Origin of the sequence: Pseudomonas sp. FSL R10-1350, assembly GCF_009600525.1 — a bacterium.
Taxonomy (GTDB): domain Bacteria; phylum Pseudomonadota; class Gammaproteobacteria; order Pseudomonadales; family Pseudomonadaceae; genus Aquipseudomonas; species Aquipseudomonas helleri.
Window position 1 is genome coordinate 1 of sequence record NZ_WIVR01000004.1, and the last position, 57,671, is coordinate 57,671.

Genomic DNA, 57,671 nt, shown 5'->3' on the forward strand with positions numbered 1-57,671 from the left:
CTGCGCAAAACCTGCGTTCGGCCAGCGTGGTTTAATGGGGCCTTTTAGATCAAGATCAAAAGCAAGATCTAGATCAACAGCTCGCGAGCAAGCTCGCTCCTACAAATCCTTTAAAATCAATCACTTATTTTATGTTTGATAAGAGCGAGCTTGCCTCGCGATCTTTTGATCTTAAAAGATCGCGAGACAAGCTCGCTCCTACAGAGTTTTAACGTCGCTACAGGACGGCTTACATCTCGACCTGGGTTCCCAGTTCGATCACCCGGTTTACCGGCAGGTTAAAGAAGCGCAAGTTGCTGTTGGCGTTCTTCAACATGAAGGCGAACAACCCTTCCCGCCAACGCGCCATCCCCACCAGCTTGGAAGCAATGACCGTCTCGCGACTGAGGAAGTAGGTCGTGCGCATCGGGCTGAAGTCCAGCTCGTCGAGATGGCACAGTTTGAGCGCCTCGGGCACGTCCGTTTCATCCATAAAGCCAAAGTGCAAGATGACCCGGAAGAACCCCTCACCGTAAGCATCCACTTCAAACCGCCGCTGCGCAGGCACGCGTGGCGTGTCTTCGTTGACCACGGTGAGCAAGACCACTTGCTCATGCAGCACCTGGTTGTGCAGCAGGTTATGCAACAGCGCGTGCGGCACTGCGTCTGGCCGGGCGGTCAGGAACACCGCGGTGCCTTGCACCCGATGCGGCGGCTGAACACGGATGCTGCTGATAAACAGCGGTAGCGGCAACGCGCTTTCATCCAGACGATCAACCAGCAATTGTTTGCCGCGCCGCCAGGTGGTCATCAGGATAAACAGCACGATCCCCGCCAATACCGGGAAGGCACCGCCCTGGACGATTTTCGGTACGTTGGCGGCGAAGAACAGGCCGTCAACCAGCAGAAAGCCGACCAACACCGGCACCGCCAACACAGGTGGCCACTTCCACAGCATGAGCATGACCGCCGACACCAGAATACTGGTGATCAACATGGTCCCGGTCACGGCCACACCGTAGGCCGACGCCAGGGCGCCCGACGACTCAAAGCCCAACACCAGCAAAATAACCCCGACCATCAACGACCAGTTCACCGCGCCGATATAGATCTGCCCCTGCTCGGCACTGGACGTGTGCTGAATGTGCATGCGCGGGATGTAGCCCAGTTGAATGGCCTGGCGGGTCAACGAGAAGGCCCCGGAAATCACTGCCTGAGAGGCAATAACGGTGGCCAGCGTGGCCAGCCCCACCAGAGGGATCAACGCCCAGCTTGGTGCCAGCAGGTAGAACGGGTTACGCGCCGCTTCCGGGTTTTCCAGAAGCAAAGCCCCTTGGCCGAAGTAATTGAGCACCAGCGCAGGCAGCACCAGAATGAACCAGGCGCGGGCAATCGGCTTGCGCCCAAAGTGGCCCATGTCGGCGTACAGCGCTTCAGCACCGGTCAACGCCAGCACCACCGCGCCCAGAATCGCCACCCCCATGCCCGGGTGCGAGACAAAGAAACGCACGCCCCACACCGGGTTCAGCGCGTTAAGCACCTCCGGGTGCTGAGCGATGCCATGAATCCCCAGGCCACCGAGCACCACAAACCACAGCACCATGATCGGCCCGAACAGCTTGCCGAGTGTGGCCGTGCCGCGACGCTGAATCAAAAACAGCGCGATCAACACAATCAGCGCCAGCGGCACGACCCAGCGATCCAGCCCGGCAAACGCCAGCTCCAGACCTTCAACCGCCGACAACACGGAAATGGCCGGGGTAATCATGCTGTCGCCATAGAACAGCGAAGCGCCGATCAACCCCAGAATTACCAGCACCGTGCGCAACTTGGGATAAGGCGAGGCCGCGCGGCGCGCCAGCGCAGTAAGGGCCATGATCCCGCCCTCGCCTTCGTTGTCGGCGCGCAGGATAAACAGCACGTACTTGATCGAGACCACCCAGATCAGCGACCACAGGATCAACGCCAAAATGCCGAAGACACCATCGTGGTTAACCTGTACGCCATACCCGCCTGTAAACACCTCTTTAAGGGTGTACAGCGGGCTGGTACCGATATCGCCATATACCACGCCAACCGCGGCAACCAGCATTCCGATAGGTTTTGCCTTTGAGTGACCGTCTTCTGTTGCCGGACTACTGACATGCCCCATTAACCACTCCTACGACTTTGGACCGTGTTTCTTCATGGCGAGCGCCGCATTTGGTGTGCAGCATGCTCTGATTTTCTGACTGTTAGCCACGACTTTTACCAACGAAATCAGCTTCGTTAAAAAGCGGGTTTCGCAACGGCGCGCAGCATAGCGCAGCACTCGTCGTAAATCCCCGTATAACGCTGGTCAAGTGCGTTCACCATAGCTAAAATTGCGCACTTTTTTTGATCAGAGGCGCGCAAACTCCAAGCGCCCGTTCGTCGTGCAGCCTTTACGGGCATGTAACGTCACTACATACCGAGGTTCGCCATGTCCACCGTTACCACGCCAGCCAACCCTAAGGTTGGCTTTGTTTCCTTGGGTTGCCCGAAAGCGCTGGTCGACTCCGAGCGCATCCTTACGCAACTGCGCATGGAAGGCTACGACGTTGTTTCCACCTACCAGGACGCCGACGTCGTGGTGGTCAACACCTGCGGCTTTATCGACAGCGCCAAGGCTGAATCGCTGGAAGTCATCGGCGAAGCCATCAAGGAAAACGGCAAGGTCATCGTGACCGGCTGCATGGGCGTCGAAGAAGGCAACATCCGCGACGTGCACCCGAGCGTGCTCGCCGTGACCGGCCCTCAGCAGTACGAGCAAGTGGTCAACGCGGTTCACGAAGTGGTGCCGCCCCGTCAGGACCACAACCCGCTGATCGACCTGGTGCCGCCACAAGGCATCAAGCTGACGCCGCGCCATTACGCGTACCTGAAGATTTCTGAAGGCTGTAACCATAGCTGCAGCTTCTGCATCATTCCTTCGATGCGCGGCAAATTGGTCAGCCGCCCGGTGGGCGATGTGCTGGACGAAGCTCAGCGCCTGGTTAAAGCCGGGGTTAAAGAGCTGCTGGTGATCTCCCAGGACACCAGCGCCTACGGCGTCGACGTCAAATACCGCACCGGTTTCTGGAACGGCGCGCCGGTCAAGACCCGCATGACCGAGCTGTGCGAAGCCTTGAGCACACTGGGTGTCTGGGTTCGCCTGCATTACGTGTACCCGTACCCGCACGTTGACGAGTTGATCCCGTTGATGGCGGCCGGCAAGATCCTGCCGTACCTGGACATCCCGTTCCAGCACGCCAGCCCTAAAGTACTCAAGGCCATGAAACGTCCCGCCTTTGAAGACAAGACTCTGGCCCGCATCAAAAACTGGCGCGAGATCTGCCCGGAACTGATCATCCGTTCGACCTTTATCGTCGGCTTCCCGGGTGAAACAGAAGAAGACTTCCAGTACCTGCTGGACTGGCTGACAGAAGCGCAACTGGACCGCGTAGGTTGCTTCCAGTACTCGCCCGTTGAAGGCGCCCCGGCCAACCTGCTGGACGCTGCCATCGTACCGGACGACGTCAAACAGGACCGTTGGGAGCGCTTTATGGCGCACCAGCAAGCTATCAGTGCGGCACGCCTGCAACTGAAGATCGGCAAGGAAATTGAAGTCCTGATCGACGAAGTTGACGAGCAAGGCGCTGTTGGCCGCTGCTTCTTCGACGCCCCGGAAATCGACGGCAACGTGTTTATCGCCACCGAGAAAGACATCAAGCCGGGCGACAAGATCATGTGCCGCGTGACCGACGCCGACGAGTACGACTTGTGGGCTGAAGCGTTGTAAGCCACACGCTGCGCTTAAAAAAAGCCCTGCCGCCAATGCGTCAGGGCTTTTTTTACGGCTATTGTTAGGAGGCTCCTCAATCATCAGTGTCGGAGACACGCACGATGAAACAACAATGGGCTATCCAAACGCCACGTCTCAGAGATTTCGAAGCATTAACCGAGGTGTGGGAAGCGTCCGTTCGAGCCACCCATGATTTTTTACCCGACAGTTACATTGTCTTGCTGCGCCAACTGGTCATCAGCCAGTACCTGGACGCGGTGATGCTGATTTGCTGCAAAGACCCTTCCAGCAAGCGCATTGCAGGTTTCGCCGGGGTTGCCGCCGGCAAAGTTGAAATGCTCTTCATCCACCCTGACTACCGCGGCCAAGGCGTTGGCAAGTGCCTGCTCCTGTTCGCCATCAACGAGCTGAATGCCGAGAGGCTGGACGTCAACGAGCAAAACCCGCAAGCCATCGGCTTTTACTTCAAACAAGGCTTTGAGGTGATCGGGCGCTGCGAAAACGACGGCCTGGGCCAGCCTTATCCGTTGCTGCACCTGCGCTACAAACGCCAAAAGCCGCTGGCGCGCAGTTAAGGCAAATGTTGCCGGGCTTAACCGGCGCCAGGCGGGTACAATAGCCGCCCAATTCCATTACGGCCCCTGTCATGTCTGAACCGATACGTCTCTCCAAACGCCTCATCGAACTCGTCGGTTGCTCGCGCCGTGAGGCCGAACTGTTCATTGAAGGTGGCTGGGTCACGGTAGATGGCGAAGTCATCGACGAACCGCAATTCAAGGTCGACCAGCAAAAGGTCGAACTTGATCCTCACGCCAAGGCCACGGCGCCAGAGCCTGTAACCCTGCTGCTCAACGCACCGGCGGGCCTGGACACTGACAGCGCCATGCAACTGCTCAACCCTCAAACCCTGAGCGAAGAACACCGCTTCGGCAAGCGCCCGCTTAAAGGGCACTTTCTGCGTTTGAGCGTGGGCAACGAGCTGCAAGCCAACGCCAGCGGTTTGCTGGTGTTTACCCAGGACTGGAAAATCGTCCGCAAGCTGACCGCCGATGCCAGCAAGATCGAGCAGGAGTACGTGGTCGAAGTGTCGGGCGAGATGGCTCCCCATGGCCTTAACCGGCTCAACCACGGCCTGACCTACAAAGGTCGCGAGCTGCCTGCGGTCAAAGCCAGCTGGCAGAGTGAAAACCGCCTACGCTTTGCCATGAAGAACCCGCAACCGGGCGTGATTGCATTGTTCTGCCAGGCCGTAGGCCTCACCGTTATTTCGATTCGCCGGATTCGTATTGGCGGCGTCTCGATGGGCAAGCTGCCCGTTGGCCAATGGCGCTACATGACGGCCAAAGAAAAGTTCTAAACACGGCCGCGCCCACCTATTTCGACACCGCAGCCTTGCCTGCGGTGCTCACTGCTGATTATCAGGATTACCCACATGATTCATAACGACGTACTGCGCAGCGTGCGCTACATGCTAGACATCAGCGACAACAAAGTTGTCGAGATCATCAAACTGGGCGGTTTGGACGTCACCAAAGCTGACATCGAAACCTACCTCAAAAAAGACGAAGAAGAAGGCTTTGTTCGCTGCCCGGACGACGTCATGGCGCACTTTCTTGATGGCCTGGTGATCTTCAAGCGCGGCAAAGACGACAGCCGTCCAGCACAGCCGGTTGAACTGCCTGTGACCAACAACATCATCCTGAAAAAACTGCGCGTGGCGTTCGAACTGAAAGAGGACGACATGCACGCGATCCTCAAGTCGGTTGATTTCCCGGTATCCAAACCAGAACTGAGCGCCCTGTTCCGCAAATTCGGCCACAACAACTACCGCACCTGTGGCGACCAACTGCTGCGCAACTTCCTGAAGGGGCTAACCCTGCGGGTTCGTGGCTGATACGGCGACAAACACATGACTTACACCGTCTCGCCTGTCGGCTTTGTGCGCTCCTGTTTCAAGGAGAAGTTTGCCATCCCGCGACAACCCCAACTGGCACCCGCTGCCAGGGGTGTTCTGGAGCTGGTTGCGCCCTTTGACCAAGGCGATGCCGTGCAAGGCCTTGAGCAGGCCAGTCATGTGTGGCTGTTGTTTGTGTTTCACCAGGCACTGGAAGACAAGCCCCGGCTTAAGGTGCGCCCGCCACGCCTGGGCGGCAATAAGTCCATGGGGGTGTTTGCCACCCGCGCGACTCACCGGCCCAATGGAATCGGCCAGTCGGTGGTCAAACTGGATAAGGTCGAAGCCGGTCGCTTGCACATTTCGGGCATTGACCTGCTCGACGGGACGCCGATTCTCGATATCAAGCCGTATGTGCCCTACGCCGACATTATCAGCAGTGCGAGCAACAGCATGGCCAGCGCGGCGCCGGTGCTGATCCCCGTGCAGTGGGCTGACTCGGCGCTGCACGAAGCGCACGCCCATGGGTTGCGTTTGCAGGAACCGTTGGTGGCGCTGATTGAGCAATGCCTGGCGCAAGACCCACGCCCGGCTTACCAAACGCCGACTGCAGAGCGTGAATACGGTGCGCAGTTCTGGGATCTGGATGTGCGCTGGCATTATCCGGAGCCGGGGGTGATTCGTGTGCTTGAGGTTGTTTTAGCCAGCCAGGGTTAAGCACCAGGATCAAGGGATCGCGAGGCGAGCTGCTACAGGTCCTGTCGTCGCCAACAATAAAAAGCCCGCGCTACCTTGAGGTACGCGGGCTTTTTTGTGCAGCGACGCTTACTTCTCGACGAAGGCGCGCTCGATCAGGTAATCACCCGGCTCACGCATACGTGGCGAAACGGTCAGGCCGAAGCTGTTCAGCACTTCGCTGGTTTCGTCGAGCATGCTTGGGCTGCCGCACAGCATGGCACGGTCGTCCTGCGGGTTGATCGGCGGCAGGCCGATGTCGCTGAACAGTTTGCCGCTGCGCATCAGGTCAGTCAGACGGCCCTGGTTTTCAAACGGCTCGCGGGTCACGGTTGGGTAGTAGATCAGCTTGTCACGCAGCGCTTCACCGAAGAATTCGTTCTGCGGCAGGTGCTCGGTGATGAACTCGCGGTACGCAACTTCGTTGACGTAACGCACGCCATGGCACAGGATCACTTTTTCGAAACGCTCGTAGGTTTCCGGGTCCTGAATCACGCTCATGAAAGGAGCCAGGCCAGTGCCCGTGCTCAGCAGGTACAGATGCTTGCCAGGCTTCAAGTCGTCCAGCACCAGCGTACCCGTAGGCTTCTTGCTGATGATGATCTCGTCGCCTTCTTTCAAATGCTGCAACTGGGAGGTCAACGGACCATCCGGCACCTTGATGCTGAAGAACTCCAGATGCTCTTCCCAGTTCGGGCTGGCAATGGAGTAGGCGCGCATAAGCGGACGGCCATTGGGCTGTTGCAGGCCGATCATCACGAACTGACCGTTCTCAAAGCGCAGGCCCGGATCACGGGTGCACTTGAAACTGAAAAGGGTGTCGTTCCAGTGGTGAACACTGAGGACACGTTCGTGGTTCATGTTGCTCATGTACGGGGCTCCTAAATTCGCCAGCGCTGACTATGAGCGCAATTGCACAGCATTCTAATGGCGACGACAATATCTGTTAACTGAATTATTAAGATAAGGGTTATCGGTTATATCGATATGCGATTTACTCTCAGACAACTCCAGGTGTTCGTTACCGTCGCCCAACAAGAGAGCGTGTCCCGTGCGGCAGGCTTGTTGGCCCTTTCACAATCGGCAGCCAGTACCTCAATCACCGAACTGGAGCGACAGACCAGTTGCCAACTGTTCGACCGCGCGGGCAAGCGCTTAAGCCTCAACGCCCTGGGTCGGCAGTTATTGCCACAGGCCGTCGCCTTGCTGGACCAGGCCAAGGAAATCGAAGACTTGCTTAACGGCAAGTCCGGCTTTGGCTCACTGACCGTCGGCGCGACCCTGACGATTGGCAATTACCTGGCAACCTTGCTGATTGGCAGCTTCATGCAGGCTCACCCGGAAAGCCAGGTCAAACTGATTGTCCAAAACACCGCTCATATCGTGCAACAAGTTGCTCACTATGAAATTGATCTGGGTCTGATCGAAGGCGACTGCAGCCACCCGGACATCGACGTTCAGAGCTGGGTTGAAGACGAGCTGGTAGTCTTTTGCGCCCCTCAACACCCACTGGCCGCCCGTGGGCATGCCACCCTCGAAGAACTGACCCGCGAAGCCTGGATTTTACGTGAACAAGGTTCGGGCACGCGCCTCACGTTCGATCAAGCCATGCGCCATCATCAAAGCGCGCTTAACATCCGCCTTGAGCTGGAACACACCGAAGCGATCAAGCGGGCCGTTGAGTCCGGCTTGGGCATCGGTTGTATCTCGCGCCTGGCACTGCGTGACGCTTTCCGTCGCGGCAGCCTGGTAGCGGTCGAAACCCCTGACCTGGATCTGGCGCGGCAGTTTTTCTTTATCTGGCACAAGAAGAAGTATCAAACCTCCGCCATGCGCGAATTTCTGGAGCTGTGCCGCGCCTTTACCGCCGGGGTTCAGCGCAGCGACGAAATTGTTCTGCCTGCGATCGCTTAAAGCAGAATCACCGCCCACACCACGGCAATCAGGGTCAGCACGACAAACTGTGCGGCGCTGCCCATGTCCTTGGCGTTCTTTGACAGCGGGTGCAAGTCGAGGGAAATTCGATCGATCGCCGCTTCAATGGCTGAGTTAAGCAGCTCGACAATCAACGCCAACAGGCATACCGCTATCAGCAGTGCTCGCTCGACCCGGCTGACATCCAGGAGGAACGTCAGCGGGATCAGCACCACATTGAGCAGCACCAATTGGCGAAATGCCGCCTCACCGGTAAACGCTGCACGCAAACCGTCCAGCGAGTAACCGCCAGCATTCAAAATCCGTTTAAATCCGGTTTTACCCTTGAAAGGTGACATAGATAGGCAACTGCGTAAAAAATGAGTGGAAAAAGCTAAATCAGGCCGCGTCAAAAATGCGTGAAGTTTGACAGTTTAATGGCTCGATATAGATTCGAGTTGTTGCAGCAGCAGCGCGGCCTGAGTGCGGGTACGCACCCCCAACTTGCGGAAAATCGCTGTCACATGCGCTTTGATCGTCGCTTCCGAAACGCTCAACTCGTAGGCGATCTGCTTGTTCAGCAACCCCTCGCAAACCATGGTCAAAACCCGGAACTGTTGAGGTGTCAGGCTGGCCAAGCCTTCGCTGGCCGCTTTGGCTTCTGCCGAAACCGGCACTTCTTCAAAGGCTTGGGGCGGCCAGGAAACATCGCCATCCAGTACCGTGCGCACAGCGTTTTGAATGGCTTCCATTGAACTGGATTTAGGAATAAAGCCACTGGCGCCAAACTCTCGCGAGCGCACCATGACCGAGGCCTCTTCTTGAGCAGACACCATCACCACCGGGATTTGCGGGTACTGACCGCGCAACAACACCAACCCGGAGAAACCGTAAGCACCTGGCATGTTCAAGTCGAGCAGCACCAGATCCCAATCGGCCTTTATCGCCAGCTGTTTTTCCAGCTCGGCAATACTGGCGACCTCGACCAAGCGAACATCAGAGCCCAAACCCAGGGCAACGGCCTGGTGCAAGGCACTGCGAAACAACGGATGGTCATCAGCAATCAGGATTTCGTATGTGGCCATTGTTTAAATGATCCTGTTTTTCAGGCGGGCCAAGTTTAAAACCAGAACCCGCTAAGGCAACTCGAGCAACAGTTTGAAAACTGTGCATCAAAGGGCAAGATTTACGCTAGAAGTTAGAACTTATAAGCGTTTGAGCAGCATCTGCCGCCGAATCGGCGCCAAGCATGCCCAGCCAAAACTGTAGGGTCAAGCGTAAAACCTGACACCAAGGTCCAGTAACAGCCATTACTGCGCCAGCATTCAAATGGAATGGGGCCAGCCGCTTATTTCGCTTCGAAAATTGTAGCGCTACTTCTTTAGTCTATTGAGCCCGGATCTGAGAAAGGTCTTTTACAAAAAAGCCCAGTTCTTGATGCGCTGTACTCGACTCATTCACCGGCAACTGGTTTTTGGCATCCAGGTAATGCTGGCTGAACACATCAAAGTACGCATCCAGGGCAGCCGATGCTTGCGTATCGCCAGCCAGATCAAGGCACAAACTGGCCACTTCGGCGGTACACAAATGCTCACTGCGCGTTGAACGACGCAACCGGTAGCGTGAGAGCTTTTCAGGCAAAAGGCTCAGGATCGGCAAACCATCCAGATACGGGCTTTTGCGAAAGATCTTGCGCGCTTCAGTCCAGGTCGCATCCAGCAGAATAAACAGCGGCCGCTTGCTGCTGTCGACTTCGACGGTGTGGGTGACTCGCTCAGCTGCTACATACTCGCCGGGAAACACCAGATAAGGCTGCCACTGCGGATCAGCCAACAACGCCAGCAGGTCTTTATCGGTTTCAGTACGCGACCAGATAAAGGCGAAGTTGTCGCTGACCACGTCCGCGATTAACCAGCCGGTATTACTCGGCTTGAACACTTCCTTTTTAGTCATGAGCAAGCAAACGCCCGCGCGCGTGTTGACCTTTGGCCGCCACCGGCACAGGCAATGGCTTTCAATCACACGGCAGGTATGGCAACGCGGTGCACGAGAGCCACGCGCCAAATAAGGTTTAGTGCTTTCCTCTTCGCGCTCGTCTCGCAAACGGGCTACAGCGTTAGGGGAAAAGGTCATCAAGGTCATGGGTTTTTACTTACGCCAGCAACCGCTGATTCGCCACGGTTTGGCGCAGAAGCGGATTCAATAGAGGAAGGCGCGCAGTCTACCAGAGGCCGCACGCCTGCATGCCAAACCATGACCACGGGCATTTCCTGACACACAATGCTGACCTATACTCCTGCGCCACTGAACGCACAGATCGATGGTGGGTCAAAGCCTGCGTCACGTACAACAGGAGAGTTTCATGTTGCGCACTATTATTCCAACCGTAGCCTTAATGCTGGCACTGCCTTTGGGCGCGCAAGCGGCCTCTCTTGCAGAATTCAATCTGAACAAGTCCCTGCAAGCGACCGCAGAAGCCAGCAACGTTGGGAAACCACGGGCTATCAGCCCCGATTTGCTGGATAAAGGCTTCACGGTTGATGGCACCGTACTGATCAACAGCCTGGAAGCCAGCCCGAACATGGCCGCCAAAATGCGCTCTGCTCCCGAGTTGGCCGTCCCGCAGCTAGGCCGTAGCGTTTGCAGCGACCCCAATTTCCGCAAACTGTTGGCCCGTGGTGCCACCATGCGCTTCGACATCCGGGAATACGGCAATAACAAATCGGTACTGACCCAAGACATCCGCGCCGATAACTGCAAGCGCAAAGGCTGATTCCGCGTCTGTTGCACGCCGTTGATAACAATGGCGTGCACCCTCCTCCTCTCCAATTCTTCATTTACATCAGCCAATTAGCGGTTGCCAGCGCCAACAACTCAGGACCATTATCAAGGCATGATGGTGACACGCTGTGTCTTGGGGGGCAGCCCCACGTGCGGCGTTTTAAAGGATGTTGTGTTGAAGGAGTAATGCATGCCCGATCAATCCAGTGATTCCCTGCCCCTGTATTTCGAGGGCCAGGGCCTCGACCTCGCTCAACACGTGGACGCGCAGTTGCAGCTTGTCGCACCCGACAGCCCCAACCGGCCGCTGTATCGCGAAATGTTGTTCACTGTTTTGCGCATGGCCCACGATGATCTTGATCGCTGGAACGCCAAGATCATGTTGCAAGCTGTTCGCGAGCTGGAAAAAACCTTCCGTGTACTGCAAACCTTCAAAGGCCGCCGCAAAGTCACGGTCTTCGGATCGGCACGCACCCCGGTAGAACACCCGCTGTATGCACTGGCCCGTGAAGTGGGTGCGACACTGGCACGCGCCGACATGATGGTCATTACCGGAGGCGGTGCTGGCATCATGGGCGCCGCCCACGAAGGCGCGGGGCTTGAACACAGCCTGGGGTTCAATATCACCCTGCCTTTTGAGCAGCGCGCCAACCCGACGATCAATGGCTCTGCCAACCTGCTGGCCTTCCACTTCTTCTTCACCCGCAAGCTGTTTTTCATCAAGGAGGCAGACGCTCTGGTCATGTGCCCTGGTGGCTTTGGCACGCTGGATGAAGCCTTGGAAGTCTTGACGCTGATTCAAACCGGCAAGTCTCCTTTGGTGCCCATCGTGTTGCTGGACATGCCGGGCGGCACCTATTGGAAAAGTGCGCTGGAGTTCGTCCACAACGAGCTGGAAGCCAATCAGTACATTCTGCCTAACGATCTGAAACTGATGCGCTTTACCTACAGTGCCGAAGAGGCATTGGCTGAGATCAATCAGTTTTATAACAACTTCCATTCAACCCGCTGGCTGAATAAAACGTTCGTTGTGCGCATGAAGTACCCGCTCAATGTGCACGCGCTGGCGCATATCCAAAAAGCATTCGCCGATATCTGCTTGAGTAATGGGTTTTGTCAGTCGTCGGATGACGGCATAGATCATGACGCGTCACTCAACTTATACCGTTTGAGCTTTGCATTCAGCGGGCGTAATCAGGGACGTTTGCGGGAGTTGGTCGACTTTATCAATCTGCCGCAACACTGGGAAATGACCGACATGGCAGCCACGTCGGCAGAGTGTGAATCGCTGGCGGAATAAGGCTGACGTCAGAGTTGGGTGTCTGGATTAGAAACAGGGCCGCTGCGCGACCCATCGCATCCTTCGGCAGCGACTACGGGGTAGTCGCTAGTCGTCGAATTCTCGGCCGCTTAATACGCGACCAATCATGTCCATCGTATAACCGCGATAACTCAAGAAGCGGCCTTGGCGGGCACGCTCTTTTGCATCTTCGGGCAACTTGCCTGCGAACTTGCGACGCCAGGTGTCTTCAAGCTGTTCTTGCCAGTTAAAGCCACTCTCGCGCAACGCCTCTTCAATATCGCCACGCGACAAACCGCGTTGCCCAAGCTCTTCGCGAATACGCAAAGGGCCATAGCCAGAGCCTGCACGGTAATTGATATAGCTTTCGAGGTAACGCGACTCCGACAACAGCCCTTCTTCCGTTAAACGGTCGAGGGCGATGTCGATCATGTCGGGGCAAGCTCCGCGCTGACGCAACTTACGTATCAGCTCGACTCGACCATGCTCGCGTCGCGCGAGCAGGTCCATTGCAGCTCGTCGCACCGCGACGAGGTTATCCAAAACGACAGTCATGAGTTGTATCAGTTATCGTTTTCTGCAGAGTTTTCGAACTCGATTTCTGCCGCTTCTGCTTCTTCAGCAGCCGCTTTGGCAGCCTTGCTCATTTTCGGCATAACTTTCAGCTCGGCCAGCTCGCTGTCAGTTTTTGGGCCCAACAGCTTGGCGCGCAGTTGTTTCTCGAGGGCGTCCTTGATGTCCGGGTTATCGTCCAGGAACTTGGCGGAGTTCGCCTTGCCCTGACCAATTTTGTTGCCGTTGTAGCTGTACCAGGCACCCGCTTTTTCAACGAAGCCGTGCAATACGCCCAGGTCGATCATCTCACCGTTGAGGTAGATGCCCTTGCCGTAAAGAATCTGGAACTCGGCCTGACGGAATGGCGGTGCCACTTTGTTCTTGACCACTTTGACGCGGGTTTCGCTACCCACCACCACGTCGCCTTCTTTCACGGCACCCGTACGACGGATGTCCAGACGAACAGACGAGTAGAACTTCAGGGCGTTACCACCGGTAGTGGTTTCCGGGCTACCGAACATTACGCCGATCTTCATACGGATCTGGTTGATGAAGATCACCAGGCAGTTGGCGTTTTTGATGTTACCGGTGATTTTACGCAGTGCTTGCGACATCAAACGGGCTTGCAAGCCCACGTGTGCGTCGCCCATATCGCCTTCAATTTCAGCTTTAGGGGTCAGCGCGGCCACGGAGTCGATGATGATCACGTCAACGGCGTTGGAACGCACCAGCATGTCGGTAATTTCCAGCGCCTGCTCGCCCGTATCGGGCTGGGAAACCAGCAGGTCATCGACGTTCACACCCAGCTTGCCCGCATATTCAGGGTCAAGCGCGTGCTCGGCGTCAACGAAGGCACAGGTTGCACCCGCTTTTTGCGCTTGTGCAATCACAGACAACGTCAGGGTGGTTTTACCCGAGGACTCTGGACCGTAGATTTCAACAATACGGCCTTTTGGCAGACCGCCAATGCCCAGCGCGATGTCCAGACCCAGCGAACCTGTAGAGATAGCAGGGATTGGCTGGCGATCTTGATCGCCCATCAACATGACGGCGCCTTTGCCGAATTGACGTTCGATCTGACCCAGGGCCGCAGCCAAGGCTTTCTTCTTGTTGTCGTCCATTAAAGTCCTCTCAAAATCAATAAGGCCATGACGGCCGATAACTGTATAAGTAGCCAGTATTATTCCACAGGGTTAAACGATCGCCTACCCCTGATTTTCTATTTCTCGTACCGTTCGGCGTATTAGGCCTTCCAGCGCCGCAATAACGGTTTGTCGACGGACCTCATCGCGATCACCCGGGAAGTGCCTGCACTCGGCCGTCACCTCGTCACCAACGCCCCACGCCAGCCAGACCGTGCCCACCGGTTTCTCTGGCGAACCGCCGCCCGGGCCGGCGACGCCACTGACGGCGACAGCAAAGCGTGCATCACTGTGCGCCTGCGCGCCGCGGACCATCGCCTCGACCACTTCACGGCTCACGGCTCCAACCTGAGTAAACAGCGCCTGCGGCACATCAAGCTGCCGGGTCTTTTGCTGATTGGAATAGGTCACAAACCCCGCCTCGAACCAGGCAGAACTGCCGGCGATACGGGTGATGGCTTCTGCAATACCCCCGCCCGTGCACGACTCGGCGGTTGTCACGTGAGCGTTAAGAGTCTGTAGATGGCGCCCAAGTTCAGCCGCCAGTTGAGAGAGTGGGTCCATGAGGTTCTCCTGTGGGTACGCCCAAGCGCCATAACCTACACGAGCCGGTGAGCGTTGCAAGGCGATGCCGCCCAAGCCTAGCGTTCGCTACGCGAGTCCGGCGCTGCGCTGTCGACCCCCAGGCGCTTGGCTGCCCAGCGTTGATACACGCTAATTGCAGCATCGGCCCCCGCCAGCGCGGTCAAGCAACCAAAGGCGCCAGCCGCCAGAATCGACATCCCGGCGGCGTACAACAACATAAAGGTGGAAACACCACACACCATGCAGGCACCGGAACGTAACGCCAGCCGCCGGACCAGCAGCCAGCCGCTGGCACCTTCTTTATCAGCGCGCCACATCTCGCCAAAGACGCCGCCCACCAAAGCGAGAAGGATGACCAGCAGCAGCGGCATATCCTGCAATATTTGCGGCTCATTCATCGTGCCATCACTCCTGAATCCTTACTGATAAAAGCCAGTCTCTGGCCTGAGCTGAACAGCGGGCGCGCTGCCCGCCGCGTTGCATCCCTGCGCGAGTCAGATCGGGGAACCGCGATGAGACAAAGACTATGCATGTATGGATATACAGTCAATGCACCAATGCATATATTTGTTTTGAACGCTGCTATCAGCCAGAAAAGGCAACGTGAGCAGTGCGATCAGTCTTTCAATAAGCACGAAAAAGCCCACTTAGACGTGTAATGCTGTTCACTTATGAGATGCGTACGAGTAACTGTAGGAGCGAGCTTGTCTCGCGAGCTTTTAAAAGGTCAAAAGATCGCGAGACAAGCTCGCTCCTACAGGGTTCGCTTTCGCTTATGTGAACAGCATTGCACTTAGACGTGGGCTCATTCTTAAAACTGCAGGCTAGCGAGCGTACATGCCCCACCAGAAGACGTGGCCCAAAATTACCAGTTGCTCATCCTCCAGATCACAGTAGTCATAGTCCTCATCGGGGTATTCATCGCGATTAAAACTACGCAAACGAATGCCACAGGCCAGACGATACAACTGTTTCACGCGCAACTGGCCGTTGTGATTGAGCGCATACAGGTCACCGTCGATGACCTCCTCAAGTGAGCGCTTGCCGACATTGACGCCCACCGTGGCGCCGTCACGCAGCACCGGAAGCATGCTTTCACCGCGTACCGTCACACACTTTGCCTGGTCAAACTCCACGCCGTTGTGGCGCAGGCTGCGCTTGCCGAACCGTAACTTGGCCCGCTCGCTCTCTTCAATGGCAAAACGCCCCGAACCCGCGGCCAATTCGACCTGGCGCAAGAACGCAATGGACACTTCGTCATCGGCCACGGGGGTGTCGTCATCCCACAACGAGATATCACGCAACTCAGCATGCCTGGGTGGATTGTCAGAAAAGCCTGAGCCGGCGCGATCATCCCGTCCCCTCAGACGATCAGTGCTGATGTGGAAGTACTCGGCAATTTTGGAGATATGTCTGTCGGAAGGATCGACAATTTTCCCGCTCAAAATTCGCGAGAGTGTGGACTGCGGGACTCCCGTGCTCCGATGCAGCGTCATCGCGCTGATCTGGTGCCGGGCAAGCAGTTCTTTCAAGACCGTTGAAACATTTCGTTTGGACATGCCGAGAATAGTGCTGGCCGTGTTTATAGATGGCAAATGCTATTTCTTCTATTTATAGCAACGCGTCAGCACGCCTGGCACGCACCTGTAGATGCGGGGGGCTGACATGTTAACCTTGCGCCCATTGCGAAACAGCCGCGCCTGACGCCCGCTTTTCACCCACCTTTTAATCGAATCCGCCTAAGCCTTCTCATGAGTAAGAATACTTCCGACCTGTCCTCCCACACGCCGATGATGCAGCAGTACTGGCGCCTCAAAAACCAGCACCCCGATCAGTTGATGTTCTATCGCATGGGCGACTTCTACGAGATCTTCTATGAAGACGCGAAGAAGGCGGCCAAGTTGCTGGACATCACTCTGACGGCTCGCGGGCAGTCGGCCGGGCAAGCGATTCCGATGTGCGGTATTCCTTATCACGCTGCCGAAGGCTACTTGGCCAAGCTGGTCAAGCTAGGCGAGTCGGTAGTGATTTGCGAGCAGATCGGCGACCCGGCAACCAGCAAGGGCCCGGTCGAGCGTCAAGTGGTGCGTATCATCACGCCGGGCACCGTCAGCGATGAAGCGCTTCTGGATGAACGCCGTGACAACCTGATTGCCGCCGTACTGGGCGATGAGCGTCTGTTTGGCCTGGCGGTGATGGACATCACCAGCGGCAATTTCTCGGTGCTGGAGATTAAAGGCTGGGAAAACCTGTTGGCCGAACTGGAACGCATCAACCCGGTGGAGCTGATGATTCCGGACGACTGGCCGCAAGGCCTGCCTGCCGAAAAACGCCGTGGCGTTCGTCGCCGCGCGCCGTGGGACTTTGAACGTGATTCGGCATTTAAAAGCCTGTGCCAGCAGTTTTCGACCCAAGACCTAAAAGGCTTTGGTTGCGAAAACCTGACCCTGGCAATTGGCGCTGCCGGTTGCTTGCTCAGCTACGCCAAAGAAACCCAGCGCACCGCCCTGCCGCATTTGCGTAGCCTGCGCCATGAGCGTCTGGATGACACCGTGGTGCTGGATGGCGCCAGCCGTCGCAACCTGGAGCTGGACACCAACCTGGCCGGTGGTCGCGACAACACCTTGCAATCGGTGGTCGACCGTTGCCAGACCTCGATGGGCAGCCGCCTGCTGACCCGCTGGCTGAACCGCCCGCTGCGTGACTTGAGCGTGCTGTTGGCCCGTCAGTCGTCGATTACCTGCCTGCTCGATGGCTATCGCTTTGAGAAACTGCAACCGCAGCTTAAAGAGATCGGCGATCTGGAGCGGATTCTGGCGCGTATCGGCCTGCGCAATGCTCGCCCGCGAGATCTGGCACGCTTGCGTGATGCCCTGGGCGCTTTGCCTGAGCTGCAAGATGCGATGATCGGCCTCGAAGCCCCACACCTGCAACATCTGGCCACCATCACCAGCACCTACCCGGAACTGGCGGCGTTGCTGGATAAAGCCATCAATGACAACCCGCCCGCGGTGATCCGTGATGGCGGCGTACTGAAAACCGGTTATGACGCCGAGCTGGATGAACTGCAATCGCTGAGCGAGAACGCCGGGCAGTTCCTGATTGATCTTGAAGCGCGTGAAAAAGCCCGAACCGGCCTGAGCCACCTCAAGGTGGGTTATAACCGCGTGCACGGCTACTTTATCGAGCTGCCGAGCAAACAGGCCGAACAAGCACCTGCTGACTACATTCGCCGGCAAACCCTCAAAGGCGCTGAGCGCTTTATCACGCCAGAGCTAAAAGCCTTCGAAGATAAAGCCCTGTCGGCCAAAAGCCGCGCGCTGGCCCGTGAAAAGATGCTCTACGAAGCGCTGCTGGAAACTCTGATCGGGGAATTGCCGCCCTTGCAGGACACTGCCGCCGCGCTGGCCGAGCTCGATGTGCTGAGCAACCTGGCCGAACGTGCGCTGAACCTGGACTTGAACTGCCCGCGCTTTGTCGACGAGCCGTGCATGCGTATCGAGCAGGGCCGTCACCCGGTGGTCGAGCAAGTACTGACAACACCGTTTGTGGCCAACGATCTGGCGCTGGATGACAAAACCCGCATGCTGGTGATCACCGGTCCTAACATGGGCGGTAAATCGACCTACATGCGCCAGACCGCATTGATCGTCTTGCTGGCCCATATCGGCAGCTTTGTACCGGCTGCCAGCTGCGAACTGTCACTGGTCGACCGGATCTTCACCCGGATCGGCTCCAGCGATGACCTGGCAGGCGGTCGCTCTACCTTTATGGTGGAGATGAGCGAAACAGCCAATATTCTGCACAACGCGACCGATCGCAGCTTGGTGCTGATGGATGAAGTAGGCCGCGGCACCAGTACATTCGATGGTTTGTCTCTGGCGTGGGCCGCCGCCGAGCGCCTCGCCCACTTGCGCGCTTACACCCTGTTTGCCACGCACTACTTTGAGCTGACCGTTCTGCCCGAGAACGAACCGCTGGTCGCCAACGTGCATTTGAGCGCAACCGAACACAATGAACGCATCGTGTTTTTGCACCATGTCTTGCCAGGCCCGGCCAGTCAAAGCTATGGTTTGGCCGTTGCACAATTGGCCGGGGTTCCAGCCAATGTCATCACCCGGGCACGTGAACATTTGAGCCGACTCGAAACGACCAGCCTGCCTCATGAAGTACCGCGACCAGTACCTGGCAAAAAAGCAGTACCGCAGCAAAGCGATCTGTTTGCCAGCCTGCCGCACCCCGTACTGGATGACCTGTCAAAGCTCGATCTGGACAACATGACGCCGCGTAAAGCACTTGATTTGCTCTACACATTAAAGACACGCCTTTAAAAGCTGCTAGAATCGCGCGCGGTTCGGGATGCTACTGGCCTTTTAGCCTGGTCAGTAGATATCACTCCCGAGCCCTGCGAACCCGAACTGTAAGGGCTTCGCTGCCGCCGCCTGAGGAGAAAATTAGAAATGACCTTCGTCGTCACCGACAACTGCATCAAGTGCAAGTACACCGACTGCGTAGAAGTCTGTCCGGTGGACTGCTTCTACGAAGGCCCGAACTTCCTGGTAATTCACCCGGATGAGTGCATTGACTGCGCGCTTTGTGAGCCTGAATGCCCTGCACAAGCCATCTTCTCTGAAGATGAAGTGCCTGCCGGCATGGAACAATTTATTCAGTTGAATGTTGAGCTGGCTGAAATCTGGCCAAACATCACTGAAAAGAAAGACGCTCTTCCGGACGCGGAAGAGTGGGATGGCGTGCCAGGCAAGATCAAAGATCTCGAACGCTGATTCACGCTGCACCAAAAAGCCCCGGTCTCTTGCGAGCCGGGGCTTTTTGCGTTCAAGGACGATGAGGACAACAGGCCGGTAACAATTACAGTACAAAATACTTAGCTGACTAACTTTAAACCCGCAGCGTAGACATATATAAAGGCCATCTGGTATCAATTCACGCGACGGGTAAAAACTTCACTAGCCTTATGCCTTCAGGCAACTAGACTCAAGCTCTATTGAGCTCCGGGCTGCGCAGAGTAGGACTGAGCCGCAGCATGTCAATGCAGGTGTCGACCCAGATTTCAGCTTGTTTATAGAGCTCAAAACAGTCGGGAACCAGCAGCCATTGCCCAAGAATACCGTCTATATAGGCGTGCAAAGCGATTGCCGCACGGCGGGCATCCAGGTTCGAAGGGAGTTGTTCGCGATGGATTGCATTACTCAGCGTGAGCTCGATCCGGCTGTTACAGTCGACACTTGCCATTTGGCGTTGACGGCGCAAATCGCACATTTCGTCAGTGAATTCGCACTTATGAAACAAAATCTCATTGATACGCCGAGTTTTCGGATCAGTCGCCACCTGACGAAACAAATGGACCAACAAACTGCGCAAGCAACCCAGCGGATCAAGCTCCTCTTGGCTCTCGCTGGCTTTGGCCAGTTCTTCCAAAGGTTCGCGCAGGCTGTCCAGCATGGCCTGAACCAGGTCAGCCTTGTTGCTGAAATGCCAGTAAATGGCACCCCGGGTGACACCCGCCAACGCAGCGATATCAGCCAGCGTAGTGCGGGCAACCCCTCTTTCATAAAAGGCCTGCTCGGCTGCTTCGAGGATTTTGCTCCGGGTTTCCTGAGCTTCTTCTTTGGTACGACGCACCATAACAATCACAACCTCAATCAGGAGGGTCTGGACAATTTCAGTTCGGTATCCAAACCGGCATCGGGTGGCGTTTGTTCTGCCTTATCCCGGTCTACTACGGACTCAAAAATGGACTCTGGAACGCGGCTTGCGACAGGTTCCCACTGTTTACAAACAGACATGAATGTAAGTATATTCCTTAGCAAGCTCATTATCCACCCGGAACAGCTTTCTATACCCTTCCACTATTCTTGTGCGCTTTCGCGTGCCTGACCCGAGGATCTTCATGCAATTTAAGCCAGCTGTTACCGCTCTGGTTGCTGCCATCACCCTAGCTTCGCTGCTCAGCGGATGTAAGAAGGAAGAGGCAGCACCTGCCCCACAAACCCCTCAGGTCGGCGTCGTGACGCTGAAAACCCAGCCATTTACCTTGACTACCGATCTTCCTGGTCGAACGACTTCATACCGTTCGGCAGAAGTTCGCCCTCAAGTGAACGGCATTATCCTTAAGCGCTACTTCAAAGAAGGCAGCGACGTTAAAGAAGGCCAGCAGCTGTATCAAATCGATCCGGCGATCTACGAGAGCAGCGTGCTGAGCGCCAAGGCGACCCTGCAATCGGCCAAATCCCTGGCTGATCGCTACAAGCAACTGGTTGCAGAGCAAGCCGTGAGCCGTCAGGAATACGACAACGCCGAAGCTGCTCGTCTAGAAGCCGAAGCTGCACTGAAAACCGCTCAGGTAAACCTGCGCTACACCAAGGTCCTGGCGCCGCTGTCAGGTCGTATTGGTCGCTCGCTGTTCACTGAAGGCGCACTCGTAACCAGTGGCCAAGCCAATGCATTGGCCGTGATTACTCAACTGGACCCGATTTACGTAGACGTGACCCAGTCCTCGGTAGAGATGCTGGAACTGCGTCGCGACCTGGCAGATGGCCGTCTGAAAAAAGCCGGTGAGAACGCTGCCAAAGTCAAACTGACCCTGCCGGACGGTAGCGAATACCCACTGGAAGGTCGTCTTGAGTTCACCGAAGTCTCGGTAGACGAGACCACCGGTTCCGTCACCCTGCGTGCGGTGTTCCCGAACCCTGACAGCGTTCTGTTGCCTGGCATGTTCGTTCACGCCCAACTGGAAGCGGGCATCAACAGCGATGCCATTTTGGCCCCGCAAATTGGTGTCACCCACAACGCCAAAGGCGAGCCAACGGCCCTTATCGTCGGTCCGGACAACAAAGTTGAGCTGCGTGTGTTGCAAGCAACGCGCACGGTTGGCAGCGACTGGCTGGTAGAAAAAGGCCTGAACGCCGGTGACCGTTTGATTACAGACGGCCTGCAGTACGTCCGTCCAGGCGCTGAAGTCAAAATCATGGACAAGACTCCAGGCGCAACCCCGGCATCGGCCCCGGCCACTGATAAAGCTTCGGGCAGTAAAGGGGAATAAACCATGTCGAAATTTTTTATCGACCGTCCAATTTTCGCCTGGGTAATAGCCCTGGTGATCATGCTGGTCGGGGCTTTATCGATCCTCAAGCTGCCGATAAACCAGTACCCGAGCATCGCACCACCGGCCATCTCGATTTCCGTGACCTATCCGGGTGCTTCGGCACAAACCGTACAGGACACCGTGGTTCAGGTGATCGAGCAGCAACTTAACGGTATTGACCACCTGCGTTACGTGTCATCGGAAAGTAACTCCGACGGCAGCATGACCATTACCGTAACGTTCGACCAGGGTACCAACCCTGACACCGCTCAGGTCCAGGTCCAGAATAAGCTGAACCTGGCCACCCCGCTGCTGCCGCAAGAAGTGCAGCAGCAGGGTATCCGGGTTACCAAGGCAGTGAAAAACTTCCTGATGGTAGTCGGCGTGGTGTCCACCGACGGCAGCATGAACAAGGACGACTTGTCGAACTACATCGTCTCCAACATGCAAGACCCGCTGTCGCGGACGGCAGGCGTGGGTGACTTCCAGGTGTTCGGTGCTCAGTACGCCATGCGTATCTGGCTGGACCCGGCCAAGTTGAACAAGTACAACCTGACCCCGGTGGATGTTAAATCCGCGATCTCGGCGCAGAACGTACAGGTGTCTTCCGGTCAACTGGGTGGTCTGCCTGCGCTGAAAGGCCAGGAGCTGAACGCAACGATCATTGGCAAAACCCGCCTGCAAACCGCAGACGAGTTTAAAAAGATCCTGCTGAAAGTGAACACCGACGGCTCTCAGGTTCGTCTGGGTGATGTCTCCGAAGTGGGCCTGGGTGGTGAGAACTACAGCATCAGCGCCCAGTACAACGGCAAGCCATCTTCCGGTATTGCAATCAAGCTGGCGTCTGACGCTAACGCCTTGGACACAGCCAAAGCCGTTCGCAAAACCATTACTGACCTGGAACCTTTCTTCCCGCCAGGGATGGAAGTCGTATTCCCGTATGACACCACTCCAGTGATCTCGGCCTCCATCAAAGGGGTTGTTGAAACACTGGTAGAAGCTGTCGTGCTGGTGTTCCTGGTGATGTTCCTGTTCCTGCAAAACTTCCGCGCCACCATCATCACCACGATGACAGTACCGGTTGTATTGCTGGGTACCTTCGGGATCCTCGCCGCTGCAGGCTTCAGCATTAACACCCTGACCATGTTCGGTATGGTCTTGGCCATCGGCTTGCTGGTGGACGATGCCATCGTTGTGGTGGAGAACGTCGAGCGGGTAATGGCCGAGGAAGGCCTGCCGCCCAAAGAAGCCACCAAGAAGTCCATGGGCCAGATCCAGGGCGCTCTGGTGGGTATTGCCCTTGTACTGTCGGCGGTATTGCTGCCGATGGCGTTCTTCGGCGGTTCCACCGGTGTGATCTACCGTCAGTTCTCGATCACCATCGTATCGGCCATGGCCCTGTCGGTTGTGGTCGCCCTGGTGTTCACCCCAGCTCTGTGTGCCACGATGCTCAAACCGATCACCAAGGGTGATCACGGTCAGAACAAGCGTGGATTCTTCGGCTGGTTCAACCGTACCTTTGACAGCGGCGTACGCGGCTACGAAAAAAGCGTAGGCAGCATTCTGCGCCACAAAGCACCGTACCTGCTGGCCTATGTCCTGATCGTTGTGGGCATGGTGTTCCTGTTTACCCGCATTCCGACCTCCTTCCTTCCGGAAGAAGACCAGGGTGTACTCTTTGCTCAGGTTCAAACCCCACCGGGTACCTCAGCCGAGCGGACTCAGGAAGTCATCGACCGGATGCGTGAATACCTGCTGACCGATGAAACATCGGCGGTGTCTTCGGTATTTACCGTGAACGGCTTCAACTTCGCAGGTCGCGGCCAAAGTTCGGGTCTGGCATTTATCATGCTCAAACCGTGGGGCGAGCGTGATGCCGACAACAGCGTGTTTGCACTGGCAGCACGTGCCCAGAAGCACTTCTTCACTTTCCGCGATGCAATGGTGTTTGCGTTTGCTCCGCCAGCGGTCATGGAGTTGGGTAACGCCACCGGTTTTGACTTTTTCCTTCAAGACCAGGCAGGCATTGGCCACGAGAAATTGCTGGAAGCGCGTAACCAGTTCCTCGGTATGGCTTCGCAAAGCAAAGTGCTGGCGGGTGTGCGTCCAAACGGCTTGAACGACGAACCTCAGTACAAACTGATCATCGACGATGAAGCCGCACAAGCGCTGGGCGTGAGCCTGGCGGACCTTAACAGCACGCTGTCCATCGCGCTGGGTGCCAGCTACGTCAACGACTTCATCGACCACGGCCGGGTGAAAAAGGTGTTCCTGCAAGGTACCGCCTCCTCCCGTATGAGCCCGGAAGACCTGAAGAAGTGGTACGTGCGTAACGATCAGGGAACCATGGTGCCGTTTTCGGCCTTTGCCAAGGGCGAGTGGATTTACGGCTCACCCAAGCTGTCGCGCTATAACGGCGTAGAAGCCATGGAAATTCTGGGTACACCAGCACCGGGCTACAGCAGTGGTGAGGCCATGGCCGAGGTTGAAGCCCTCGCCAAGAAACTCCCGGCAGGTGTGGGTATTTCCTGGACAGGTCTGTCTTACGAGGAACGTTTGTCGGGCTCGCAAGCCCCTGCCTTGTACGCGATTTCCTTGCTGATGGTCTTCCTGTGTCTTGCCGCACTGTATGAAAGCTGGTCGATTCCGATCGCGGTCATGCTTGTTGTACCGCTGGGGATTATTGGTGCGCTGCTGGCTACCAGCCTGCGTGGCCTGTCCAACGACGTGTACTTCCAGGTAGGTCTATTGACGACAATCGGTCTGGCAGCGAAAAACGCCATTCTGATCGTCGAATTTGCCAAGGAGCTGCATGAACAAGGGCGTAGTCTGTACGATGCTGCGATTGAAGCGTGCCGGATGCGTCTGCGACCGATCATCATGACGTCCCTGGCGTTCATCCTCGGTGTTGTGCCGCTGGCCATCTCCCACGGCGCAGGCTCGGGCAGCCAGCACGCCATTGGTACAGGTGTTATCGGCGGTATGCTGAGTGCGACCCTGCTGGCTATTTTCTGGGTGCCGCTGTTCTTTGTTGCCGTCTCCTCGATTGGCAATAAAAAAGACACTGAGCAAAAAGAAGAACTGACTAACACTCCAAACAAAGAGGCTGGCCAATGAGCAAGTCGCTTCTCGCAGTAGCGGTTGCAGCGTTTACGCTGAGTGGCTGCTCGCTGATACCGGACTACCAGCGCCCTGAAGCGCCGATAGCCGCGCAATACCCGCAGGGCCCGGCCTACTCGCCGAACGAGGCGCCAAACCAGGCCGCGGCAGAACAAGGCTGGCGTCAGTTTTTCCATGATCCTGCCCTGCAACAGCTGATCCAGACAGCTCTGGTCAACAACCGCGACCTTCGGGTCGCGGCGCTGAACATCGACGCCTATGCCGCGCAGTACCGCATCCAGCGTGCGGACCTGTTCCCGGCGGTGACCGCAGATGCCAGCGGCAGTCGTCAACGCACCCCGGCGCGCATGTCGCAAACCGGCAAGGCGGGCATTACCAGTCAATACTCCGCGACCCTTGGGGTCAGTGCGTATGAGCTGGACTTGTTCGGACGTATCCGCAGCCTGAGCGATCAGGCTCTGGAAAACTACTTCGCCACTGAAGAAGCCCGCCGTTCCACCCAGATCAGTCTGGTGGCCAACGTTGCGACCGCTTACCTGACCTGGCAAGCCGACAAAGAGCTGCTCAAGCTGACTGAAGACACCCTCAAGGCGTTCGATGAAAGCTACAAGCTGACCCTGCGCAGCAATGAAGTGGGCGTGGCCTCGGCACTGGAGCTCAGCCAGTCGCGCACCTCAGTGGAAAACGCCAAAGTTCAATTGGCCAAGTACACCCGTCAGGTCGCCCAGGATGAAAACAGCCTGGCCCTGCTGCTCGGCACTGGTATTCCGGACAATCTGCCGACAGCCAAACCGCTGTCAGCTGATTTGCTGACCCAAATGCCAGCGGGCTTGCCGTCCGACTTGCTGCAACGTCGCCCCGACATCCTTCAGGCCGAGCACCAGTTGTTGGCGGCCAACGCCAACATTGGTGCCGCACGCGCCGCGTTCTTCCCGAGCATCAGCCTCACCGCCAATGCCGGGACCTTGAGCCCGGACCTCTCGGGTCTGTTCAAGGGCGGTTCGGGCACCTGGCTGTTCTCGCCACAGATCAACCTGCCGATCTTCAACGCAGGCGCTCTGCGCGCGAGCCTGGACTACTCGAAAATCCAGAAGGAAATCACCGTCTCGCAATACGAGAAGGCGATCCAGACGGCATTCCAGGAAGTTTCTGACGGCCTGGCAGCACGTCAAACCTACAACCAGCAGTTGCAGGCGCAAGCCGATTTCGTTAACGCCAACCAGGACTACTACCGTCTGGCAGAGCGTCGTTATCGGATTGGTGTCGACAGCAACCTGACGTTCCTTGATGCACAGCGCTCGTTGTTCAGCGCGCAGCAGGCGTTGATCACCGATCGTCTGTCGCAGCTGACCAGCGAAGTCACACTGTACAAGGCGCTGGGCGGTGGCTGGTACGAGCAGACCGGGCAAAACCGGCCTGTATCGGACAAGCCGCCAAAGGCTTGATAGCGACCCGATAAAACAAAAAACCCGCCAATTGGCGGGTTTTTTGTTGATCACATGATTATTCCCGGGACTCGACGCCCAACTCGTCCCACACCGACTCTGCCAAATGGAAGGTCGCATTGGCCGCCGGAATGCCGCAGTAGATCGCGCTCTGCATGATCACTTCTTTGATCTCTGCACGGGTCACGCCATTGTTGGCAGCGGCGCGCAGGTGCAGTTTGAGTTCTTCGCTGCGGTTCATGCCGATCAGCATCGCAATGGTAATCAGGCTGCGGGTATGACGTGGCAATCCAGGCCGCGTCCAGATATCACCCCACGCATGGCGGGTAATCATTTCCTGGAATTCGCTGTTGAACTCGGTCAGGGCGTTCAGGCTGCGGTCGACGTGCGCATCGCCCAGCACGGCGCGGCGTACACCCATGCCCTCTTCATAACGTTGTTTCTCGTCCACAGAACGCTCCTTAAACCGCTTGTTGGGCTAACAAAAACGCCAGCACCCGCTGGCTGAACGCATCACCGGCCTGCACGTTGGACAAGTGCGCCGCGTAGAACTCTGCGTACTCGGCACCTGCCACGTGTTCCTGAATGAAATGACTGCCCGAAGGCGGCGTCACGGCGTCTTCGGTGCCTGCAATCACCAGCGTCGGCACGCGAATCGCGCCAAGCTGATCACGAAAATCGGCATCACGCACCGCCGCGCAGTTGGCGGCATAACCCTGCGGCGAGGTAGCCGCCAGCATGTCAGTAATGCGTTTGGCTTGATCCGGGTGGGCCTGGGCGTAGTCTGCGGTAAACCAGCGGGCAATCGAGGCATCACGCAATCCGGCCATTGCCTCTGCACCGTCACGCAACACCGTTTCAATCCGCGGGTTCCACACCGACGGCTCACCGATCTTGGCCGCGGTGTTGCACACCACCAGTGAATTCAGCCGTGAACCGGCATGAATGCCCAACCACTGGCCAATCAGGCCGCCCATCGACAGGCCGCAAAAATGCGCGCGCTCAATATGCAGCGCATCGAGTAACGCCAGTACATCGCCACCCAACTGCTCAATGCTGTACGGACCTTCGGTCACCAGCGACTGGCCATGGCCACGGGTGTCGTACCGCAGCACCTGAAAATGCTCCGCGAACGCCGGAACTTGCGTTGCCCACATGCCCAGGTCCGTGCCCAATGAGTTGGACAACACCAACACCGGGGCGCCTTTAGGGCCATCGAGTTGGTAGTTGAGTTCACCTTCTGCCAGTTGTACACGCCCCACGACCATCTCCTTTTTAGACTGCCAACGCAAAATGTTCAGCCCGTGCCCGCTCGACCCACGTCGTCGCTTGCCCCAGGTAATGAGCAGGATCGAGCAAGCGATCCAGTTCGGCTGCCGATAACTGCGCGCTAATCTCGGGCTCATCGCCCAACACCGCACGCAGATGCCGATGCTCGGCCACGGCCCGCTTACAGCATTGCTCCAACAGGTGATGCGCGGTTTCGCGCCCCACTCGCTGCGCCAATTCAATACTCACGGCTTCGGCCAATACCAGGCCGTGGGTCAAATCGAGGTTTTGCGCCATGCGCTCGGCATCCACTTCCAGCCCCTGGGCAATATTGAGGGCTTGAGCCAACGCGCCTGCCACCAAACAGCAAATCTCTGGGAGGGTTTCCCACTCGGCATGCCACAAGCCCAAACTGCGCTCGTGTTCTTGAGGCATGGCGCTGAACAAAGTGCTGAGCAGCCCGGGAACCCGCGTCGCCGCACTGATCAATACGGCAGAACCCACCGGATTGCGCTTGTGCGGCATGGTCGAAGACCCGCCCTTGCCCGGCGCTGAAGGCTCGAAAACTTCCGCCGCCTCGGTCTGCATAAGCAAGCTGATGTCGCGGCCCATCTTGCCTAGGCTACCTGCCACCAACCCGAGTACCGCACCGAACTCCACCAGACGGTCACGCTGGGTGTGCCAGGGTTGGTCGGGCAGCGCGAGCTTCAACTCGGCGGCCAAAGCGTGCGCCACGGGTAAGGCTTGATCGCCCAGCGCGGCCAAAGTGCCCGAAGCACCGCCAAACTGCAGGCTCAGCAAACGCGGTTTTAACGCTTGAAGCCGCTGACGGCTGCGCGTAACGGCGCCCAGCCAACCGGCGATTTTCATCCCCAAGGTCACAGGCGTTGCTTGCTGCAACCAAGTGCGACCCGCCAAAGGCGTGGTGGCATAGCGCTGGGCCTGTTGCGCGAGGACTTCGCCCAACTGCTGCAAATCCTGCTCGATCAGTTCCAGGGCGGCGCGCAGTTGCAGCACTAGCCCGCTGTCCATCACGTCCTGGCTGGTGGCGCCCAGGTGCACATAACGCTCGGCCTCGGGGCTGACGCTGGCAATCTGCTTGCCGAGCGCTTTCACCAACGGGATGGCCGAGTTGCCAGCGCTGGCAATGGCCAGCCCCAAGGCTTCAAAGTCGTAGAGTTCGGCGCGGCAAGCCGCTTCAATCGGTGCAACTGCTGACGACGGAATCAGCCCAGTGCTGGCTTGAGCCCGAGCCAGGGCGGCCTCAAAGTCGAGCATGGCTTGAACCCGGCCATGGTCACAAAACACCGCACCCATAGCCTTGCCCGTGAAATAGGCATCGAACAGTTGGTTACTCATAAACCTTCCTTTGCAGGCGCGCGCCGAACATCGGCGCGCGCAAACTCATCACATATCGTGATGCAGGTATTTGGGCTGCTTCGGCAAACGGAAGCTAAACAGGAAGGCGATGGCCATCATGACCGTCACGTACCAGTAAAAGGTGTTTTCCATGCCCATGGACTTCAGGCCCAAGGCCACATATTCCGCCGAACCGCCAAACACTGCATTAGCCACGGCGTAGGCCAGGCCCACACCCAACGCCCGTACCTGTGGCGGGAACATCTCGGCCTTAACCAAACCGCTGATCGAGGTGTAGAAGCTGACAATCGCCAGCGCCAGGGTGATCAACACAAAGGCCAGAAACGGGCTGGTAATGGTTTTCAGGCTGAGCAAAATCGGCACAGTGCACAATGTGCCCAAGGCGCCAAACCAGAGCATCGAATTTCGACGGCCGATTTTGTCCGCGAGCATGCCGAACAACGGCTGCATGCACATATAAAGGAAGAGCGCGCCGGTCATGATGTAACTGGCGGTTTTGGCGTGCATCCCGGCGGTGTTCACCAGGTATTTCTGCATGTACGTGGTAAAGGTGTAGAAAATCAGCGAGCCGCCAGCGGTGTAGCCGAGCACGGTGATAAACGCAGCTTTATGGTCACGAAACAGCGCCGCAATGCTACCGGCGTCTTTGTCATTACGGGATTCAGCGCTGGTGGTCTCTTCCAGGGAACGACGCAACAACAGCGAAATAACGGCTGCGATGGCACCAATCACAAACGGGATGCGCCAGCCCCATGCGCGCAGTTCCTCATCTGACAAAATCTGCTGGAGGATCACCACCACCAGCACTGCCAGCAACTGCCCGCCGATCAACGTGACGTATTGAAACGAAGCAAAGAAACCACGCTGCCCCTTGAGGGCAACCTCACTCATGTAAGTGGCCGTGGTGCCATATTCACCACCCACCGACAGGCCCTGGAACAACCGCGCCATCAAGAGTAATGCGGGCGCCCACGCACCAATCGAGGCGTAGGTCGGCAAAAAGGCGATGACCAATGAACCGGCGCACATCATCATCACCGCGATCATCATTGAGTTCTTGCGCCCGTGCTTGTCGGCCACCCGGCCAAACAGCCAGCCACCGATAGGACGCATCAAGAAGCCCGCCGCAAATACACCGGCCGTGTTCAGCAGTTGTACCGTAGGGTCATCGGAGGGGAAAAAAGCTGGCGCAAAGTAGATTGCACAGAACGCGTAAACGTAAAAATCGAACCATTCGACCAGGTTGCCCGAGGAGGCACCGACAATCGCGAAGATCCTTTTTCTACGTTCCTCTCCTGTGTAGTGAGTGTCTGTTGTCATGATTTTAGACTCATCTGGTTAGTTATTTTCAGACATACCTTGCAACAAGTACCCTGCAACCACAATGCGCCAAACGATTGAGTCCTTAATCGTCTGGCGCATCGTCAGGGCAAATCAGACCCGCTCTATCGCCAGCGCCAAGCCTTGGCCGACCCCTACACACATAGTAGCCAGACCTTTTTTACCGCCGGTTTTTTCCAGCTGGTGCAGGGCCGTCAGCACCAGCCGCGCACCGCTCATGCCCAGCGGATGGCCCAACGCGATGGCGCCGCCATTGGGGTTAACCTGTGGCGCATCGTCCGCCAGCCCCAACTCACGCAACACGGCCAACCCCTGGCTGGCAAAGGCTTCGTTGAGTTCGATGACATCAAAGTCACTGACCGCCAGGCCCAGACGCTCAACCAGTTTGCGCACCGCAGGCACCGGGCCAATGCCCATCACTCTCGGTGCAACCCCGGCGCTGGCCATGCCCAACACCCGCGCGCGGGCAGTCAGGCCATGACGTTTGACCGCATCAGCCGAGGCCAGAATCAACGCCGCAGCCCCGTCGTTGACCCCCGAGGCATTGCCTGCGGTGACGGTTTTGTCCGGGCCGTTGACCGGTTTGAGTTTGCTCAGGGTGTCGAAGCTGGTGTCGGCACGCGGGAGTTCATCGCGCTCAACCAAACTTTCGCCTTTTTTGTGGGCGATACGTACCGGCACAATCTCTTCAGCAAAATAGCCCGCCGCCTGTGCAGCCGCCGTGTGCTGCTGGCTGCGCAGGGCAAAGGCGTCCTGGTCGGCGCGAGAAATCTGGTAGTCATCGGCCACGTTATCGGCGGTTTGCGGCATCGCATCGACACCGTATTGAGCTTTCATCAACGGGTTGATGAAGCGCCAGCCAATGGTGGTGTCTTCCAGCTTCATGTTGCGCGAGAACGCGGCATCAGCCTTGCCCATCACAAACGGTGCCCGCGACATCGATTCAACGCCGCCGGCAATCGCCAACTCCATTTCACCGCTGGCAATGGCACGGAACGCCGTGCCAATCGCGTCCATCCCCGAGGCACACAAACGATTGAGGGTGACACCGGGGATGCTCTCCGGCAGCCCGGCCAGCAACGCTGCCATGCGTGCGACGTTGCGGTTGTCTTCACCCGCCTGGTTGGCGCAGCCCAAAAACACTTCGTCGACTTCATCCCACTTGACCGTGGGGTTGCGCTCGATCAGCGCCTTGATCGGCGTTGCCGCCAGATCGTCGGCACGAACGGCCGACAAGCCCCCGCCAAAACGGCCAATCGGGGTTCGAATCGCGTCACAGATAAACACTTCACGCATCACGCTTCTCCTGGTGCCTGACCGTGAGCCAGGGCCGTGCGCGCTTCCAGGTCACGCAAAGCGCTTAGCTCAACGTCGGTTGGCTCGGCGGTTTGCTCAACCTTGTCGGCAAAGCGAATCGCCCAGCCCGTTGCCGCCACAACTTGTTCACGCGTCACACCGGGGTGCAGGGCGGTGACCACGAATTCGTTGGTCTGCGCTTCGGGTTCCATGATGCACAGGTCCGTGATGATCCCCACTGGCCCGGCGCCTGGCAGGCCCAAACGCTTGCGCGAGTCGCCACCTTCGCCGTGACCAACCGAGGTAATGAAGTCCAGTTTGTCGACAAACGAACGGGCTGACTGCTTGAGGATGATCAGCACGCTTTTGGCAGAACCGGCGATTTCAGGTGCACCACCCGCGCCCGGCAGGCGGACCTTTGGATGGTGATAGTCACCGACCACAGTCGTGTTGATATTGCCGAAGCGGTCTACCTGAGCGGCACCCAAAAAGCCGACGTCAACCCGACCACCTTGCAACCAGTAGCGGAAAATCTCGCTGGTGGAGACGACCGTGTCAGCCGTTTCGGCCAGCTCACCGTCGCCAATCGACAGCGGCAGCACATTAGGCTTTGCGCCAATCGGGCCAGACTCGTAAATCAGCACCACATCCGGCGACGAGGTCAGGCGCGCCAGGTTCGCAGCCTTCGAAGGCAGGCCAATGCCGACAAAACACACCGAGCCATTTTTCAAACGGCGGGCGGCGGCAACGGTCATCATTTCGTTGGTGGAGTAAGCCATTATTTTGCCTCCGAAGCGCGGGCCAGCTTGGCCTGGAACTCACTGAAATTGGCGGTGCCGTGGATGTATTCGTTTATCCATGCGGTAAAAGTTTCGCGGTCACGGGCAATCGGGTCCCAGGCCTGATAGAAACGGTTATCACGCTCGGTGTAACCATGTGCGTAGGAAGGATGCGCACCACCCGGTACGTGACACACGGCGCTCAAGGCCCAAGTTGGCAGGACGCAGGCATTCATCGGTGCCTGCAAGTCATCGACAATCTCTTCAACCGTCACGATGCAGCGCTTGGCGGCCAAGGCGGCCTCTTTTTGCACGCCCAAAATGCCCCACAACAGCACATTGCCTTTGCGGTCAGCCTTTTGCGCATGGATCACTGTAACGTCAGGGCGCACCGAAGGCACCGCCGCCAGCACTTCACCGGTAAACGGGCAGGTAACGGTCTTGATCAGCGGGTTGACCTTGGGCAAGTCGGAACCGGCATAGGCGCGCAGTACCGCGAATGGCAAGCCCGAAGCGCCCGCCACATAGGCATTGGCCAGGTCGGCGTGGCTGTGCTCTTCGATTTCCAGCGGTTGCGGCCACTGTTTTTCGACGGCATCGCGCAGGCGGTGCAATGAACCGACACCAGGGTTGCCGCCCCATGAAAAAATCAACTTTCGTGCACAGCCGGCGCCGATCAATTGGTCGTAGATCAAGTCAGGCGTCATACGAACCAACGTCAGGTCTTTCTTGCCCTGACGAATGATTTCATGACCTGCTGCGGTCGGAATCAAGTGAGTGAAACCTTCGAGGGCGACCGTATCACCGTCATTCACAAACTGTTTCACGGCGTCGTGTAACGAAATGATTTCTGCCATGAGGGGTAGCTCCCGTTTCTTGTTTGCCACTGAATAGAAAACGGTGCGTCGAGCGGCACCGGACTGTCAGCAGGTTAAGCCGCCCTCCCGGCTCAAACAATCCGATAATCGACGATGTGTTCGGTAATCGAACACATAGTTAGCCTGCTTGGAATTGACCGAAACGTGGCTCAAAGACTGCGATTTTTTAAGATCAATAGACCCCGAGGTAAGCTCGCTCCTACAGGGTTCGTGTGATAAACCGCAGGCTCAGGTGAACAACTGTGCGCTCAGTTCGCGGCTCGAAGTGAGCATGATCGGCAAAAAGCGCTGCTCCAGTTCTGTACGTGACACGCGCCCGGCGTGGGTGCTGACGTTCAGGGCCGCCAGTACCTGGCCGGAAGCGTCGTACACCGGTACGGCAATCGAACGCAGCCCCTGTTCCAGCTCTTGGTCGACAACGCACCAGCCCTGCTCGCGAACTTTCTGCAAGCATTCAAGTAACGCCTCGGGGGTATGCAGGGTGCGACTTGTTTTGGCCTGGAACTCAGCATGGGCCAGGTATTCGTTAAGGGTCACATCATCAAGGGCCGCCAGCAAAATACGCCCCATCGACGTGCAATACGCAGGCAAACGGCCGCCTACCGAAAGGTCGACTGAAATCAGCCGCTGGGTGGTGGCCGAACGGGCGATGTAGAGGATGTCGTCACCTTCAAGGGTCGCCATGTTGCAGGCTTCGTGCAGTTGCTCGCTCATGCGGTCCAGATACGGTTGGGCCGACACCGCCAGCGGCGTCGATGACAAATAGGCATGGCCCAGGGTCAACACTTTGGGCAGCAACGAATAGGTCCGGCCATCGGTGGTGGCATAGCCCAGTTTGATCAACGTATACAAGCAACGCCGTACAGCGGCGCGGGGGATCTCGGTTCGATGGCTGATCTGCGCAATCGTCAAGTGCCGTTTACGCTCCTGAAACGCCTGCACCACGGCCAGACCACGGGCCAGCGAGGCCATGAAGTCGGGGTCGCCGGTAAACGCCTGAATACGTTTGGCAGGTGACGCCACAATCGGTGGCGCCAGGCCAGTCACTGCATTGCGCAATTGCTCACTCATACCCTATCCCCCTGATGTCGCTTTTATTGTTATTACAGATCGGCCCCGGTAACAACAGACACACGGCAGATGCAATATTGGCCGATTATCGAACCGATGACCGATAATCGCAATATCCTCACTCTTCATCACGGATATGAATGAGACGTAGGCAACGCCCCATGATCCTGTGCGTTTAATAAAGTTCCATTGCCGTACTTTATAACTACAGACAACACCTGCGTCTGATTTCCATTAAGCTTTTTTTACCGACTACACTGCGACAAACAGCCTCCCCCACTCATTGGAGTGCATTTTCCTTATATGCCCGGTCAATTAAGCTGACGGTAGCGCTCAACAACTTGACACTCCATTTACCTTCACTCGTATTAATAGTTCTAAAAAATGCCGAAAGCTGTTCATTCCCTGAATTTTTGCAACAAAGTTTGCACTTGGAAGTTGACGGACCTAAAGCGCTTCGGCGATAGTAGACGCCTTACTCAAGCCTTTATGGCCCGCAAGTAATTGAATGCACAGAGTCAAGCATTCCCGCCTTTTGGATCCAACCCGCTCGTTGAACTCAATAGGCCGAGAGGCTTAACTTCCAAGTGCGACCTGAATTGTCCACCCTCTGGGGTGAGCACTTAAGTGCGACAGCGCTCAGGTGTTAATTAATGTCGTTGCCGCCTGCACAGAGTGGTTGATTTAACCTTGACGTTGCTTATAGATATCCGTCTAAAGCTGACTCAAACGTCAGATGCATCAACCTCTCTTGCCGAGTGGTTCACCAGGTTTAATCTTTACTTAATTAGGTAGCACTGTGACGAAAGACGAACTGCGCGCAGAACTTGAGCGTCAGGAACAACGTTACAAGGATGTTTATGGCGGCGAAGTGACCACTTATGCCGCAAAGCCGGAGCCCGAGCGCAAGCCTTGGCGCAAACGTGCAAGCCTGCTGGATCAGGCGTTTTCTCAAGAAATTCAAAAAATTGAGAAAGAACTCAAAGCTGATGAGTCGTGAATCACCACGGCTGAAATCTGTGTAAAAACGGCTACAACGCCTCCTGCCGCTGCATTGCTCGGAGGCTGACCTTTGCCCGACAAAAGGTCTGCCCAAGCCACCAGATTGTCTGATTACAGAAATTTCACACACTCAAATCAGACCGTCACGTAGGCACAAGCCCTCCCCTCTGAAACGCTTATAGCCTTTGTTATCAGCGGCTTGGAGCTGTTTTTTGGCCTCTGTAAATCGGGGTGTCCTACCGCTTTTTTCATTTATAGATGTTACCGGCGAGCACCAAGTGCATCGATTACCAAGGTTTTCTGGCATAATCCGGCCCCCTTTATGACCGTGTCAGAAAACCTTCATGATCGATCTACTAAGCGGATTGGATGCCTGGGTTCTTATCAGCCTCTTCTTCGCCCTAGCCTTTGTTCTCGCCTTCGAGTTCATTAACGGCTTTCATGACACCGCGAACGCGGTAGCGACTGTCATCTACACCAAAGCCATGCCGCCTCACCTGGCGGTGTTCTTCTCCGGTGTATTCAACTTTCTGGGCGTTCTGCTGGGCGGAGTCGGGGTGGCATACGCCATCGTCCACTTGCTGCCGGTAGAGCTTCTGGTCAACGTGAACACCGGACATGGCCTGGCCATGGTGTTCTCGCTGCTGGCTGCAGCCATTACCTGGAATCTGGGTACGTGGTACTTCGGGATTCCGGCCTCCAGCTCCCACACCCTGATCGGCTCGATCCTCGGTGTCGGCCTGGCCAACGCCCTGATCAACGGCATCCCGGTGAGCGAAGGCGTTAACTGGCAGAAGGCTATTGAGATTGGCGCTTCTTTGGTGTTCTCGCCACTGGCGGGCTTTATCATTGCCGGCCTCATGCTGGTGGGCCTGAAGTGGTGGCGCCCTAACTCCAAGATGCACAAGACCCCAGAAGAACGCCGCAAGCTGGATGATAAAAAGCATCCGCCGTTCTGGAACCGTCTGGTTTTGGTGATTTCTGCCATGACCGTGAGCTTCGTTCACGGCTCTAACGACGGTCAAAAAGGTATTGGCCTGATCATGCTGGTACTGATCGGTATCGTGCCGAGCGCCTTCGTTCTGGACTTGAACAGCAGCACTTACCAGATCGAGCGAACGCGCGACGCGACGCTGCACCTGAGCCAGTTCTATCAGCGTAACCACGAGAGCCTGAACGAATACCTGGCACTGGGCAAAAGCATTAAAAGCGACCTGCCGGGCAAGTTCAGCTGCAATCCGCAGCAAACCGAGCCAACCATTGCCGCTCTGCTGAGCTCACTCAAGGGCGTGACTGACTACCACTCCATGACCTCTGAGCAGCGCATCGAAATTCGTCGTTATTTGCTGTGCCTGGATGACACGGCGAAAAAAGTCAGCAAGCTGCCAGTGCTCGACGCCAGTGAAAAGGCGGATCTCGAAAAACTGCGTAAAGACCTGACCACCACCACTGAATACGCCCCGTTCTGGGTGATTCTGGCTGTCGCACTGGCCCTGGGCCTGGGCACCATGGTTGGCTGGAGACGCGTGGTTAAAACCATCGGCGAGAAGATCGGCAAGCAAGGCATGACCTATGCCCAAGGCATGGCCGCTCAGATCACCACCACCATCGCGATTGGCCTGGCCAACGTCTTTGCCCTTCCGGTCTCGACCACGCACATCCTGTCTTCAGGCGTGGCGGGCACCATGGTTGCCAACAAAAGCGGCCTGCAAGGCAACACCATCAAGACCATCCTGATGGCCTGGGTGCTGACCCTGCCGGCCACTGTCGGGCTGTCTGCAGCACTGTTCTGGTTGGCGTCCATCGCCCTCAACTGATCCAGCGCCTGACAAAAAAGGTACGCCCCTCGCGGGGCGTACCTTTTTTTATGCGTTTATTACAGGCAAAAAAATAGGCGACCGAAGTCGCCCAAAATGCCTTGCGTGCTCGTGTACCAGAAAGACCCGGCGCTACTTATTGCGCTTCTGGGCGTCTTTCCAGATAAAAAAACCCAGACCTGCGAAGAACAACACCATGAGACCGACCGTCACTACCCCTGCGATAACCACATTGTCGAGAAACATGACGGCCTCCTGCTCGTGTCTGTTTGTGTTGGAGCTAGATTAACCACACAGGCAGGCGCATACGTTGACCGGGATCAATAGTGATCACGGCCCGACGAGGCTTGGGAAGAAAAGTTGACCCAGATCAGCTAAAACGCGGTAGATCAGCGCTTTTTAGGTTTCTTTTTCGGCTTTTTCTTGGCATTTGCCAAGGGCATTGCTTGCTCGAATGCCTGGCGCACTTCGTTCAGACGCTTCTCTTTAAGGTCATGCACGCGCTTGGCACGTTCTGCACCCAGGTCAACCAGATTGCTGTCTTGGCTCATAAAAATCAGGTCACTGTCAGAGGCTGTTGGCTAAAAGGGTTCAAGGGACAGCGCAATAATGCGTTGAGGCCGGACAACAGGCCAGAAAAAATCCAGTCATACCTCGATATCAATCCATAAACCCTGACGCTGCGTCCCATCGACCACGCCATCATCGGCAGGCTGATCCGCCTGGACTTCATCGGGCAGCGGCGGCTGCCCCTCATGCTGGCGTTTGTGTTGCTGACGCTGCTGCTCTTCGCGCAATAACAAGGCTGCCTGGTCAGCATCATGGTGTTTGATGTTGACCGTGCTGTCCCCCGAACTGGCCTGGGCAGGCACCACCGCCGGGATTTCAGGTCGCGGGGGTACCGGGTCTTGTTGTGAGGTCACGGGGACAACGCTCAGCGGTAGAATCGGCGGCAGCATGATGGTGTGCTCCTGTTCTGCGTCCGGCTGAAAACCACTCATCGAAAAGCGCCATTGGCTTCTTTTGAGTAGAGCAGCTTTTTGTCAGAGTCCTTTGGACTGAGGACTCTGCTGCGTTAATATACTCGGCTTTTTCAAAGCGGGAGTCAGGCAGCATGGCGCAGCAGTATCAACCGGGGCAACGCTGGATTAGTGACAGCGAAGCTGAGCTAGGCTTAGGCACCGTTCTGGCACAGGACGGTCGCTTGCTGACCGTGCTCTATCCGGCCACTGGCGAAACCCGCCAATATTCGCTGCGTAACGCCCCACTGACGCGCGTGCGTTTCTCGCCGGGCGACACCATCATCCACTTTGAAGGCTGGAAGATGACCGTTCGCGAAGTCGATGACTCCAGCGGTCTGATGGTTTATCACGGTTTCAACGAACAAAACGAGCTGGTGACCCTGCCAGAAACGCAACTGTCGAACTTTATCCAGTTCCGTCTGGCCAGCGACCGCCTGTTCGCCGGGCAAATCGACCCGCTGTCGTGGTTCTCGCTGCGTTACCACACCCTTGAGCACACTAGCCGCCAGTTGCAATCGCCGCTGTGGGGCCTGGGTGGCGTGCGTGCGCAACCTATCGCTCACCAACTGCACATTGCCCGTGAAGTGGCCGACCGTATCGCGCCGCGCGTATTGCTGGCTGACGAAGTGGGCTTGGGTAAAACCATCGAAGCGGGCCTGGTGATTCATCGCCAACTGCTCAGTGGCCGCGCCAGCCGTGTGCTGATCGTGGTTCCGGAAAACCTGCAACACCAGTGGCTGGTCGAAATGCGTCGCCGCTTCAACCTTGAAGTCGCACTGTTTGACGAAGAGCGCTTCATTGAAAGCGATGCCGGCAACCCGTTTGAAGACTGCCAGTTGGCTCTGGTGGCTCTGGAATGGCTGGTTGACGACCCTAAAGCGCAAGCAGCCCTGTTCGACGCAGACTGGGACCTGCTGGTGGTCGACGAAGCTCACCACCTGGTGTGGCACGAAGATCAAGTCAGCCCTGAATACGGTCTGGTCGAGCAACTGGCCGGCGTAATCCCTGGCGTCTTGCTGCTGACCGCGACCCCGGAACAACTGGGTCAGGACAGTCACTTCGCACGTTTGCGCCTGCTCGATCCAAACCGCTTCCACGACTTGGCCGCCTTCCGCGCCGAGAGCGAGAACTATCGCCCGGTCGCTCAGGCGGTACAGGAACTGCTGGATAAAGGCCGCCTGTCCCCTGAAGCGCACACCACCATCCATAACTTCCTGGGTACTGAAGGCGACTCGTTGCTCGCCGCAGTCAACGAAGGCGATACCGAAGCCAGCGCGCGTCTGGTTCGCGAACTGCTCGACCGTCATGGCACTGGCCGCGTTTTGTTCCGTAACACCCGCGCCGCGATCCAGGGCTTCCCCGAGCGCAAACTGCATGCTTACCCGCTGCCGTGCCCGGACGAATACCTCGAACTGCCCATCGGTGATCACGCCGAGCTGTACCCGGAAGTCAGCTTCCAGGCCCAGCCGGACGCCAGCGATGAAGAGCGCTGGTGGCGCTTTGACCCTCGCGTAGAGTGGCTCACCGACACCCTGAAAATGCTCAAGCGCACTAAAGTGCTGGTGATCTGTGCCCACGCCGAAACCGCCATGGATCTGGAAGACGCCCTGCGCGTTCGCTCCGGCATTCCTGCCACGGTCTTCCACGAAGGCATGAACATTCTTGAACGTGACCGCGCAGCTGCTTACTTCGCTGATGAAGAGTTCGGCGCACAAGTGCTGATCTGTTCGGAAATCGGCAGCGAAGGCCGCAACTTCCAGTTCGCCCATCACCTGGTGCTGTTCGACCTGCCGTCCCACCCGGACCTGCTGGAGCAGCGTATCGGCCGTCTGGACCGTATCGGCCAGAAGCACGTCATCGAACTGCACGTGCCGTACCTGGAAACCAGCCCGCAAGAACGCCTGTTCCAGTGGTACCACGAAGCCCTGAACGCGTTCCTCAACACGTGCCCGACCGGCAACGCCCTGCAACACCAGTTCGGCCCACGCCTGCTGCCGTTGCTTGAAGAAACCGACGACACCCCGTGGCAAGCGCTGATCAACGAAGCCCGCAGCGAGCGCGAGCGCCTGGAGCAAGAACTGCACACCGGTCGTGACCGCCTGCTGGAGCTCAACTCCGGCGGCGCGGGTGAAGGCGAAGCACTGGTAGAAGCGATTCTTGAGCAGGACGACCAGTTCACCCTGCCGATCTACATGGAAACTCTGTTCAATGCGTTCGGCATCGACAGTGAAGACCATTCCGAGAACGCCCTGATTCTCAAGCCGAGCGAGAAAATGCTCGACGCCAGCTTCCCGCTGGGTGACGACGAAGGCGTGACCATCACCTACGACCGCAACCAGGCGCTGTCGCGTGAAGACATGCAGTTCATCACCTGGGAACACCCGATGGTGCAAGGCGGCATGGACTTGGTGCTCTCGGGCTCGATGGGCAACACCGCCGTGGCACTGATCAAAAACAAGGCGCTCAAACCCGGGACCGTTCTGCTCGAACTGATTTACGTCAGCGAAGCCGTTGCCCCGCGCTCCCTGCAACTGGGCCGCTACCTGCCGCCTGCTGCGCTGCGCTGCCTGCTCGATGCCAACGGCAACGACCTGTCCTCGCGCGTGGCCTTCGACACCCTGAATGAACAACTGGAAAGCGTGCCCCGTGCCAGCGCCAACAAGTTCATCCAGGCGCAGCGCGATAACCTGACGCCGAAAATCAATGCCGGCGAAGCCAAGGTTGCGCCACGTCACGCTGAACGTGTGGCCGAAGCGCAACGCCGTCTGGCAGCCGACACGGAAGAAGAACTGGCGCGCCTGACTGCGCTGCAAGCGGTCAACCCGACCGTACGTGACAGCGAGTTGGTTGCCTTGCGTAAACAACGCGAACAAGGGCTGGCCATGCTTGAAAAAGCCGCGCTGCGCCTTGAAGCGATTCGCGTGCTGGTCGCCGGCTAACCCGCATTCTGTAGGAGCGAGCTTGTCTCGCGATCTTTTGATCTTTAAAAGATCGCGAGGCAAGCTCGCTCCTACAAGTTTTCAATCGAAGTTCGCGATTAAAAACTAATTGTTTATTGCGAAATGATTAGCATCATATCGCCATCACCCTCCCCCGCCTTATCCCAGCCTCTACACTGAAAGCACGTCAGCACCTGTTGACTGGCAAACCTGGACTCAGTGCCGAGGGCCGCAATGGAATGGTTCGAATGGCAGTTTCTCGGCGCACATGCTGAGCACGGCCTCCAGACACTGCACAGCAGCCACAACCTGTACCTGGTGTTTCTCGCCTGGCTGGTGGCCTGCGCCGCGAGCTTGGCTGCGCTGCATATGGGTGAACGTGCCGCCAATGCAGAAAAAGCCACGGCCAAAACGGTTTGGCGATGGCTGGGCGCCAGCTGCCTGGCAGGCGGTATCTGGGCCATGCACTTCATCAGCATGCTGGCCTTTGAGTCTTCGCTTGAGGTTCATTACAACCTGGGCATCACCATCGGCTCGCTGGTTATCATCTGGGTCAGCGCACTGATTGCCATGCATCTGCTCAATCAGCCCGGCCTTTCGCGCATACCCTTAATGCTCGCGGCGCTGATTTTTGGCCTGGGCATCGGCGGCATGCATTACACCGGCATGACCGCCATGCACTCCAACAGCCAGCAACACTACGAATTCATCGGCGTTGCCCTTTCTTTAATCCTGGCTGTGGGTGCCAGTTATTGGGCCTTGCAGATGGCCATAGCCTTGCGCACTACCCACGGCATGGCCCATCAGTTTTTTAAATACGCCATCAGCCTCACCGCGGGCACCGCCATTTTATGCGTCCACTTTATTGGCATGTGGGCACTGCACACGCTATCGCCTGAGGGCGAGATCAACCAGACCCACATTGAAACCAACCACTGGCAAGTCGCCCTGATGGTCGCCATGATCACGCTGCTGTTGATCGGTAGCAGCATCAGTGCCGCCTTGGTCGATAAAAAACTGCAACAAAAAGAGCACGACCTGGCACGGGTCAATGCCCTGCTCAGCCAGCTTGATGAAGCCCGCATGTCATTGCAGCAAGTGGCGCATTACGACCCGCTGACCAACCTGATCAATCGGCGCGGCTTCAACCAGATCTTTGCTGAAAAACTCGCTGACGCGGCCGCCAAGAACAGCAAACTGGCGGTGCTGTTTCTCGACATCGATCACTTCAAGCGGATCAATGACAGCTTGGGCCACGACGCAGGCGATGAGCTGCTTAAGACCATTGCCAATCAGATCAGAGGCGCCGCCCGCAATCACGGGGATGTGGTGGCGCGATTTGGCGGCGACGAGTTTTGTATTTTGATCGACATCCACGATCGCGACGAAGCGCAAAGCATGGCCAAGCGCATCATGCACACGCTCAAAGAGCCCATCGAGCTGACGGGCAGGCGCATGGTCATGACCACCAGCATTGGCATCAGTGTGTTCCCGGACGACGGCACCAGCAGCATTGAGCTGCTCAAGCACGCGGATCTGGCCCTCTATCAATCCAAAGGCGGTGGTCGCAACAGCCTGAATTTTTTCAGCCCTAACCTGACCACACGTGCCTCACTGGAACTGCAAATCGAAGAAGAACTGCGCCAGGCGCTGAATGAAGACACCGGCTTGCTACTGCACTACCAACCCATCATCGACCTCAAGCAAGGGCGAGTCGCCAAACTGGAGGCATTGATCCGCTGGCAGCACCCGGAGCATGGCTTGCTTGGCCCGGATCGTTTTATCAATATTGCTGAGGCCAACGGGCTGATTGCCGAACTGGATCATTGGGTGTTGCGCAGAGCCTGCACCGATCTGGCGACACTTTCACGGCTCGGCTGGCAGCAGCTTGGGGTTGCCGTCAACTGCTCCGCACTCAACCTGGTGCGCGAAGAACTGGCTGAGGACATTGAAAATGCGCTGTATTGCTCCGGGATTGCCCCGCATCGGCTGGAACTTGAAGTCACTGAAAACGCGCTGATGGGCAACATCAGCAACACCTCACAGCTGTTACGGCAGATACGCGCACTGGGCGTGTCTTTGTCGATTGACGACTTTGGCACCGGCTACTCGTCCCTGGCCTATTTAAAGCGCCTGCCTCTTAATACCCTGAAAATTGATCGCTCGTTTATCCAGGACATCCAAACGTCCAGCCAGGACATGGAAATCGTTCAGGCAATTATCGTCATGGCCCACACGTTGCAACTGCAAGTGGTGACCGAAGGTGTCGAAACCACCCAGCAACTCGAGCTTTTAAGCCGCTATGGCTGCGACTTTATCCAGGGTTATCTGATCAGCCGCCCTGTGCCGTTTGAAGCGCTGCCCGGCGTGCTGGAACAGCTCAATCAATCTCACCGCTTTGCATCGGGCTATTCGGCGCTTCAACTGTAGTAGCGCATTTGCTACCCATTTAGCAGCTACCCATTTAACGAAATGCCACAGAACTGACTGTGGCGTTTCTCTACGGCAAGTGGCCACTATTGTGAAACCAGTTACTGGCCTACACACCACCTCGCCCAAATCGCCCCTCTATAAACGCTCCTGTTTGGTGCGTTCAATTAAATTTTTGCCCTTTCCTGGACCATCACCCAAGGCGATACCACCACGGCCCACAGCTCAGGATCTCGCGCATTAACGTCTAGCGCGTGTTCTGCAGTCATCTTTCCAAATACGCCAGAAGCCATCCAGGCCTTGATCTTCTCTGCTTCATCCTGAGTCACGGCAATGGCCGCGTCGATCAAGTCCAGTGCGGGGTCAACCCACAACAAGTCACCTTTGGCGAAGAATGGCAGCAACACCTTCCATTCAATTGTTGAGGTCTCACCAAGCAGCTTGGCATAGAGGGTGCTAGGTTCTTGATTCATGGGATTCACCAGGTAAAAAAATCGGCGCAATGATAGCGCCGCACACCCGGTAGAAAAACCCAAACAGAGGTATGGAAACGAGGAAAGAGTGAAGCGCCAAGGACGAACCTGTTGAGCTGGCAACATCCCGATATAGATCAACAACATAATCCGCCGCCATTCTGTCTCTTTCTTTCGTTTAAGCGACATTTCCTGCTTTTTCTCCCGGTAGCCCGCTATTCAAGCGTTGAACCGGCGCTCTACACTGTACCGGTACAGTTGCAGGGGGGATTGGTCGGGAATTTCGCTCAGAAAAAACCCGGTCCGGCTGCCTTGGCTTCCAGGACTATAAAAATTACAACAGAAGAGTGGAGCACCAATAAAGATGGCTAAGAAGCAGATTACTAAACTGTTTGCCGCTATGGTTTTGGCCGGGGTTGCCAGCCATTCGTTTGCTGCAGACACCATCAAGATCGGTATTGCTGGCCCTAAAACCGGGCCTGTGACCCAGTACGGCGACATGCAATTCATGGGCGCCAAACAAGCTATCAAAGACATCAACGCCAAAGGCGGTGTCGATGGCAAGATGCTGGAAGCCAAAGAATACGACGACGCTTGCGACCCAAAACAAGCCGTTGCTGTCGCTAACAAAGTGGTCAATGATGGCGTCAATTTCGTTGTAGGCCACTTGTGCTCCAGCTCCACTCAGCCGGCTTCGGACATTTACGAAGACGAAGGCGTCATCATGATCACCCCGGCTGCCACCAGCCCGGAGATCACCAGTCGTGGTTACAAACTGGTCTTCCGTACCATTGGCCTGGACAGCGCCCAAGGCCCGGCAGCGGGCAACTACATCGCCAAGTTTGTGAAGCCTAAAGTCGTTGCGGTCCTGCACGACAAGCAACAATACGGCGAAGGCATCGCGACTGCAGTTAAACAAACGCTTGAAAAAGACGGCATCAAGGTCGCGGTTTTTGAAGGCATCAACGCAGGCGATAAAGACTTCGCATCCGTCATTCAGAAGCTCAAACAAGCCAATGTCGACTTCGTGTACTACGGCGGCTATCACCCTGAGCTGGGCCTGATCCTGCGCCAAGCCAAAGAGAAAGGTCTGAACGCCAAGTTCATGGGCCCTGAAGGCGTGGGTAACGACTCCATCTCGCAAATTGCCCAGGATGCTTCCGAAGGCCTGCTGGTCACTCTGCCGAAATCCTTTGACACAGACCCGGAAAACAAAGCGATTGCGGATGCCATCAAGGCAGATGGCAAGGACCCGAGCGGACCGTTCGTGTTCCCGGCTTACTCTGCGGTTGAGCTGATTGCCCAAGGCATCACCGCTGCCAAGAGCGAAGACACGGCCAAAGTGGCTGCAGCCATCCATGCTGGCACATTCAAAACCCCTACCGGTGATCTGAGCTACGACGCCAAAGGTGACCTCAAAGACTTCAAATTCGTGGTCTACGAATGGCACTTCGGCAAGCCTAAAACAGAAGTAAGCCCTCAATAAGGGTCGGTTCTAGATCTGACTACAAAGCCCACTGCGCGAACGGTGGGCTTTGTTTTACGGGCCTTGGGCCCACAGAAATTGGGCCGCGCTTTCGTGATCCGAAAGTCTCCCCACCTGAAAATCTTTAAAACCGTCACCAGCGGTTCGCTGGCAAAAGACCTGTGCTCAAACGGCTAAAAAAGCGTACGAAACAGGCCGGAAAATGACTCCACCAGTGAAATGCGTCTCAGGTTTTTAGGAGCTTGTAATGCCTGACATCTATCACTTCTTCCAAATGCTGGTTAACGGCCTCAACGTTGGCAGCACGTATGCCCTGATCGCCATCGGCTATACGATGGTTTACGGCATTATTGGAATGATCAACTTCGCCCATGGCGAGGTGTACATGATTGGTTCCTACATTGCGTTTATCGCCATCGCCGGTCTGACCATGATGGGCCTGGACAGCGTGCCATTGCTGCTGACCGGGGCGTTTATCGCGAGCATCGTAGTGACCAGTTCTTACGGCTACAGCATTGAACGGGTGGCTTACCGTCCCTTGCGTGGCAGTAACCGCTTGATCCCCTTGATCTCTGCCATTGGTATGTCGATCTTCCTGCAAAACATGGTGCTGCTGTCCCAGGACTCAAAAGACAAATCGATTCCTAACCTGATCCCCGGCGGCTTCAGCTTCGGCCCGGGTGGTGCGAGCGAAGTTGTCGTCTCCTACATGCAAATCGTGGTCTTCGTCGTCACTCTGGTGGCCATGCTCGGCCTGACCCTGTTCATCTCCCGTTCACGCCTGGGCCGCGCCTGCCGCGCCTGTGCCGAAGACATGAAGATGGCCAACCTGCTGGGCATCAACACCAACAACGTGATCGCCCTGACCTTCGTGATTGGTGCTGCCCTGGCAGCCGTTGCCGCTGTTCTGATCAGCGTTCAGTACGGTGTCATCAACCCCGGTTCCGGCTTCCTTGTAGGGCTTAAAGCCTTTACAGCAGCGGTATTGGGCGGGATTGGCAGCATTCCCGGCGCGATGCTCGGTGGTCTGGTGCTCGGCGTGGCTGAGGCCTTTGGTGCTGACATTTTCGGCGATCAGTACAAAGACGTCGTGGCATTCAGCCTGCTCGTATTGGTACTGCTGTTCCGTCCGACCGGCATTCTGGGACGTCCGGAGATTGAAAAAGTATGATCAGGAATCTTAAAGCGGCGCTCTTCAGCGCCCTGTTGGTCTGGGCCGTCGCCTACCCGGTACTCGGCCTGAAACTGACAATCGTCGGGATCAACATTGAAGTTCACCACACCAGCACCTTCACCCTGAGCGTGATTGCGATCTGCTCTTTGCTGATGTTTTTGCGTGTGCTGTTCCACCACCAACTAAGCGCCGCCTGGCGTGCTTCACCGGGCCTGCCGAAAGTCCCGACCAAGGCGACCAACTTCCTGACCCTGCCCAGTACCCAACGCTGGATCATTCTGGGGCTGGTCGTTGTAGCGTTGATCTGGCCGTTCTATGGCTCACGCGGCGCCGTCGACATCGCCACCCTGATCCTGATCTACGTGATGCTGGGCCTTGGCCTGAACATCGTGGTGGGCCTGGCCGGCCTTCTGGACCTGGGCTATGTGGGGTTCTACGCGGTCGGTGCCTACACCTACGCGCTGCTCGCGCACTACTTCGGCCTGAGCTTCTGGGTGTGCCTGCCATTGGCAGGGTTGATGGCCGCAACCTTTGGTTTCCTGCTGGGGTTCCCGGTGCTGCGCTTGCGCGGTGACTACCTGGCGATCGTGACCTTGGGCTTTGGTGAAATCATCCGTCTGTTCCTGCGTAACCTGACGGACATCACCGGTGGACCGAACGGCATCAGCAACATTCCAAAACCTACCCTCTTTGGCCTCAGCTTCGACCGGACTGCTGCCGAAGGTATGCAAACCTTCCACGAATACTTCGGTATCGCCTACAACTCGATCAACAAGGTCATCTTCCTGTACCTGATCGCGCTGGTACTGGTGCTGATCGTGCTGTTCGTGATCAACCGTTTGCTGCGCATGCCGATTGGTCGCGCCTGGGAAGCCCTGCGTGAAGACGAAATCGCCTGCCGCGCACTGGGCTTGAATCCGACCATTATCAAACTGTCGGCGTTCACCCTGGGCGCTACCTTTGCCGGTTTCGCAGGCAGCTTCTTTGCCGCTCGCCAAGGCCTGGTGACCCCGGAATCGTTCACCTTCCTTGAGTCGGCGATCATTCTGGCCATTGTGGTACTGGGCGGCATGGGCTCACAACTGGGCGTGATTCTGGCGGCCGTGGTGATGATCCTGCTGCCAGAAATGATGCGCGAATTCAGTGAGTACCGGATGCTGCTGTTCGGAGCCTTGATGGTTGTGATGATGATCTGGCGGCCACAAGGTCTGCTGCCTATGCAACGTCCTCACCTGGAGCTGCGAAAATGAGCCGCGAGTTACTGAAAGTCAGCGGCCTGAGCATGCGCTTTGGCGGCTTGTTGGCGGTGAATGGCGTAGCCCTGACCGTCCAGGAAAAACAGGTTGTATCGATGATCGGCCCTAACGGCGCCGGCAAAACCACCGTGTTCAACTGCCTGACGGGCTTTTATAAACCGTCTGCGGGCACCATCCTGCTGGATGGCGAGCCGATTCAAGGGCTGTCTGGCCATGAAATCGCCCGCAAAGGCGTGGTGCGCACCTTCCAGAACGTTCGTTTGTTCAAGGACATGACTGCCGTTGAGAACCTGCTGATCGCACAGCACCGTCACCTCAACACCAACTTCCTGGCCGGTCTGTTCAAGACCCCGGCGTTCCGTAAAAGCGAGCGCGAGGCCATGGAATATGCCGCGTACTGGCTGGACAAGGTCAACCTGACCGAGTTCGCCAACCGCCCGGCGGGCACCTTGGCCTACGGGCAGCAACGCCGTCTGGAAATCGCTCGCTGCATGATGACGCGCCCGCGTCTGCTCATGCTCGACGAGCCCGCGGCGGGCCTCAACCCTAAAGAGACCGAAGACCTCAAGATGCTCATCAGCGTACTGCGCAACGAGCACAACGTGACGGTCTTGCTGATTGAACACGACATGAAACTGGTCATGAGCATTTCCGACCATATCGTGGTGATCAATCAGGGCACACCTTTGGCCGACGGGACCCCGGAGCAAATCCGCGACAACCCTGACGTGATCAAAGCCTATTTGGGGGAAGCGTAAATGCTGCAGTTCGAAAACGTCTCGACCTTCTACGGCAAGATCCAGGCCCTGCACAGCGTCAACGTCGAAGTGCGCCAGGGTGAAATCGTGACCCTGATCGGTGCCAACGGTGCCGGCAAATCGACGCTGATGATGACCTTGTGCGGTTCGCCGCAAGCCCATAGCGGCAGTATTCGCTACATGGGTGAAGAACTGGTGGGCCTGACCTCGGCGCAGATCATGCGCAAAAGCATCGCGGTCGTGCCGGAAGGTCGTCGGGTATTTGCCCGTTTGACCGTAGAAGAGAACCTCGCCATGGGCGGGTTCTTTACTGAAAAGCACGATTATCAGGAGCAACTCGACAAGGTTTTGCACCTGTTTCCGCGCCTCAAAGAGCGCTTTACTCAGCGCGGCGGCACCATGTCCGGTGGCGAGCAACAAATGCTCGCCATTGGCCGTGCGCTGATGAGCAAGCCCAAGCTGCTGCTGCTCGATGAGCCGTCGCTGGGGCTCGCGCCCATCATCATTCAGCAGATTTTCGACATCATCGAACAACTGCGTGATGAAGGCGTGACCGTGTTTTTGGTTGAGCAAAACGCCAACCAGGCGCTAAAAATTGCTGACCGCGCCTACGTGCTGGAAAACGGCCGGGTGGTCATGCAAGGCACTGGCGAGCAACTGCTCAACGATCCAAAAGTGCGTGACGCGTACCTGGGCGGTTAACCCTGCCTGCTGCACAAAACGGCCCTGCGGGGCCGTTTTTTATTGGGCCGCAGATCGCGGCGCGTCCTGTAGTCGTTGACGAGCACCGCGAGGCTACGTTCGGCTGCGCAGCAGTCGTAAAACCATGCTCAGTGGTGTGTCAGCTCAACCTGGCATTGAGCGTTTACGATCGCTTCGCAATCGGACGTAGCCTCGTAAAACTCGGCAACTGCTACGGGGGAGTTGGCTGCAAATCGCGGCGGTCCTGCGGCCCGCATCGCAGCCTCGTGCCTCGACAGCGACTACAAGATCACACCACCCCTGTAGTCGTTGTCGAGCACCGCGAGGCTACGTCCGGCTGCGCAGCAGTCGTAAACCATGCTCTGCGGTGTATCAGCTCAACTTTGCATTGAGCATTTACGATCGCTTCGCAATCGGACGTAGCCTCGTAAAACTCGGCAACTGCTACGGGGGCGTTGGCTGCAAATCGTGGCGATCCTGCGGCCCGCATCGCAGCCTCGTGCCTCGTCAGCGACTACAAGATCGCACCGCCCTCCTTGTAGCAGTTGACGAGCACCGCGAGGCTACGTCCGGCTGAGCAGCAGTCGTAGTACGTCAGTACAACCTTGCTACGGGGGATTAGGTCGCAGATTGCGGCGGTCCTACGGCCCGCATCGCAGCCTCATGCCTCGTCAGCGAATACAAGATCACACCACCCCTGTAGCCGTTGTCGAGCACCGCGAGGCTACGTCCGGCTGCGCAGCAGTCGTAGTACGTCAGTTCAACCTTGCTACGGGGGATTTGGCTGCAAATCGTGGCGGCCCTACGGCCCGCATCGCAGCCTCGTGCCTCGTCAGCGACTACAAGATCACACCACCCCTGTAGTCGTTGACGAGCACCGCGAGGCTACGTTCGGCTGCGCAGCAGTCGCAAAACCATGCTCTGCGGTGTATCAGCTCAACTTTGCATTGAGCATTTACGATCGCTTCGCAATCGGACGTAGCCTCGTAAAACTCGGCAACTGCTACGGGGGCGTTGGCTGCAAATCGTGGCGGCCCTACGGCCCGCATCGCAGCCTCGTGCCTCGTCAGCGACTACAAGATCACACCACCCCTGTAGTCGTTGACGAGCACCGCGAGGCTACGTTCGGCTGCGCAGCAGTCGCAAAACCATGCTCTGCGGTGTGTCAGCTCAACCTTGCATTGAGCATTTACGATCGCTTCGCAATCGGACGTAGCCTCGTAAAACTCGGCAACTGCTACGGGGGAGTTGGCTGCAAATCGTGGCGGCCCTACGGCTCGCATCGCAGCCTCGTGCCTCGTCAGCGACTACAAGATCACACCACCCCTGTAGTCGTTGACGAGCACCGCGAGGCTACGTCCGGCTGCGCAGCAGTCGCAAAACCATGCTCCGCGGTGTGTCCGTTCAACCTTGCATTGAGTATTTACGATCGCTTCGCAATCGGACGTAGCCTCGTAAAACTCGGCAACTGCTACAGGGGATTGGGCTGCAGCACGCTACGCTGAAACCACTGCATCAGGTAATCCGCCAAAACTTGCGTGCGCTTGGGCAATCCACCTTCGTAGGGATGCACCAGGTACATCGGGTTGCTGCGGGTCTGATAATTGAGCAGTACCCCGCGTAATCGCCCGTCAGCCAATTCGGCGTGGAGCATGTAAGACGGCAACCGCGCAATACCGGCGCCTATCACCGCCGCTTTTTTCAGCAAGCTGTAGTGATTACTGGCAAAAGGCCCCGAAACCCGAACACGATACAGTTCATGCTGCTGGTGGTACTGCCATTCTTCGCGGCCGGTGTAATGGCTATTAAGCAAACAACGATGCTCAGCCAATTGCGCCGGAGTGGTCGGTTCGCCGTACTGTTCAAGGTACGCCGGGCTAGCGCAGGTCATTTCGTGCCAACTCAGCACCGACTTGGCCACCAGCCGCTCATGGCTACCCACTTGAGAGCGAATCGCCAAATCAAACCCTTCTCGGGCCAGGTCGCGGTAGCTGTTGCTCAACTCCAGCTCGATCTGGACCAAGGGATAGTCGCGGGAAAATTCCAGCAACAACGCGTCAAAAAAGGTTTCACCCAGCGACACCGGCACCGTCAACCGCACCGGGCCCGCCATGTCGTCCTTAAGCCGCGCCAGCGCCTGATGCGCCCGTTCAACCTGCAGCACCAGTGCCTGGGCCTGGGGTAATAACGCAGCCCCCGCCGCCGTAAGGCTCAAACGCCGCGTGGTGCGATGCAGCAGCACGACCGAGAACTGGGCCTCCAACTGGCTGATGCGTTTGGATAACTGCCCTTTGCTGCAGCCCAACTGCTGAGCGGCCAAGGTAAAACTCCCCGCATTGACCAACACTGCAAACGCCGCCAGATCATCCATCTCGCTCATGGATTGTTTCCATATGAAAACCAAAGGTTGCCTATTAGTGCGCTTATCGCCACCAAAATCCACTACTAGACTGACCCCACACCTCCTCACTCAAGGAATACCCGATGAAAATCCTGCTGATCGGCGCTAACGGCACCATAGGTTCTGCTATTGATCGCGAGTTATCGGCGCGCCATGAAATCGTGCGTATTGGCCGCAATAGCGGCGATTTTCAGGTCGACATCAGCGACAGCGCCTCCATTCGCGCCTTGTTCGAACAAACAGGACGCTTCGACGCGCTGGTCTGCGCCGCAGGTAATGTCAACTTCGTGCCGTTGGCCGACATGACCGAAAAAGACTTCGCCCTGGGTTTGCAGGACAAGCTGATGGGCCAGGTCAACCTGCTGCTGATCGGCCGCGAGTACGCCAACGACAATGCTTCATTCACGTTCACCAGCGGGGTGATCAACCGCGAGCCGATTCGCACCGGCAGTTCGGCGGCATTGGTCAACGCTGCGCTCGACGGTTTTGTCCGGGCAGCGGCGATTGAACTGCCACGCGGGCTGCGGGTGAACTCCGTCAGCCCTACGGTGCTGGCAGAGGCGATGGACAAATACGCGCCCTACTTCCGTGGCTTCAAGCCGGTAGCAGCCGCCGATGTGGCGCTGGCTTACGCCAAAAGTGTCGAAGGCCTGCACACCGGACAGACCTATCAGGTGGGCTAAAGCACATTGTCAGATTTGAGGGGACGGGCTTGTGATGCACGGCGAGCCTAAGTAACGTGACGGCATTAGTCAGGAGTCCGAATGATGCGCGCTGCCCGTTCCTTAGTTTTAGTCGCCCTGTTGCCCGTCTTTGCCGGCTGCCAGTTGCTGAACAGCAAACCCGTTGATAGCAACGCCGGCCTGACTCGCCTTCAGGGCGAACTGGTGTCAGACAACGGCCAACTGGTTTTCCAACCCTGCGTTGGCCAACAGCACTATGTGGTCAGTGATGGCGCCAGCACCACACTGGTCCAGGACGCAACCGACATGCCCGTCAAACCTGGCAAGCTGTTCGCCGATATTCGTGGCAGTTTCGTCAGCGCCAAAACCGCGGGTGAGCAAGGCGAGGTCAAGCTGCAACAGGTGTACCGCCTTGAGCGCAGCAGCGCGGCCTGCCAAGACCCCAACTTCAAGCAACAAACGGTGCACGCCAACGGCAACGGGCCTGCCTGGGAAGTACAAGCAGGCGGTAAAGGTCTGATCCTCAAACGCGAAGGCCAACAAGATCTGGCGCTGCCTTACGTTGAAGAGCAGATCGGTGACAGCCGCTTCTCACTGTCCACAGAGGCCAATAATCAGCGCATTGAGCTCTGGGTCGCCCCGCAGCGCTGCACCGACAGCGTCAACGGCAGCGTGCAACACCTTTCGGCTGAACTGCGGGTCAATGGCCAGGTTCAGCGCGGTTGCGGTTATTTTGGTGGCGCGCGTAACGACTAACCGACAACTGTAACCACAGATTGCTGTTTTAACCTGACCCAACGGTTCGAAGCCGCCTATAATCCCCGGTTCGCATAAGGCTGCCGGGGTTTACCTGGCCCCGACACTGGACACCGTCATGTTACGAATCACCGAACTCAAGTTGCCGATCGACCATCCCGAAGAAGACCTGCGCACTGCCATCGTGCAGCGCCTGGGCATCGCCAGCGATGACTTGCTCGATTTCACCTTGTTCAAGCGCAGTTACGACGCGCGTAAAAAAACCTCCGAATTGTGCTTCATCTACACCATCGACCTGAGCGTGCGGGATGAAGCGGCGTTGCTGCACACCTTCGCTGACGACCGTAACGTCAACCCTGCACCGGATGTCAGCTACAAAGTGGTTGGCCAGGCGCCGCAGGATTTGAGCGAGCGCCCGATTGTGGTGGGCTTTGGCCCCTGCGGGATTTTTGCCGGTCTGCTGCTGGCCCAAATGGGCTTCAAGCCGATCATTCTTGAGCGCGGCACCGAAGTGCGCCAGCGCACCAAAGACACTTGGGGCCTGTGGCGTAAAAATGTCCTGAACCCCGAGTCCAACGTGCAGTTCGGTGAAGGTGGCGCCGGGACATTCTCTGACGGCAAGCTTTACAGCCAGATCAAAGACCCGAAACACCACGGCCGCAAAGTGCTGCACGAGTTTGTCAAAGCCGGTGCTCCCGAAGAGATCCTCTACGTCAGCAAACCGCACATCGGTACCTTCCGTTTGACCGGCGTGGTTGAAAATATGCGCCAGCAGATCATCGCGCTGGGCGGCGAAGTGCGTTTCCAACAGCGCGTGACTGACGTGCTGATTGAAGACGGCCAACTGACAGGCGTGGTGCTGGCTGACGGCGAGCAATTGAAGGCCCGTCACGTGATCATGGCCCTGGGCCACAGCGCCCGCGACACCTTCCGCATGCTCCACGGCCGTGGCGTGTACATGGAAGCCAAGCCTTTCTCGGTGGGTTTTCGTATTGAACACCCGCAATCGCTGATCGACAGCGCACGTCTGGGCAAATATGCCGGTCACCCTAAACTCGGCGCCGCCGACTACAAACTGGTGCACCACGCCAAAAATGGTCGGTCGGTGTACAGCTTCTGCATGTGCCCAGGCGGAACCGTTGTGGCCGCGACCAGCGAGCCAGGCCGCGTGGTTACCAACGGCATGAGCCAATACTCACGTAACGAGCGCAACGCCAACTCCGGCATCGTTGTCGGCATTACGCCAGAAGACTACCCGGGCGGGCCTTTGGCCGGTATCGAGCTGCAAGAGCGCCTCGAAGCCCACGCCTACGTGCTGGGCGGCAGCAACTACGAAGCCCCGGCGCAGTTGGTGGGCGACTTCATTGCCGGCAAGCCGTCCACTGAGCTGGGCAGCGTAGAGCCGTCCTACAAGCCGGGGATTTCCCTGGGTGATCTGGCCTTGGCCCTGCCTGCCTACGCCATTGAAGCGATCCGCGAAGCACTGCCAGCGTTCGAGAAACAAATTCGCGGCTTCTCGATGCACGACGCGGTTCTGACCGGCATCGAAACCCGCACCTCGTCGCCGTTGCGCATCACTCGCGACGCGTCGATGCAAAGCCTGAACGTCAAAGGTCTGTTCCCGGCCGGTGAAGGCGCTGGCTATGCAGGCGGCATCATGTCTGCCGGTGTTGACGGCATCCGCATCGCTGAAGCAGTGGCACGCGATATCCTCGGTATCGAGGCTTAATATCGCCCTTGCTGGAGCGAGTTTGCCTCGCTCCAGCAAGACCTTTCCCACGGCGTATTTCGCTGTTTCCCGACTTATTTAGATACATAGCTGATAGTCTCGTAGACGGTGTGGGATCAATACGTTGCTTATAACAAAAAAGAATATAGTTTTTGTTTTAACAACTATCCGCACAGGTTAGGGTGTCGCACCTAATAACCATTCGTTGGAGAGCCACCTTGCCTCTGCGTAGCACTTTCACTCGTTTCTTTCAGATGGAAGCTGCCAGCGGTCTGCTGTTGATTGCAGCTGCGGCTCTGGCGTTAATCATCAATAACTCACCGCTTTCGCACTACTACACGGCATTTCTTGATGTGCCTGTGGCCGTGCAGATCGGTGCCCTGCAAATCGCCAAACCTTCACTGCTGTGGATCAACGACGGCCTTATGGCGTTGTTTTTTCTGCTGATTGGTCTGGAGGTCAAGCGCGAGCTGCTTGAAGGCCACCTGTCCAAACCCTCCCAGGTCGTACTGCCTGGCGCAGCGGCCATTGGCGGGATGGTAGTGCCGGCACTGATTTACTGGTTCCTCAACAAAGACTACCCCGATGCGCTCGATGGCTGGGCGATCCCCATGGCCACCGACATTGCCTTCGCCCTCGGCGTATTGGCTTTGCTGGGCAAGCGTGTACCGGTTTCACTCAAATTGTTCCTGATGACCCTGGCGATCATCGACGATCTGGGAGCCATCATCGTTATTGCGGTGTTCTACTCCAGCGAACTCTCCGGCGTGTCGTTGCTGCTGGCAGCGGCCTGCCTGATTGCCCTGATCGTGATGAACCGCATGGGCGTGATCAAGATCGCGCCATATATGATCATCGGCCTGATCCTGTGGGTCTGCGTGCTCAAAAGCGGCGTGCATGCCACGCTGGCAGGCGTAACCTTGGCGTTCTGCATCCCGCTGCGTACCAAAAACGCCGAAACTTCGCCGTTGCTGACGATTGAGCACGCCCTGCACCCCTGGGTGTCCTACGGGATTCTGCCGCTGTTTGCCTTCGCCAACGCGGGCGTATCGCTGGCCGGTGTCAATCTGCACAGCTTCACTCACCACGTGCCGCTGGGCATTGCCGCTGGCTTGCTGATCGGCAAAACCGTGGGTGTGTTTGGTCTGACCTGGATCGCTATCAAAGCAGGCTTGGCAGCATTGCCGGCAGGTGCCAACTGGGGCCAGGTGTTTGGGGTGGCAATTCTCTGTGGCATCGGCTTCACCATGAGCCTGTTCGTTGGCTCACTGGCATTTGTGCCCGGCAGCAGTGAGTACGTCGGCATGGACCGCATGGGGATCTTGACCGGCTCAATCCTCGCGGCCCTTATTGGCTACGCTGTTACCGCCATCTTCAGCCGTAAACAGGCAGACGCGTAACTCAACATCAACAGGGATTCTCACAGGGGCAGCATCGTTAACCGGTGTTGCCCCTGATGGTTTTTTGTCGCCCAACGAGGGAAATGTGGACGCAAAACTTCAATTTGTGCAGTACGGGGGCATCAGTGTGATGTTCCCGGCAGCCTTGGTCATCGCAGCCTGGCTGTGGGCTGCGGCCTCTAAAAAAATCGCGGTGTTGTGGCTGGGTGTACTGCTGTCTGCCTACTTCATCGTGGGCGTGACCAAAATCCTGTTCAAGGGCTGGGGAATTGGCTTGCACAGCCTCGACATTGCGGTGTTCAGCGGGCATGCGACCAATACCTGTCTGGTGTTCACCGTGATGTTGAGCCTGTTGTGCCAGCAAATTAACCCTCGTTTGCGCTGGCCGGCCTTCGGGGTCGGGGTAATACTGACCTGGTGGTTCAGCATCAACTACATCGCCCTGACCATCCATCCCTTGTCAGAAGCCATCGCGGGCGCGTTGGTAGGCACGATCGCCGCATTCATTTTTCTGCTCATGCTGAGCCAGTCCAACATCGGCAAAATACCTCGCCCGGCACTGGCGCTGGGGTTGGCTGTCGTCGTGGTGTGCAGTATCGCTCCCAAGTATTCGGCCGAAAGGCTGCTGGATCGCATCGCCATATCGCTGTCAGGTGCCGAACAGGCGTTCAGACGCTCGTCCTGAGCCAACCCGGCTGGCTGCACCCGCGCATAAAAAAACCCCGGCCAGTTCACACTGGCCGGGGTTTTATTTTAGTGCCCAGCTACAGCTTATTGGGTCACGCGGCTGGTGCCGTCAACCGTCATGATGCGTACGCGCTCACCGGTACGGAATACCTGGTTCGGCTCAACCTGTTGAACATAAGCACGGGTGCTGCCGTCGTCTTCACGAACGGTGATTTCAACACCTTGGGTCTTGGTCAGGCCCGACTCAGCAGCCGAACCCAGCAGGCCACCGGCTACTGCGCCGATCACTGCAGTCACGATACTGCCACGGCCGCCGCCGATGGCGCTGCCGCCAACGCCGCCGATCACAGCACCTGTGGCGGCGCCGATTGGGGTTTTGGTACCTTCGATTTGTACAGGGCGCAGGGCAACGATAGTGCCGGTACGTACGGTCTGTACGCGACGCGCTTCATCACGCGAATAGGTGTCACCGGTCAAGTTCGAGGCACAGCCGCTCAACAGAACTGTCATGGTCGAAAAAGCTGCAACTAACAGTGCGGTCTTACGCATAGGATCAACTCCAAAAGATCAGGGATTCATTAAACT

At 57.2% G+C, this 57,671-nt stretch carries 52 protein-coding genes; 27 read left to right on the forward strand and 25 right to left on the reverse strand.

What is annotated here, in order from left to right:
• Window positions 1-229 precede the first annotated feature (229 nt).
• A complete protein-coding gene (locus GHO25_RS02955) occupies window positions 230-2,131 on the reverse strand; it encodes a potassium transporter Kup (protein ID WP_048369602.1) in 1,902 nt (633 codons plus the stop codon).
• A 309-nt stretch (window positions 2,132-2,440) separates the two neighbouring features.
• Here GHO25_RS02955 and rimO point away from each other — a divergent pair, with 309 nt between their 5' ends.
• The 5 genes from rimO (at window position 2,441) to tsaA (ending at window position 6,392) form a co-directional block, all read left to right on the forward strand.
• Window positions 2,441-3,778 carry a 30S ribosomal protein S12 methylthiotransferase RimO gene (rimO, locus tag GHO25_RS02960; RefSeq protein WP_123751956.1) on the forward strand — a complete coding sequence of 446 codons (1,338 nt, stop codon included), beginning with the start codon at window positions 2,441-2,443 and terminating at the stop codon, window positions 3,776-3,778.
• A 104-nt stretch (window positions 3,779-3,882) separates the two neighbouring features.
• Window positions 3,883-4,356: a GNAT family N-acetyltransferase gene (locus GHO25_RS02965; protein ID WP_048369530.1), complete on the forward strand. Its 474-nt coding sequence runs from the start codon at window positions 3,883-3,885 to the stop codon at window positions 4,354-4,356.
• Between the two features lie 71 nt (window positions 4,357-4,427).
• Window positions 4,428-5,138 carry an rRNA pseudouridine synthase gene (locus GHO25_RS02970; protein WP_048369529.1) on the forward strand — a complete coding sequence of 237 codons (711 nt, stop codon included), beginning with the start codon at window positions 4,428-4,430 and terminating at the stop codon, window positions 5,136-5,138.
• A 75-nt stretch (window positions 5,139-5,213) separates the two neighbouring features.
• Window positions 5,214-5,675 (forward strand): DUF1456 family protein, encoded by a 462-nt coding sequence (locus GHO25_RS02975; RefSeq protein WP_048369526.1) that lies wholly within the window; start codon window positions 5,214-5,216, stop codon window positions 5,673-5,675.
• Window positions 5,676-5,690: 15 nt separating this feature from the next.
• Complete coding sequence (gene tsaA / locus GHO25_RS02980) at window positions 5,691-6,392, forward strand: tRNA (N6-threonylcarbamoyladenosine(37)-N6)-methyltransferase TrmO (protein WP_153389870.1); 702 nt, start codon at window positions 5,691-5,693, stop codon at window positions 6,390-6,392.
• Window positions 6,393-6,500: 108 nt separating this feature from the next.
• Here the strand turns inward: tsaA and fpr are convergent, their stop codons facing one another.
• Complete coding sequence (gene fpr / locus GHO25_RS02985; protein ID WP_048369522.1) at window positions 6,501-7,280, reverse strand: ferredoxin-NADP reductase; 780 nt, start codon at window positions 7,278-7,280, stop codon at window positions 6,501-6,503.
• A 117-nt stretch (window positions 7,281-7,397) separates the two neighbouring features.
• Between fpr and GHO25_RS02990 the strand changes: the two genes are divergently transcribed.
• On the forward strand, window positions 7,398-8,324 hold the full coding sequence (locus tag GHO25_RS02990; protein ID WP_048369520.1) for a LysR family transcriptional regulator: 927 nt from the start codon (window positions 7,398-7,400) through the stop codon (window positions 8,322-8,324).
• On the opposite strand, the gene GHO25_RS02995 is transcribed toward GHO25_RS02990, so the two are convergent.
• The 3 genes from GHO25_RS02995 to GHO25_RS03005 all read right to left on the reverse strand — a co-directional run bounded on the left by GHO25_RS02995 (window position 8,321) and on the right by GHO25_RS03005 (window position 10,457).
• Window positions 8,321-8,683 (reverse strand): diacylglycerol kinase, encoded by a 363-nt coding sequence (locus GHO25_RS02995; protein WP_048369518.1) that lies wholly within the window; start codon window positions 8,681-8,683, stop codon window positions 8,321-8,323. The genes GHO25_RS02990 and GHO25_RS02995 overlap by 4 nt on opposite strands.
• Window positions 8,684-8,758: 75 nt before the next feature.
• Window positions 8,759-9,409 carry a response regulator transcription factor ErdR gene (gene erdR, locus GHO25_RS03000; protein WP_048369516.1) on the reverse strand — a complete coding sequence of 217 codons (651 nt, stop codon included), beginning with the start codon at window positions 9,407-9,409 and terminating at the stop codon, window positions 8,759-8,761.
• Window positions 9,410-9,710: 301 nt separating this feature from the next.
• Window positions 9,711-10,457, reverse strand: a complete 747-nt coding sequence (locus GHO25_RS03005; protein ID WP_123751968.1) for a tRNA-uridine aminocarboxypropyltransferase — start codon at window positions 10,455-10,457, stop codon at window positions 9,711-9,713.
• 229 nt (window positions 10,458-10,686) lie between these two features.
• On the opposite strand from GHO25_RS03005, the gene GHO25_RS03010 reads away from it, so the two are divergent.
• On the forward strand, window positions 10,687-11,097 hold the full coding sequence (locus GHO25_RS03010) for a PA3611 family quorum-sensing-regulated virulence factor (protein WP_048369514.1): 411 nt from the start codon (window positions 10,687-10,689) through the stop codon (window positions 11,095-11,097).
• A gap of 198 nt (window positions 11,098-11,295) precedes the next feature.
• Window positions 11,296-12,405, forward strand: a complete 1,110-nt coding sequence (locus GHO25_RS03015) for a TIGR00730 family Rossman fold protein (RefSeq protein WP_153329548.1) — start codon at window positions 11,296-11,298, stop codon at window positions 12,403-12,405.
• An 87-nt stretch (window positions 12,406-12,492) separates the two neighbouring features.
• Here the strand turns inward: GHO25_RS03015 and recX are convergent, their stop codons facing one another.
• The 5 genes from recX to GHO25_RS03040 all read right to left on the reverse strand — a co-directional run bounded on the left by recX (window position 12,493) and on the right by GHO25_RS03040 (window position 16,246).
• The gene (gene recX / locus GHO25_RS03020) at window positions 12,493-12,960 is read right to left on the reverse strand and encodes a recombination regulator RecX (protein WP_153329550.1); all 468 of its coding nucleotides are present in this window, start codon (window positions 12,958-12,960) and stop codon (window positions 12,493-12,495) included.
• Window positions 12,961-12,968: 8 nt separating this feature from the next.
• Window positions 12,969-14,081: a recombinase RecA gene (gene recA / locus GHO25_RS03025; protein ID WP_048369508.1), complete on the reverse strand. Its 1,113-nt coding sequence runs from the start codon at window positions 14,079-14,081 to the stop codon at window positions 12,969-12,971.
• An 84-nt stretch (window positions 14,082-14,165) separates the two neighbouring features.
• The gene (locus GHO25_RS03030) at window positions 14,166-14,666 is read right to left on the reverse strand and encodes a CinA family protein (RefSeq protein WP_048369506.1); all 501 of its coding nucleotides are present in this window, start codon (window positions 14,664-14,666) and stop codon (window positions 14,166-14,168) included.
• Between the two features lie 77 nt (window positions 14,667-14,743).
• Complete coding sequence (locus GHO25_RS03035) at window positions 14,744-15,085, reverse strand: phage holin family protein (RefSeq protein WP_048386556.1); 342 nt, start codon at window positions 15,083-15,085, stop codon at window positions 14,744-14,746.
• Window positions 15,086-15,511: 426 nt separating this feature from the next.
• A complete protein-coding gene (locus tag GHO25_RS03040; protein ID WP_153389871.1) occupies window positions 15,512-16,246 on the reverse strand; it encodes an XRE family transcriptional regulator in 735 nt (244 codons plus the stop codon).
• Window positions 16,247-16,438: 192 nt separating this feature from the next.
• Between GHO25_RS03040 and mutS the strand changes: the two genes are divergently transcribed.
• Entirely contained in the window at window positions 16,439-19,018 is a 2,580-nt protein-coding gene (mutS, locus tag GHO25_RS03045) for a DNA mismatch repair protein MutS (protein WP_153389872.1), read from the forward strand.
• Window positions 19,019-19,147: 129 nt separating this feature from the next.
• Window positions 19,148-19,471: a ferredoxin FdxA gene (fdxA, locus tag GHO25_RS03050; protein ID WP_048369501.1), complete on the forward strand. Its 324-nt coding sequence runs from the start codon at window positions 19,148-19,150 to the stop codon at window positions 19,469-19,471.
• Window positions 19,472-19,682: 211 nt separating this feature from the next.
• On the opposite strand, the gene GHO25_RS03055 is transcribed toward fdxA, so the two are convergent.
• Window positions 19,683-20,333 (reverse strand): TetR family transcriptional regulator, encoded by a 651-nt coding sequence (locus tag GHO25_RS03055; protein ID WP_153389873.1) that lies wholly within the window; start codon window positions 20,331-20,333, stop codon window positions 19,683-19,685.
• Between the two features lie 265 nt (window positions 20,334-20,598).
• On the opposite strand from GHO25_RS03055, the gene GHO25_RS03060 reads away from it, so the two are divergent.
• The 3 genes from GHO25_RS03060 to GHO25_RS03070 are packed head-to-tail and all read left to right on the forward strand — an operon-like array spanning window position 20,599 to window position 26,357.
• Window positions 20,599-21,750 (forward strand): efflux RND transporter periplasmic adaptor subunit, encoded by a 1,152-nt coding sequence (locus GHO25_RS03060; RefSeq protein WP_048369498.1) that lies wholly within the window; start codon window positions 20,599-20,601, stop codon window positions 21,748-21,750.
• A 3-nt stretch (window positions 21,751-21,753) separates the two neighbouring features.
• Entirely contained in the window at window positions 21,754-24,909 is a 3,156-nt protein-coding gene (locus GHO25_RS03065; RefSeq protein ID WP_048369496.1) for an efflux RND transporter permease subunit, read from the forward strand.
• The gene (locus GHO25_RS03070; protein ID WP_048386551.1) at window positions 24,906-26,357 is read left to right on the forward strand and encodes an AdeC/AdeK/OprM family multidrug efflux complex outer membrane factor; all 1,452 of its coding nucleotides are present in this window, start codon (window positions 24,906-24,908) and stop codon (window positions 26,355-26,357) included. Before GHO25_RS03065 ends, GHO25_RS03070 begins: the two co-directional genes overlap by 4 nt.
• 58 nt (window positions 26,358-26,415) lie before the next feature.
• Here GHO25_RS03070 and pcaC read toward each other — a convergent pair whose 3' ends face one another.
• The 8 genes from pcaC to pcaR form a co-directional block, all read right to left on the reverse strand.
• Window positions 26,416-26,808, reverse strand: coding sequence for a 4-carboxymuconolactone decarboxylase (gene pcaC, locus GHO25_RS03075; protein WP_048369492.1), 393 nt, complete (start codon window positions 26,806-26,808; stop codon window positions 26,416-26,418).
• A 10-nt stretch (window positions 26,809-26,818) separates the two neighbouring features.
• Window positions 26,819-27,619: a 3-oxoadipate enol-lactonase gene (gene pcaD, locus GHO25_RS03080; protein WP_048369863.1), complete on the reverse strand. Its 801-nt coding sequence runs from the start codon at window positions 27,617-27,619 to the stop codon at window positions 26,819-26,821.
• 13 nt (window positions 27,620-27,632) lie between these two features.
• Window positions 27,633-28,985, reverse strand: coding sequence for a 3-carboxy-cis,cis-muconate cycloisomerase (locus GHO25_RS03085; protein ID WP_153389874.1), 1,353 nt, complete (start codon window positions 28,983-28,985; stop codon window positions 27,633-27,635).
• 48 nt (window positions 28,986-29,033) lie between these two features.
• The gene (locus GHO25_RS03090) at window positions 29,034-30,326 is read right to left on the reverse strand and encodes an MFS family transporter (RefSeq protein ID WP_048369489.1); all 1,293 of its coding nucleotides are present in this window, start codon (window positions 30,324-30,326) and stop codon (window positions 29,034-29,036) included.
• 114 nt (window positions 30,327-30,440) lie between these two features.
• A complete protein-coding gene (gene pcaF / locus GHO25_RS03095) occupies window positions 30,441-31,646 on the reverse strand; it encodes a 3-oxoadipyl-CoA thiolase (RefSeq protein WP_178109963.1) in 1,206 nt (401 codons plus the stop codon).
• Window positions 31,643-32,425 (reverse strand): CoA-transferase subunit beta, encoded by a 783-nt coding sequence (locus GHO25_RS03100; protein WP_173430589.1) that lies wholly within the window; start codon window positions 32,423-32,425, stop codon window positions 31,643-31,645. The genes pcaF and GHO25_RS03100 overlap by 4 nt, the downstream gene beginning before the upstream one ends.
• Window positions 32,422-33,279, reverse strand: a complete 858-nt coding sequence (locus GHO25_RS03105) for a CoA transferase subunit A (RefSeq protein WP_048369484.1) — start codon at window positions 33,277-33,279, stop codon at window positions 32,422-32,424. Before GHO25_RS03105 ends, GHO25_RS03100 begins: the two co-directional genes overlap by 4 nt.
• Before the next feature lie 249 nt (window positions 33,280-33,528).
• Window positions 33,529-34,371, reverse strand: a complete 843-nt coding sequence (pcaR, locus tag GHO25_RS03110; RefSeq protein WP_048369481.1) for a pca regulon transcriptional regulator PcaR — start codon at window positions 34,369-34,371, stop codon at window positions 33,529-33,531.
• A gap of 799 nt (window positions 34,372-35,170) precedes the next feature.
• On the opposite strand from pcaR, the gene GHO25_RS03115 reads away from it, so the two are divergent.
• A complete protein-coding gene (locus GHO25_RS03115; protein WP_178109964.1) occupies window positions 35,171-35,371 on the forward strand; it encodes a hypothetical protein in 201 nt (66 codons plus the stop codon).
• Window positions 35,372-35,717: 346 nt separating this feature from the next.
• Complete coding sequence (locus GHO25_RS03120) at window positions 35,718-37,190, forward strand: inorganic phosphate transporter (RefSeq protein ID WP_048369477.1); 1,473 nt, start codon at window positions 35,718-35,720, stop codon at window positions 37,188-37,190.
• Window positions 37,191-37,322: 132 nt separating this feature from the next.
• On the opposite strand, the gene ccoM is transcribed toward GHO25_RS03120, so the two are convergent.
• The 3 genes from ccoM to GHO25_RS03125 all read right to left on the reverse strand — a co-directional run bounded on the left by ccoM (window position 37,323) and on the right by GHO25_RS03125 (window position 38,149).
• Window positions 37,323-37,436, reverse strand: a complete 114-nt coding sequence (gene ccoM, locus GHO25_RS26715; RefSeq protein WP_306108765.1) for a cytochrome c oxidase subunit CcoM — start codon at window positions 37,434-37,436, stop codon at window positions 37,323-37,325.
• Between the two features lie 143 nt (window positions 37,437-37,579).
• Window positions 37,580-37,741: a hypothetical protein gene (locus GHO25_RS26070; RefSeq protein ID WP_088500241.1), complete on the reverse strand. Its 162-nt coding sequence runs from the start codon at window positions 37,739-37,741 to the stop codon at window positions 37,580-37,582.
• Window positions 37,742-37,837: 96 nt separating this feature from the next.
• Window positions 37,838-38,149: an aspartate-semialdehyde dehydrogenase gene (locus GHO25_RS03125; protein ID WP_153389917.1), complete on the reverse strand. Its 312-nt coding sequence runs from the start codon at window positions 38,147-38,149 to the stop codon at window positions 37,838-37,840.
• A 155-nt stretch (window positions 38,150-38,304) separates the two neighbouring features.
• Between GHO25_RS03125 and rapA the strand changes: the two genes are divergently transcribed.
• A complete protein-coding gene (rapA, locus tag GHO25_RS03130; protein WP_153389876.1) occupies window positions 38,305-41,151 on the forward strand; it encodes an RNA polymerase-associated protein RapA in 2,847 nt (948 codons plus the stop codon).
• A 234-nt stretch (window positions 41,152-41,385) separates the two neighbouring features.
• Window positions 41,386-43,581, forward strand: coding sequence for a bifunctional diguanylate cyclase/phosphodiesterase (locus GHO25_RS03135; protein ID WP_048369472.1), 2,196 nt, complete (start codon window positions 41,386-41,388; stop codon window positions 43,579-43,581).
• Between the two features lie 167 nt (window positions 43,582-43,748).
• Here the strand turns inward: GHO25_RS03135 and GHO25_RS03140 are convergent, their stop codons facing one another.
• Window positions 43,749-44,054 carry a DUF2288 domain-containing protein gene (locus GHO25_RS03140; RefSeq protein ID WP_153389918.1) on the reverse strand — a complete coding sequence of 102 codons (306 nt, stop codon included), beginning with the start codon at window positions 44,052-44,054 and terminating at the stop codon, window positions 43,749-43,751.
• A gap of 358 nt (window positions 44,055-44,412) precedes the next feature.
• On the opposite strand from GHO25_RS03140, the gene GHO25_RS03145 reads away from it, so the two are divergent.
• The 5 genes from GHO25_RS03145 to GHO25_RS03165 all read left to right on the forward strand — a co-directional run bounded on the left by GHO25_RS03145 (window position 44,413) and on the right by GHO25_RS03165 (window position 49,430).
• Entirely contained in the window at window positions 44,413-45,540 is a 1,128-nt protein-coding gene (locus GHO25_RS03145) for a branched-chain amino acid ABC transporter substrate-binding protein (RefSeq protein WP_178109967.1), read from the forward strand.
• A 247-nt stretch (window positions 45,541-45,787) separates the two neighbouring features.
• A complete protein-coding gene (gene livH, locus GHO25_RS03150) occupies window positions 45,788-46,711 on the forward strand; it encodes a high-affinity branched-chain amino acid ABC transporter permease LivH (RefSeq protein ID WP_123751934.1) in 924 nt (307 codons plus the stop codon).
• On the forward strand, window positions 46,708-47,964 hold the full coding sequence (locus tag GHO25_RS03155; RefSeq protein WP_153389878.1) for a high-affinity branched-chain amino acid ABC transporter permease LivM: 1,257 nt from the start codon (window positions 46,708-46,710) through the stop codon (window positions 47,962-47,964). The genes livH and GHO25_RS03155 overlap by 4 nt, the downstream gene beginning before the upstream one ends.
• Window positions 47,961-48,728, forward strand: a complete 768-nt coding sequence (gene livG, locus GHO25_RS03160; protein ID WP_123751932.1) for a high-affinity branched-chain amino acid ABC transporter ATP-binding protein LivG — start codon at window positions 47,961-47,963, stop codon at window positions 48,726-48,728. Before GHO25_RS03155 ends, livG begins: the two co-directional genes overlap by 4 nt.
• The gene (locus tag GHO25_RS03165; protein ID WP_123751931.1) at window positions 48,729-49,430 is read left to right on the forward strand and encodes an ABC transporter ATP-binding protein; all 702 of its coding nucleotides are present in this window, start codon (window positions 48,729-48,731) and stop codon (window positions 49,428-49,430) included.
• Window positions 49,431-50,901: 1,471 nt separating this feature from the next.
• Here GHO25_RS03165 and GHO25_RS03170 read toward each other — a convergent pair.
• Window positions 50,902-51,810: a LysR family transcriptional regulator gene (locus GHO25_RS03170; protein WP_153330690.1), complete on the reverse strand. Its 909-nt coding sequence runs from the start codon at window positions 51,808-51,810 to the stop codon at window positions 50,902-50,904.
• 104 nt (window positions 51,811-51,914) lie between these two features.
• Here GHO25_RS03170 and GHO25_RS03175 point away from each other — a divergent pair, with 104 nt between their 5' ends.
• From GHO25_RS03175 to GHO25_RS03195, 5 genes are all read left to right on the forward strand, one after another.
• Window positions 51,915-52,514, forward strand: a complete 600-nt coding sequence (locus tag GHO25_RS03175; RefSeq protein WP_048369458.1) for a short chain dehydrogenase — start codon at window positions 51,915-51,917, stop codon at window positions 52,512-52,514.
• 84 nt (window positions 52,515-52,598) lie between these two features.
• On the forward strand, window positions 52,599-53,270 hold the full coding sequence (locus GHO25_RS03180) for a COG3650 family protein (RefSeq protein WP_178109968.1): 672 nt from the start codon (window positions 52,599-52,601) through the stop codon (window positions 53,268-53,270).
• 118 nt (window positions 53,271-53,388) lie between these two features.
• Window positions 53,389-54,999 carry an NAD(P)/FAD-dependent oxidoreductase gene (locus GHO25_RS03185; protein ID WP_123751927.1) on the forward strand — a complete coding sequence of 537 codons (1,611 nt, stop codon included), beginning with the start codon at window positions 53,389-53,391 and terminating at the stop codon, window positions 54,997-54,999.
• Window positions 55,000-55,217: 218 nt separating this feature from the next.
• The gene (gene nhaA, locus GHO25_RS03190; protein WP_048386524.1) at window positions 55,218-56,399 is read left to right on the forward strand and encodes a Na+/H+ antiporter NhaA; all 1,182 of its coding nucleotides are present in this window, start codon (window positions 55,218-55,220) and stop codon (window positions 56,397-56,399) included.
• 85 nt (window positions 56,400-56,484) lie between these two features.
• A complete protein-coding gene (locus GHO25_RS03195; RefSeq protein ID WP_323368929.1) occupies window positions 56,485-57,084 on the forward strand; it encodes a hypothetical protein in 600 nt (199 codons plus the stop codon).
• An 86-nt stretch (window positions 57,085-57,170) separates the two neighbouring features.
• Here GHO25_RS03195 and GHO25_RS03200 read toward each other — a convergent pair whose 3' ends face one another.
• A complete protein-coding gene (locus GHO25_RS03200; protein WP_048386517.1) occupies window positions 57,171-57,635 on the reverse strand; it encodes a glycine zipper 2TM domain-containing protein in 465 nt (154 codons plus the stop codon).
• Window positions 57,636-57,671: the final 36 nt, after the last annotated feature.

Coding starts and splice junctions, on each gene's coding strand:
- GHO25_RS03135 (WP_048369472.1), top strand. CDS start 41,386: ATGGAATGGTTCGAATGGCAGTTTCTCGGCGCACATGCTGAGCACGGC.
- GHO25_RS02975 (WP_048369526.1), top strand. CDS start 5,214: ATGATTCATAACGACGTACTGCGCAGCGTGCGCTACATGCTAGACATC.
- GHO25_RS03040 (WP_153389871.1), bottom strand. CDS start 16,246: ATGTCCAAACGAAATGTTTCAACGGTCTTGAAAGAACTGCTTGCCCGG.
- recX (WP_153329550.1), bottom strand. CDS start 12,960: ATGACTGTCGTTTTGGATAACCTCGTCGCGGTGCGACGAGCTGCAATG.
- GHO25_RS02965 (WP_048369530.1), top strand. CDS start 3,883: ATGAAACAACAATGGGCTATCCAAACGCCACGTCTCAGAGATTTCGAA.
- tsaA (WP_153389870.1), top strand. CDS start 5,691: ATGACTTACACCGTCTCGCCTGTCGGCTTTGTGCGCTCCTGTTTCAAG.
- mutS (WP_153389872.1), top strand. CDS start 16,439: ATGAGTAAGAATACTTCCGACCTGTCCTCCCACACGCCGATGATGCAG.
- GHO25_RS03010 (WP_048369514.1), top strand. CDS start 10,687: ATGTTGCGCACTATTATTCCAACCGTAGCCTTAATGCTGGCACTGCCT.
- rapA (WP_153389876.1), top strand. CDS start 38,305: ATGGCGCAGCAGTATCAACCGGGGCAACGCTGGATTAGTGACAGCGAA.
- ccoM (WP_306108765.1), bottom strand. CDS start 37,436: ATGTTTCTCGACAATGTGGTTATCGCAGGGGTAGTGACGGTCGGTCTC.
- GHO25_RS03155 (WP_153389878.1), top strand. CDS start 46,708: ATGATCAGGAATCTTAAAGCGGCGCTCTTCAGCGCCCTGTTGGTCTGG.
- fpr (WP_048369522.1), bottom strand. CDS start 7,280: ATGAGCAACATGAACCACGAACGTGTCCTCAGTGTTCACCACTGGAAC.
- GHO25_RS03005 (WP_123751968.1), bottom strand. CDS start 10,457: ATGACCTTTTCCCCTAACGCTGTAGCCCGTTTGCGAGACGAGCGCGAA.
- GHO25_RS03120 (WP_048369477.1), top strand. CDS start 35,718: ATGATCGATCTACTAAGCGGATTGGATGCCTGGGTTCTTATCAGCCTC.
- GHO25_RS03015 (WP_153329548.1), top strand. CDS start 11,296: ATGCCCGATCAATCCAGTGATTCCCTGCCCCTGTATTTCGAGGGCCAG.
- GHO25_RS03085 (WP_153389874.1), bottom strand. CDS start 28,985: ATGAGTAACCAACTGTTCGATGCCTATTTCACGGGCAAGGCTATGGGT.
- GHO25_RS03070 (WP_048386551.1), top strand. CDS start 24,906: ATGAGCAAGTCGCTTCTCGCAGTAGCGGTTGCAGCGTTTACGCTGAGT.
- erdR (WP_048369516.1), bottom strand. CDS start 9,409: ATGGCCACATACGAAATCCTGATTGCTGATGACCATCCGTTGTTTCGC.
- GHO25_RS03125 (WP_153389917.1), bottom strand. CDS start 38,149: ATGCTGCCGCCGATTCTACCGCTGAGCGTTGTCCCCGTGACCTCACAA.
- GHO25_RS03175 (WP_048369458.1), top strand. CDS start 51,915: ATGAAAATCCTGCTGATCGGCGCTAACGGCACCATAGGTTCTGCTATT.
- livG (WP_123751932.1), top strand. CDS start 47,961: ATGAGCCGCGAGTTACTGAAAGTCAGCGGCCTGAGCATGCGCTTTGGC.
- GHO25_RS03060 (WP_048369498.1), top strand. CDS start 20,599: ATGCAATTTAAGCCAGCTGTTACCGCTCTGGTTGCTGCCATCACCCTA.
- livH (WP_123751934.1), top strand. CDS start 45,788: ATGCCTGACATCTATCACTTCTTCCAAATGCTGGTTAACGGCCTCAAC.
- GHO25_RS03200 (WP_048386517.1), bottom strand. CDS start 57,635: ATGCGTAAGACCGCACTGTTAGTTGCAGCTTTTTCGACCATGACAGTT.
- GHO25_RS03105 (WP_048369484.1), bottom strand. CDS start 33,279: ATGGCAGAAATCATTTCGTTACACGACGCCGTGAAACAGTTTGTGAAT.
- GHO25_RS03055 (WP_153389873.1), bottom strand. CDS start 20,333: ATGGTGCGTCGTACCAAAGAAGAAGCTCAGGAAACCCGGAGCAAAATC.
- fdxA (WP_048369501.1), top strand. CDS start 19,148: ATGACCTTCGTCGTCACCGACAACTGCATCAAGTGCAAGTACACCGAC.
- GHO25_RS26070 (WP_088500241.1), bottom strand. CDS start 37,741: ATGAGCCAAGACAGCAATCTGGTTGACCTGGGTGCAGAACGTGCCAAG.
- GHO25_RS03030 (WP_048369506.1), bottom strand. CDS start 14,666: ATGGACCCACTCTCTCAACTGGCGGCTGAACTTGGGCGCCATCTACAG.
- GHO25_RS02970 (WP_048369529.1), top strand. CDS start 4,428: ATGTCTGAACCGATACGTCTCTCCAAACGCCTCATCGAACTCGTCGGT.
- GHO25_RS03140 (WP_153389918.1), bottom strand. CDS start 44,054: ATGAATCAAGAACCTAGCACCCTCTATGCCAAGCTGCTTGGTGAGACC.
- pcaR (WP_048369481.1), bottom strand. CDS start 34,371: ATGAGTGAGCAATTGCGCAATGCAGTGACTGGCCTGGCGCCACCGATT.
- recA (WP_048369508.1), bottom strand. CDS start 14,081: ATGGACGACAACAAGAAGAAAGCCTTGGCTGCGGCCCTGGGTCAGATC.
- GHO25_RS02955 (WP_048369602.1), bottom strand. CDS start 2,131: ATGGGGCATGTCAGTAGTCCGGCAACAGAAGACGGTCACTCAAAGGCA.
- GHO25_RS03185 (WP_123751927.1), top strand. CDS start 53,389: ATGTTACGAATCACCGAACTCAAGTTGCCGATCGACCATCCCGAAGAA.
- GHO25_RS03090 (WP_048369489.1), bottom strand. CDS start 30,326: ATGACAACAGACACTCACTACACAGGAGAGGAACGTAGAAAAAGGATC.
- GHO25_RS02990 (WP_048369520.1), top strand. CDS start 7,398: ATGCGATTTACTCTCAGACAACTCCAGGTGTTCGTTACCGTCGCCCAA.
- GHO25_RS03035 (WP_048386556.1), bottom strand. CDS start 15,085: ATGAATGAGCCGCAAATATTGCAGGATATGCCGCTGCTGCTGGTCATC.
- GHO25_RS03180 (WP_178109968.1), top strand. CDS start 52,599: ATGCGCGCTGCCCGTTCCTTAGTTTTAGTCGCCCTGTTGCCCGTCTTT.
- rimO (WP_123751956.1), top strand. CDS start 2,441: ATGTCCACCGTTACCACGCCAGCCAACCCTAAGGTTGGCTTTGTTTCC.
- GHO25_RS03065 (WP_048369496.1), top strand. CDS start 21,754: ATGTCGAAATTTTTTATCGACCGTCCAATTTTCGCCTGGGTAATAGCC.
- GHO25_RS02995 (WP_048369518.1), bottom strand. CDS start 8,683: ATGTCACCTTTCAAGGGTAAAACCGGATTTAAACGGATTTTGAATGCT.
- GHO25_RS03165 (WP_123751931.1), top strand. CDS start 48,729: ATGCTGCAGTTCGAAAACGTCTCGACCTTCTACGGCAAGATCCAGGCC.
- GHO25_RS03170 (WP_153330690.1), bottom strand. CDS start 51,810: ATGAGCGAGATGGATGATCTGGCGGCGTTTGCAGTGTTGGTCAATGCG.